Genomic DNA, 57,671 nt, shown 5'->3' on the forward strand with positions numbered 1-57,671 from the left:
ATGCTTTGCAACGCGGTGAGTTAGATCAGTACTCAGCGGTTGCCGGTGAAGATGAGGTGGCTGATTTGAGTCGAACACTTGATGCAACAATTGCTCATTTAAATACTACTTTGATTAGCATTTATCATAGCGTTGGAGAAGTTAATAATCACAGCAGTGAGTTACTTACCGCAAATACGCAAATTCAAGGCGCTACTTCTGAAGTTTCTGACCATACAACTCAAGCGGTTACAGCGATAGAAGAGTTATCAGTAACGAGTAAAAGTATAGCGGTTAATACGGCTGAGTCTGCAACGGCTTCTGATGGCATGATGAAACTTGCTAGCAGTGGCTTAGAGGCATCAGAACAAACTAAAGAAGCGGTAAGCCATTTACTTGGCACTTTAAATGACACATCAGAAGTGGTTGATAAACTACAAAGTGAATCCAGCAAAATTGAAACTATTTTGGATGTAATACGTAATATTTCAGAGCAAACTAACTTGCTTGCTTTAAATGCAGCCATCGAAGCCGCTAGAGCTGGTGAACAAGGGCGTGGATTTGCGGTAGTGGCCGATGAAGTACGAACTTTAGCACAGCGTTCTCACAGCTCAGTTAATGAAATAGAAACCATGCTCGGACAGTTACGTTCAGCCAGTCAAAATGCAGTGACTATGATGGCTGATAGTACACGTGTCGCGGCACAAGCCGAAGATAAAATGGATGAAAGTAATAGTTTACTTAAAGAAATCATGGAGATGATTAACCAAGTAAATGATCAAACACAACAAATTGCTACTGCTGCAGAAGAGCAATCTGCGGTGGCTGCGGATATTAGCCAAAACATGCATACTATTCATACCTTGACAGAGCAAACCGCAGAGATATCCCAGCAAACAGCAGAAACAAGTACTAAAACTGCACAGCAAAGTCAGTCTGTATTAGAGCAGGTGGAATACTTTAAATTAAGTTAAAGATAGATTAACCCACAGAGTTTTGGCTTTGTGGGTTATCTTTGTTTTGAACAAATGTGTTATTGGTTTAGGTAAACAGTAAATTCAGCTAGTGAAAGTCGGTTGTCTTTATCTGAATCATAGTTTTTAAAACGTGACCATAAAGCTGGATCTTTGGCTGACTCTGAACGAGTTAATAAACCATCTTCATTTCTGTCCAATGCTTTGAATTGTTCGGCTATGCGGTCACTTGTTGCAAAACTGCCACAACTGGTTGTGAGTAATGCCATTAAAAGAGTGTATTTAAGTTTATTCATACGGTTAATATAAGTTTTTAGTTAAAAATTGTTTAAACTCAAGTAAGGAAATTCGGTTATCGCGATCTTTATCCCAATTAGAGTAGCTGTTAAGTAGTTGCGGCTGAGGCTCTAGCTCTGCCTGTGTTAAAAAGCCATCCTTATTTTTATCTAAGTGATCAAACCTTTGCTTCACGTCAAGTGCCAAAGCGTTGAAGCTGAACCCTACTAGCAAGCTACAAAAAACCATTATGTTTTTCATAATTAATTCCTTTAATTGAGCTGTAAAGCAATAAGAGTAAAGCATTTGCCATAATTTAAGTCCCAACAATAAATCCATTTACACACTCCCTCCGGGATTATGGCAAATACTTTAATGCGGTTTAAATTTTGAACTGAGTAAACTCTTTTTCAGAAAGTACTTCATCTTGGTTTTCATCAAGATCACTAAATTGTTTAAATAAATCATCATTTTGTTTAGCTTCAAGTAATGAGATTACACCATCGGAGTCAGTATCTAGTTGGGCAAATCTCACGTTTAATTGAGACGCTAAAACCGAAGCACTAATAGCCAAAAGGAGCAACGAAAAAGCCGCAATTAATTGTTTCATAACACTATCCTTATTGAAGAAATTGTTTAAATTCGGCAAATGAAATCTGACCATTTTGGTCTTTATCTATTTGCTCAAAGCTTTCGTGTAACACAGCATCTTCAGAAGCTTCTCCCTCGCTTAATGTGCCATTGCCATCCTTATCTAGCTCTGCAAATGTGGCCTGTGCGTCTAATGCAAACACATTGCAGCTAAGTAAGGCACTTAAACATATTCCTAGTGATGTTATTACTTTCATTTGATTTCCTTATTAATAATGTCTCTGATTAAGATATAACAAGATCAGTGCCAAAATTAATAGCCCTTTAAAATCATAAGGTTAATTGATTTAAGTGTGAGTAGGTAAGAAAAATCTACTTAGTTGTGTGTCTTTTTTGCAACAGTCGTGAAGGTAAGTGGAACTTTTACTGAAAAAACAATATATTAGTTTGTCTCAATTTAGCGGCATTGCTTATAGAGCGGTTCAGTATCGTTTTATACAATATGTTTATAGACAAGGCTAATGCAACTGACAGGTGGTCATGGCTTGGGTATATTGATTCAGCTAGTGTATAAGTAGCCTAGTTAATAATAATGAGATTAGAATTTAGGAGTAATTATGCCAGCCTCGTTTGGACAAAAATATAAAGCAATTTTAGCGTGGCGACCAAACTTGATAGGGCAGTTTTTATTCAGTACCTTGCTTTCACTTCTCCCTTTATCGCTAGTTGTTATCGTATTTTTGAATGCGCTTAATAAACAACTCGCTGTAACCCAGAAAATAGTGAGTGATAACTACCAAATATCTAAATCCTTTAATAATCTTAAACAAGATCTTAATAGCCTAGAGCGTGCTACCCGACAAAATTGGGTGCTTAAAAGTGCATCATTAGATGAGTTAATAATTGATAAGTGGCAATCGTCGTTACAAAGTGTCGATGAGTTAACCTTTTTAAGCGTAGCAAACAACGATAAGCAGCAATGGCAAAAATTGTATGATGTACTCACCACCGCTCATCAAAAGCTAGTAACTGAAAACTTACAAGATGCTCAGCTATTTATACCTGTGAGCGAACTTATCGCACAGCAAACGTTATGGCTACGCGAACAAAACGAAAAAAAAATAATCGACAATCAACAGCAACTAAAGGCATTACAAAACTCATTTATTAACTGGTTAGTGGCACTTATACCGCTAACCTTGTTAGTGAGTGGTGGCTTTTTATGGCGTATAAGTGGGCGCTTAAAAGGCCTGACATCAGTTATTGATAAACTAGGACAAGGACATTGGCAGCAAGAAATCTCGGTGCAAGGCTCTGCAGAGCTTGTTGAATTAGGAAATAAATTACAGTGGGTACAAGCGCAACTGCATATGCTTGAACAGCAAAAAGACACTTTTTTACGCCATGTAACCCATGAACTTAAAACACCACTCGCTTCCATGGTGGAAGGCACTGATTTACTCAATGATGAGATTGTTGGGCCTATAAATGAAGAACAGCAAGCAGTACTTGAATTAATAAACCAAAGCATGGTGCGTTTACGTACTATGATAGATAGCTTACTAAGCTATAACGCAATTCGTACCAGTAAAGACAGTATTAATGAAATTGAGTTTTCTCATCTAATTAATAAAATAAATAACCATTTTGAGCACCGTTTACTAGCACGCGAACAAACGTTGAATTGGCAATCAAGTTTACCTACTCAACCTATAGCGGTGGCAGCTGAATTAATAGAAATGATATTGATACAATTAATTTCCAATGGCTTAAAGTTCTCCGATAGTGGTGGCTGTGTCAATATTGGATTATCTCAATCAGAAGGTAAATTAGTGATGGCGGTAAGCGACCAAGGTTGTGGTATTCAAGAGCAAGAAAAAGCGCAAATTTTTAGTGCTTTCTACCAAGGTAAAAATGCCAAAGATACCACGGTCCAAGGGAGTGGCTTAGGCCTAACCATTGTGAAAGAATCAGTAGAGCAATTAATGGGCACTTTAAAAGTAGAGCATAACGAGCCTAGTGGGTGTCGTTTCATTATTCAAATACCAATAAATAAAACGAGAGGAGTTAGCTAACATGGGCGTGCACTATAAAACCATCTTATTGGTTTGCATCACCAGTATTGGCCTGACAGGCTGTAAGTTAACAAATGAAGCTGCGTCGCAACAAGTAACGCAAACTAAATCAGACTCTACGGCCCTTACGCAACCGAGCGATGCATTACCAAACCCGAAGCCAAGACCAAAAACAGATCCTTTCTATCCGCCAGCTGATGTACTGATAGGTTGGCATGCAAAAGCGTGTGGAGGTTTTAAGGTTGCATCAGATAATAAGGACTTTGTAGGTGCAAAAGATATCCAGCAATTTTTTAATTTTAGCTGTAAAAATAATACCTTGGCCCCTGAAGAAGTGTTAACTAAGTTATTAAAACTTGATCAAGCATACTATTGGCCTGATGACATTAAACAATATTGGTGGTTGCAGAAACAGCAAATTAAACAGCAAATTAATGCGAAAAAACAACAACAGGCGTTGAGCGATAAAATGCAAGAAACCTTATCGTCATTAGCCACAATTGAGCAGCAACTGCTGTTACGCGAAGAAACCAAGGAGCAGTAATATTATGCCGACTCAATCACCTCAAAATGCCCGCGTTCTATTAGTTGATGATGATACTAGCTTACTTAAATTACTGTCTATTCGTATTGAATCTAAAGGTTACCAAGTCACAACCTGTGAAAGTGGTATGGCGGCGCTGCAATTACTTAAAAGCCATGTGTTTGATGCCGTTATTACCGACTTACGCATGGACGAAATGGATGGTATGGCCTTGCATCGTCAGTTGCAAAGCCGCTATCCAGCCTTACCCGTTATTATGATGACAGCCCATGGCTCAATTCCAGATGCAGTAGAGGCGACTAAACAAGGCATTTTTGCATTTATTACCAAGCCCGTTGATAAAGATGAGTTATTCGACAGTCTTGCAAAAGCTATTGAAATTCATGGCTTGAATGGTGAAGAACAAGCTTCAAGCAGCGCTATCGTAACCCGCAGTGGTGCGATGCTGCACCTACTTGAGCAAGTAAAGTTATTAGGCCCAACGCAAGTTAATGTACTTATTTCCGGTGCCAGCGGGACAGGTAAAGAGTTACTTGCTAATGCTATTCATCAACATAGCCATGTTAGTGAAGGGCCATTTGTAGCCATTAACTGCGGCGCAGTGCCAGGGGAGTTACTTGAATCAGAGCTGTTTGGTCATAAGAAGGGGGCGTTCACGGGGGCTGTAAAAGATCATCAAGGGCTTTTTCAACAAGCGCAAGGAGGCACGTTATTTTTAGATGAAATTGGTGATATGCCATTAAACTTACAAGTTAAGTTATTACGTGTATTACAAGAAAAAACTATCCGCCCAGTGGGCTTTCAAGAAGAAATACCGATTGATGTGCGAATTGTTTCTGCAACACATAAAAATTTACCTGATGCGATTGCAAACCAGCAGTTTAGGGAAGATTTATACTATCGTTTAAACGTTGTGAACCTTAAACTACCAGCGCTAAAAGAGCGCCGTGAAGATATTAGCTTACTAGCGCAACACTTTAGTGCCATGATAGCAAAACGTATGGGGCAAACACAAAAGCGGTTTGCTACTGACGCCATGCATGCATTAGTCCGCTACGATTGGCCGGGTAATATTCGCCAATTACAAAATGTGGTAGAGCAGGTTGTTGCATTGACCCCAAGTGAGGTAATATCGGTACAATTAGTTCAAAGTGCACTTAATAGTAATGAGAGTAATGTTGAGCCGTTATCTTTAAACGATGCCAAAAAAGAGTTTGAGCGTGATTACGTTATAAATACGTTAAAAATGGCGGGCGGTAATGTGGCAGAAGGAGCCAAGCTTGCAAAACGTAATCGCTCAGATTTTTATAAGTTAATAAAGAAACATAACATTGATGTTGATAATATTTTGTAGGAGCAAACATGCAATTATTTATGGTGTATTTGGGTGGCAGAATACAGGGCTGCCATATAGAAATGCACGACATACGTTTTGTGGTAGGTGAAACAATAGAGCGGTGCTACACAAAACTTAAAAGCCAATGGGTAGGCGACAAAAACAGTGTGCATATGGATAGTTTTATGGCGATTAAACACATAGATGGCTATCAAATCGAGGTTGTTGAACAGCCCGTAAACCAAGCTGAAAAGTTGTTTTTTGTGAATCTAGGCGCGTATCGTGCTGATAGCCTTGCTGAACAACATGATTTTGCTTTGTATGTAGCTAAAGACGCTGAGCAAGCTAAACAACGGGCAAAAGATCATTTATTAGCGGGTATGAGTCATTTGCATAAAGATGATTTACATGATGTGGATGACTGCTTTGCCATTGATTTACTTGATAGCCAATTACATATTAAGCTGACGCCAAGTGGACAATCTCAAAAAATTAAACCTGATTGGTTTGGTTATCATATTTTATAATCAGGGATTTAAGTAAGCGACTAATCTTTGTCGCTTTGCTCTTGGCGTTCTTTATCTTCACTCTTACTAGCAATCTTAAAAGCAATAATAACAAAGCCAAACATGGCGAAAGGTAAAGCTGCAAGCAAGTACTCAGTGAGGTTGCTGTCAGCGAAACTCGCTTGCAATAAAAAGTGCCCTGCAACGCAAAGTACAATCACAATAAGTAGAATTGGTATTAAAATAAGTTCTTTTTTGGCTGAGTGGCTTTTCATTATTTGGCATAGCTTTTTCAAGGTGCGCCATTGTAATGAGCAAACCGCTTTTAGGTCAAATAACTTGGTTGGAAAATGTCATTACCTTGTGCTGAATCAAGCTTTTTAGTATCGGTTTCATTATCAGTATCTTCTACTTGCTCATGACAATAGAGCTCGAATATAAAGTCGATTTCTTCACGTTTTAATATCGTTTGCATTCTAACCTCCTAATTCAGCGCTCATGTTTAGTGTTAGCTAGCTTAAGGTGTTGAGGCTGAATTATAAGTGAATACTTATTGAGCAAATTGTGTAGAAATGTAACCTTTAATTTTTTTTGGTTACATCTTTAGATAATGGCAATTTAACAATAAATTCAACGCCATCATTTTGTTGATTATTGAGCGCTGTTACGCTGCCTTTATGATACTCACACACTAAACGAACTATATATAAACCCAGCCCTAGATGGGGTTGCTGTTGAAGCTGCTGGCTACGCACCGATACCATGGAGTCAAAAATATGCTCAGCAAGCCCTTGTGGCAGTAATGGCCCTTTATTTTTGACTATTAAAATGGCCTCATCAACGTCTTTAACTAAGCTGACACAAATTGCACTATCTAAATTATTAAATTCTAAAGCATTATTAATGAGTTTATCGAGTAGTTGCGCAATAAACTCAGGCGCACCAAGCATAGGCATAGGGTTATCATATATATCGAGTTTAAAAGCATGATGCGGATAAGTGAGCTGGTAGCCTTGCATGCAACCGGTAATGACTTTTTGCAAATCAAATAACTCAGGTTCATTGCTTTGTATACTTTGTTCAAGGCGTGTGGCTTCACTCATGGTGGTAATAATTTTACCTAAACGCTCAACCCCTTCACTGGCCCGATCAAGGTATTTTTGACTGAGTTCAGATTGTGGCTGCATTTGTAGATTTTCCAAAGAGCTACGCACTACAGCTACTGGGGTTCTTAATTCATGGGATAGTCGTGACGACATGGTTTCTAAGTAATTAGTGTAGCCACCAAGACGACTGACAATATTGGCAAAACTGCGCGACAGGTCGCCAATTTCATCATTTGAATCTGAATAGTTAATTGTGCCAGTAACTCGCCCTTGTGCATCAATTGCTTGCTCTGCGGTATCACGTAAGCGTCTGATACGGCTTGATATGCGTGAAGCAAAAAAGAATAAAGTCACAGTGCCGATTAGCATCACCGCTAAAATGACATTAAATAATTTCTCTAAAGACTTATTGCGCAGAGTACGAACGCCATTTGTGGTCTCTTCAGCAATTACGGCACCAATTACTTTGTCTTTAATCCAAATAGGGTAGGCGGCAGATAAAATAACGGCTTTGTTATCAGGAGTGAGTCGCCATGATGATGCAGGCGAACCACTGAGTGCTTTAGCAATATGGGTTCCTTGCATAGCAGCAACATCGTGCAGGGTATCTAAAAATTCGTTTTCAGGACGGGTCAGCACTTTATAGTACAGTGGGTGTAAATAAGTTTTTTCAAACCGTTGCCACCATGTAGAGGCTGGTTTATCGGTAATACCGTCGGCCCAGACGCCATCCGCATGATGAATAGAGCCTGATTGCGCCAGTACGCGGTGATGATTATCAACCACCCAAATACGGCTTCCGCTATGGCCCATGCCTTTTAAAATACGGTTTATCTCAGGTGAAGGTACGAGCACTGAGCCTATGTCGCTTGGGTTGAGAATGTTTGAGGTTGACATTAATTGCGGTTCAACCTTATTAGTATCCCAATCCTCAATTGCAAACCCCAGCTTATTACCTAACATGCTTAACGGAAAACGAAGTTCGATATTGTAGCCTGTGGCTGTACTGGTAAAATAACCCTGAATTTTAGTAAATGGTTTATTGGTTTGGGCATCAAATGCATTGACCCAGCCATCTTGGCGAGCTGCGACAATATAGTGTTTAAATTCACCCTCAGGGGTTTTTAGCATGATCTGTAAGTGATCGTTTCGGGTCAAACTTAAGCTGTTTTTAGCACGGTAAACAAGTGACTCATCTGTTACTTTAAAAACCGCATATAAAAACTCGCCGTACTTACCCACCATATGATCAAAAGACAGATCATCGCTTTGATGGTCGGTTTTATCACCTTGTAAATATCGCTCATCATAATGCCATATTAAATTTTGATAAGGCTGCCAATCAGATAACTTGCCATCCAGTTGGATCGGGTTACTGAGGTTATAGGCATACAAATCACGGCCTTTAACTACTTGATCTAAAAAGTTACTTTGTGAATCAAACAGCGCGGGGCGTTCATGTAATGCAGTTGCGAGTGCGCGGGTAGTGCCTACGAGTGTTTTTTCTTGGCCTTGGCGTAAAAATTTTTCCATCTCCCATACATATTCATAACCGAGCCAGGGCAGTAAAAATAAAAAGCACGACAGCAATATAAACTTACTGCGTAGGCCAAAACGCAGCATTACACCTGCTCCCAGCGGTAGCCCATACCATATACGGTATCTATACAGTCAAACCCAGTATCTAGGGCAATAAACTTTTTGCGGATACGTTTTACGTGGGAAGTAATGGTTGAGTCATCTACATAAATTTTGGCGTCACTCATCAATTCGTTACGACTTTTCACATGCCCTGGTCGCTGTGCTAGAGAATGCAGCATCCAAAATTCTGTCACTGTTAAATCAACTAATTGCTGCTGCCAAAATACTTGCATACGTTTGGTGTCTAATGTCAGTGGACCCCGGTTTATTAAAGCGGTTTCATCAGCGGGTTGTTCTAGTGCTTCCATACGTCTGAATAATGCGCCAATGCGGGCTGCTAAATGTGCCATGCTGATATCTTTGGTTAAGTAGTCATCAGCCCCCATACGCAGGCCACATACGGTGTCTATTTCACTATCACGAGCGGTTAAAAAAATAATTGGTAAGGTTTTTGAGAGTGAGCGCAGGGTTTGGCAAAGCAAAAAACCACCATCAATTTCATGGCCTAGGCCAATATCAACAATGGCTAAATCTGGTAGAGCGTCTTGAAAAGCATGCTCTGCTGTTGCTCTATCGCAAAAGCCACTGACTTGATAGCCCTGTGCACTGAGCATCTCCATGTAGTTTTCGCGAATGGCTGTTTCATCTTCAATAATGGCTATTTTTTTCATTCTTTCCACCTTCAAAGCCCATTTAAAGCAACCGGGCCTGTAATTCTCTATACGCACTATACCTAATTTTTTTCCTTGGGTACTGACAAAAAGGCAATTGCCATTTTTTTGCCACAATTGCTCAGCAGTTTGCCTTTTTTGCTCCCCTTTGTTGCCACTTGCAGTTGTTTTAATAACACCATCCCAATTACAGCAGACGCCAACCAACGTTTGCTGAACAAATGAATAAACAATTAAGTACAAAGGAATAAATCATGAAAAAACTTATTATCGCATGCACTATCGCAACTTTATTCGCAGCGCCTAACTTTGCTCATGCAAGTAATGAAGAGAAAAAAGAAACTCACCAAGAAACACTTATAGGCCTTAGTACAGGGGCTATTTTAGGCGGTATCGTCGGCGGCCCAGTTGGTGCATTTGTTGGTGCTTTTGCTGGTGGTTTAATTGGCGACAAAGAAGTTGCCGAAGATAAAATTGCAGAGCAACAACGTGCGCTTATTGTTATGCAAGATAAAACCGATGATTACCAGCATGTACTTTCCCAGAATGCGCAGTTAAGCGAACAACTTGATCACCTTGAGCAAAATAATGAACGTTTGGCGCTGGCACAAATGAATAACTTAATGGCGATGACCATTCAATTTAAAACCGGATCAAGTGAAATAGCCCCACATTTTGCCAGTCAGCTTGATCAACTCGTTAGCTTGTTACAAAGCCAACCTGAATTGCAATTAGACTTAAATGGCTTTGCTGATCAACGAGGCGATGAACTTGCTAACTTAACCTTGTCAAAACAGCGAGTATCTGCTGTGCAAAGCTATTTAATTAAACAAGGCATTAGTCATACCCGCTTAACGGCGAACGCCTTTGGTGAACAACAAACAGTTGCAGATAGCGATAGTTATGAAGATAACGTATTTGATCGTCGCGTAACCCTAACGACTCGCCCAAGCAATCACTCTCAAACTGCGAGTAACTAATTTAGCGCTAATAACCTCACCCATCAAGGGAGTGATTTTATGTTGAGTAAACCAAGCAAAGTGCTTACCCGTGTTCATTTTAAGGCGTGGGTAAGCCTTTTTATTCTCATTATGTTCGGTGCTTGTAGTGTCACTGTGGCAGCAGCTTCACCTTCACCTGAACTTAAAATGTATGACAGTCAGGGAGCGCCAGTAACGCCGGGTATTATATTGCAAAGTGATGCAAAAATGACGGTAACTGGTTTGATAAACCACGTTATTGTGACTCAGCATTACCGCAACGAAAACCCGTTTGCAGTGAATGCGCGTTATGTATTTCCACTGCCTGATGAAAGTGCGGTACATGCAATGACTATGCGCATTGGCGAGCGTATCATTAAAGGCCAGATAGACAAAAAAGAGCAAGCAGAGCAGCGTTTTCAACAAGCTAAAAAAGCAGGTAAGCAAGCTGCTATCGTCAGGCAGCAACGGGCAAATATGTTCACTACAAATGTAGCCAATATAAACCCAGGGGAAACCGTTATTATCGAGCTTGAGTATCAAGAAGTGATTGATTATCGCAGTGGTACTTTTGCGCTTCGCTTTCCGACAACGATAACACCGCGTTATCATCCATTTAATGGCGAATTATCAGCTACAAACTTAGAGGATAATAATGCGATTAACACACCGTTAGTTCCTAATGGTTGGCTCAGTCCTATTTATCAAAAATCAATTGAGTCAGCTTCTGAACGTGGAAAATTTAGCTTAACTATTAATATCGATGTTGGATTGGAATTGGTTGATATTGAATCTAAATATCACCAAATTGCAGTAACCAATCCACAGTTTGGACATTATCAAATTGCACTTGATGAAGGCAACGCTGTTAACCGCGACTTTTTACTGGAGTTTAAACCACTGCAAAAAGAGCAAGCGCAAGCTGCGTATTTTACTGAGCAGTTGGAAAATGGTGAGCGTTACGGTTTATTAATGCTGATGCCGCCGGATGATCACTTTACCCAAACACAAAGACTGCCGCGTGAAATGGTCTTTGTTATTGATACTTCGGGCTCAATGCATGGTCAATCTATGGAGCAGGCAAAAAGTGCGTTGTACTATGCATTATCCTTACTTGATGCAAACGATAGCTTTAATATCATCGGGTTTGACGACCAAGTAGCACCTATGAGTGAGTATTCGGTTGCAGCCAATGATTTTAATCTGCGCCGAGCCAAGCGCTTTGTTTACAACCTACAAGCTGATGGCGGTACTAATATTGCTGGTGCGTTAGATGCGGTGCTTGATAACAGTGAGCAAGATGGTTTTGTGCGCCAAGTGGTATTTTTAACGGATGGCAGTGTCGGTAACGAAGCTGAACTATTTACACATATTCGTATGCAGCTGGGTGATACGCGTTTATTTACAGTAGGGATAGGCAGTGCACCAAATAGTTACTTTATGCGACGTGCTGCTGATGTGGGTCGAGGAACATTTACTTTTATTGGTAGTACACATGACGTACAACCGAAAATGCAGCAGCTATTTAATAAACTGGCTCACCCTGCAATCACTCAGTTAACTTTGCAAAGTAATGATAAACAGCTTGAGTATTGGCCATCACCGTTACCTGATTTATATTTTTCAGAGCCAGTTATGGTGGCGATTAAGCTAACAAGCAATGACAAAGTAAGTCTACTTGGTCAAACAGCTCAAGGACCACTTAATTTAAAGCTTAATGCACAGCAAGGTCAAAATGCAGTGGGCATAAGTCGATTATGGGCACGGCAAAAAATTAAATCGTTATTACTTTATAACGATAAGCAAATAGTAAAAGAGCAAGTTCAAAACCTAGCTTTAGAGCATCAATTACTAAGCCCGTTTACTGCATTTGTCGCGATTGAGCAAACAGCAATAAACACACCTGCAGAACACGAAGTACAAGTGGCAAATCAACCAGTGCAAGGACTCACCATGCGATTGCCGCAAACTGATGGGCAAAGTAGATTACACATGTTATTGGGTTGCATTTTACTCACTGGGTTTGTTTTTTTAAGAGTCAAAAAATGAAATTCTGGTTTAGTGTTTTCATCCTGGTGTTAGGTGTTGGTTTGTTCTCGCATGGCAGTTATATACAAGCAAAGGCATGGCTTGCTCAGTACTTGATTGAGCAAGCATGGCAACAAGCGTTACTTACACCCAATGAACAGGTAAAACCTTGGTTCTACGCTGATAGCTATGTCACAGCACAGCTTAATTGGCCAAGCCAAGGCAAAACGTTATCGATATTGGCTGGCGCAAGTGGCCGCAATTTAGCCTTTGCGCCAAGCCACTATTTACCAAGTGGAGAACTTAGCTCTGAACACGGTGCCTTAATTGCAGGGCATAACGATACCCACTTTGCCTTTTTACAAAAAGTTAAAGTGGGCGAACAATTTAGCTTACAAACTCAAAGCGGGAGTATTGTGAAGTACCAAGTGCGCGGGATAGAAGTCATTCATCAATCTCAGCATGCATTTTTACAGCGCAGTGGTTTATACTTATTAACCTGCTACCCTTTTGATTCATTAGCTTCAGGCACTGATTTAAGGTTACTCGTATCAGCGGATAAAGTCTCGTCATCAACATCGACCACCAACTCTTGATGGCGTTGGCTTACCATTACCCCAATAAAAACTACAGCAATGCTAAGCCACTGTCCCAATGTAAGTACTTCACCTAAAATGATGGCGGATAAAATTAATGTGAAAATAGGAATTAAATTAGAATAGGCCGCTGCCGTTAGCACTGATACTTTACTTATGGCGTAGTTATACATGCCATAGCCGCCTAAAGTCACACACGAACCAAGATATAAAATACTTAATAGAGCGGTTAAATCGTGTTGGTTTTCACTAGGTAAATCAATGAATAATAAAAAGGGTGCAAAAAACAAACTGCCGCTAAAACCTTGTAAAGCAATGAGCGTTAAAGGTGAATAGCGCGCGGCTAAATGCTTTACCGCCACAGTATAAAACGCTGCACAGACCATTGCCATAAGCTCTAAAAAGTTGCCTAACAGTGGATTAGGAGCTTGCTCTGAAGTGGGAGAAAGTAAGGTCAATAAAATACTGCCACCAATGCAAAATGTAAAACCAATAACAATGGCTTTACTGATGTATTCTTTAAGCATAAAAAACGCTAAAAAAGCCACTATAATCGGTAAGCATGACACAATAACACCGGCCTGCGACGCTGATGTATACTCCATTGCGTGACCTTCAAATAAAAAGTACAAACAAGGTTCAGCCAACGACATACCCAACAAGTACTTCCAATCACCAGAGCGGTATTCAAAGCGAATAACATAACGCCATAAGCACAGTGCCAGCATTAGCGTTGTTAACATACGTAAAAAAATCACTAAGGCGGGATCGTAAATGGCTATCGCATATTTTAGTGCAATAAATGAGCTGCCCCATAAAAAGGTGGCGATAATTAAACATAAACTGGCTGGCATGGTCGTCGCTTTTTAACTTGCTGTGTATTTGGCTTGAAATAAACAGCGATACTAGCATGTTAATAGTGATATTGAATATTTTTAACTTGTTCAAAAAGCCATAACTGGTATAAATAAATTCTTCATTTTTTTTGTAGAAAACACGATGCAAAGGGCGCAGATAGTAGTTGTAAAGCTGGGAACAAGTGTTCTCACCGGTGGCACAGATAAACTCGACAAAGCACACATGGTTGAGTTGGTTCGACAATGTAGCGAACTGAAAAAGCAAGGGCACCAAGTGGTTATGGTTTCAAGTGGGGCTGTAGCGGCAGGTCGTGAACAACTCACTAAACCTTGTGGTCGCTCTGTTATTGATAAGCAAATGCTAGCAGCTATCGGTCAGGGGCAGCTGATCCATATTTGGCAAAGCTTATTTGCATTATTTGGCATTAATGTCGGGCAAATGTTATTAACTCGTGCTGATTTAGAAGACCGCGATCGTTATCTGAATGCCCGAGACACATTAACGGCTTTACTCAACCATGATGTTGTGCCAATTATTAACGAAAACGATGCCGTTGCGACCAGTGAAATAAAAGTGGGAGATAACGATAACTTATCGTCACTTGTCGCTATTTTGGCCAATGCTGACAAGTTACTGCTATTAACCGATCAAGAAGGCCTATTCACCAGCGACCCTCGTAAGGATGCTAACGCACAGCTTATAGAGCAGGTGAGTCATATTGATGATGAACTACGCCAATTGGCTGGTGGCAGTGGGACAAGTTTAGGCACGGGCGGTATGGCAACTAAGCTGCAAGCAGCTGATATAGCACGCCGAGCAGGTGTTGAAGTGGTTATTGCCAAAGGTGCAGGTAAAAATGTTATTTTAAATTGTATGAGCGAGCAATTACCAGGCACTCGCTTTTTAAAATTAGCAGCACCACGAGATGGCCGAAAAAAATGGCTACTTGCTGGTCCAAAAAGTAATGGTCAAATAGTTATTGATGATGGTGCAACTACAGCAATTAAACGCCAAGGTGCGAGCTTACTAGCTAAGGGGATCCGTGCAGCGAAAGGTGAGTTTTATCGAGGTGATTTAATCGACTTGGTTGATCTTAATTTTCAGCTTGTTGCGCGTGGGGTCGTTCGTTTTAATAGTCTTGAAGTCGATAAAATTAAAGGCTGTCACTCATCAGAAATTATTAATTTACTGAATTTTGATTATGGTGCTGAGGTTATTCATCGTGATGACTTGGTACTTTTTTAGCATTTTAGCTTCGATAATTTAGTAAAAGTAAAATGCTGACCTAAACTTAGCTAAATGTATTGTTTAGGTTTAGTTTAGATGACTAACTCGTGCGGGCATGAGTGGATTGTGTCAATTACACAGCAAGAAGAAGAGCCTGATTTAGATAGGGCTCTTTTGTCTGCAATTCATGAACTTCCTGATATTGAAAAGTTTTCATTGTATGTTAATAAATACTCTGGCAGTGATGGCTCAGTGGTGTTAGTCAATCAAGATTCACTGTTGGAGCGATTAGATAGTCAAGAACTTACGACCATTTTAAATAAAGTGGCAAAAAATAAAGTATGTATCAGCAGTGGCTCCGGTCATTACACTAGTTATATTCCAGCGTATTACTTAGGTGAAGTCATTGGCGTTTTACTTGTTGAATCGGAACATGAACTACCCGAAAGAAGCTTTATGCTTGCCGTACATGTGCTTAACGTTTATGCCAACCAATTGGCATTAATTCATCGCTCCCGGTTAGACCCTCTCACGGAACTTTTAAATCGCCAAACGTTTGATAAAAAAGTCATAGAGATTATCTCTGGTGACACATTTATCACTTCTTCTGGGGCGTCTGCGGAGCTGTCTTATTGGTTTTTAGCTCTGTTGGATATTGATCACTTTAAGCATGTAAATGATAACTTTGGCCATGTTATTGGTGATGAAGTTATTTTACTCGTTGCTCGGTTGTTAAAAGATAGTTTTAGAATTGATGATATTATATTTAGGTATGGCGGCGAAGAGTTTGCGGTGTTGTTTCAAGCGAGTGATGAGCATGAGGCACTAAATATACTTGATCGGGTACGTTGTAATGTCGCTGAATACCCATTTCCACAAATAAATAACTTAACTATTAGCGCTGGATTTTTAGCGCTGAGTGAAGTAGATATGGTGTCGGTATTAGTTCATAAAGCTGATCTTGCGTTGTATTACTCGAAAAATAATGGCCGCAACCAAGTAACCGCTTATACTGAGTTGGAGATTGCACAAGAACCCGACGTTGTTAACGACGGTATTGAGCTTTTTTGATGCTATTTTATTAGCTGTTATGCTAAAATCCGTGCCCTCAAATTTGTTGTTAAGTAGGGTGATAAAATGAAATTAGTTCGTTGGCTTTTAGGTAGTTTAATCTTATTCTTTGATTTTATTTTTACCCCACGTAGTAAAAAACGCCCTGTGGCAGAGCAAGCCACGCTTGATCAAACAACTAGTCACTTTAAGCTTTATCAATTTAAAGCCTGCCCTTTTTGTGTCAAAGTTCGTCGTGCGATTAAGCGAGAAGGCTTAAAGGTAGAAACACGTGATGCGAAAAATAATCAGCAATACCGACAAGAGCTACTAGAACAAGGCGGTAAAATTAAAGTGCCTTGTTTACGTATCGAGCAAGATGAACAAGTTACTTGGTTATATGAATCAAACGATATCATTGCTTATTTAGATAAAGTCGCTGCATAAAGCGCGCAACCACTTCGAAAATTGCCCATGCTATGCTAGCATTTGGGCAACTTTTATAGTCCTTTTTTTAAAGAGAATATACTCATGACAATCCGTACTCGTGTTGCTCCGTCACCAACTGGTGACCCGCATCTTGGCACTGCTTATATCGCCTTATTTAACTATTGTTTTGCTAAACAGCAAGGTGGTGAATTTGTACTTCGTATAGAAGACACAGATCAAGTTCGTAGCACGCCAGAATCAGAACAAGCGATTATGGATAGCTTGCGTTGGTTAGGACTTGAGTGGGATCACGGTCCTGATGTCGGTGGCGAGTTTGGCCCTTATCGTCAATCTGAGCGCAGCGATTTATACAAAAAGTTTGCACATCAGTTAGTTGATGAGGGTAAAGCATTTTACTGTTTTGCGACCAGTGAAGAGCTTGACCAAATGCGTGAAGAACAAATGGCAGAAGGCTTGCGTCCAAAGTACGATGGTCGTGGTTTAAAGCTAACGGAAGAAGAAATTAAAGCGAACTTAGCTGCTGGTAAGCCGTATGTTATTCGCATGAATATTCCGTCAGAGGGTACATTTAAATTTAACGATTACTTACGTGGTGAAATAGAAATCCCGTGGGAAAACGTGGATATGCAAGTGCTGTTAAAAGCAGATGGCTTCCCAACGTACTTTTTAGCTAACGTGGTTGATGATCACCACATGCAAATTAGTCATATTTTCCGTGGTGAAGAGTGGATAAACTCAGCGCCTAAGTTATTAAAACTATACGAAGACTTTGGCTGGGAAGCACCAGTACTGGGTCACTTACCATTGTTGCGTAACCCAGATAAATCAAAGTTATCAAAGCGTAAAAACCCAACCTCAATTAATTACTATAAAGAAATGGGTTACTTACCTGAAGCGGTACTAAACTACTTAGGTCGCATGGGGTGGTCAATGCCAGATGAGCGTGAAAAGTTCACTCTTGATGAAATGATTGAACACTTTGACATGAAGCGCGTATCACTGGGTGGTCCGGTATTTGATGTAGATAAACTAAGCTGGTTAAACGGTATGTGGATCCGTGAAAACCTAACAGATGCAGAGCTTATTCAACGCTTTGTCGATTGGAAGTTTAACGGCGACATGCTTGCTAAGGTGTTACCTGAAGCGAAAACACGTATCAACACACTCTCAGATATGGTTGATCTTGCAGGTCACTTTGTGGGTGGTATCCCACAGTACGACCCTGCATTATTAACTGCTGGTAAAGCGGATGAAAATGTTATTCGCCAAGCGTTACAGTTCTTTATTTGGCAACTTGAAGGGCTACGTAGCTGGGAAAAACCTGAAATATTTGCTATTGCTAAAGAAGTTTCGAGCTTCCATGAGTTAAAGATTAAAGACTTTTTGGAGCCAATCTTTGTGGCTATCACTGGCAAAACATCTTCAACTTCAGTACTTGATGCAATGGAGATTTTAGGTTCTGACTTATCACGTGCTCGTTTACGTGTTGCATTAGCTCATCTAGGCATTTCTAAAAAGCAGGCAAAAAATATTGAGCGCGCTTATCGCGAATACCCAAGCGCTTAAATTATTAATGTGTTAAATATAGCCGAGCTCATATGCTCGGCTTTTTATCAGGTTATTAATTATCATATGCTTGGCCTACACACCTTTGCCCTTTATCGCATTCATTGCTGTTATTGTTGTAATCATGACATTGTTCGACTAAATATGCGCTAGCACCAAGACGTAATATATCTTGTTTTAGATTATTAATTGCTAACCCTTTCAGTTGAGATATTTCATATTTTTCGTAGTCTAATTAACAGGTTCTTATTTGGCTGGTATTTATTTTTTGCTGTGAAAAATTAGCCGCAGAGAGTTTGAATTGTATGAAACTTAGCAAGCGGTTAATTACTTACAATCGCTGCTTTTTTGGCTAGAACAAACAAGGTATAATGTCGGCAATTCTATTTTATATTTACAATGCCTCAAAATAGCCTTTACTTGGGTTGTTTTAGCTGTGCCTTGTTATGACTTAAAGCGGCTTACATGTCTAATTTATCTAGTGAAATTAATAAACGACGCACCTTTGCGATCATTTCTCACCCGGATGCGGGTAAAACCACCATTACTGAAAAAGTACTTTTATTCGGACAGGCAATTCAAAAAGCCGGCACGGTAAAAGGCCGCGGCTCTAACCAGCATGCTAAATCTGACTGGATGGACATGGAAAAAGAGCGTGGTATCTCAGTCACCACCTCTGTAATGCAATTTCCATATAATGAGCGCTTAGTTAACTTACTTGATACTCCAGGGCACGAAGACTTCTCAGAAGATACTTATCGTACACTTACTGCCGTGGATTCATGTCTGATGGTTATCGACGCTGCAAAAGGTGTAGAGGACCGTACTCGTAAGTTGATGGAAGTAACGCGTTTACGTACTACGCCAATCGTTACTTTTATGAATAAGTGTGACCGTGATATACGCGACCCGATGGAATTATTAGATGAAGTAGAAACAGAGCTTAATATTGCCTGTGCACCCATCACGTGGCCTATTGGTTGTGGTAAAGAATTTAAAGGTATTTACCATATTCACCGCGAAGAAACTATTTTATACAAAACAGGCCAAGGTCATACAATTCAAGAAGTTCGTAGCATTAAAGGCCTAGATAACCCAGAGTTAGATGAAGCCATTGGTGGCGAGCTTGCTGAGCAATTGCGTGAAGAGCTTGAGCTGGTAATTGGTGCATCACATGAATTTGACTTAGACCTGTTTTTAGCGGGCGAGTTATCGCCAGTGTATTTTGGTACAGCACTTGGTAACTTTGGTGTTGATCATGTATTAGATGGCCTAACCGAGTGGGCACCAACGCCATTACCGCGTGAAACAGAAGACCGCCAAGTGGTTGCTGACGAAGACAACTTTTCAGGCTTTGTATTTAAAATTCAAGCTAATATGGACCCTAAGCACCGTGACCGTATTGCCTTTATGCGTATTGTATCGGGTAAATACAGCCAGGGCATGAAAATGAACCACGTACGTATTGGTAAACAAGTTAGTATTTCTGATGCAGTGACCTTTATGGCGGGTGACCGTGAGCGTGCAGCCGACGCTTACGCCGGTGATATTATTGGTTTACACAACCATGGCACGATTCAAATTGGTGATACGTTCACGCAAGGTGAAAAGCTTAAATTTAGTGGTATTCCAAACTTTGCCCCTGAGCTATTCCGCCGTATTCGTTTACGCGATCCACTCAAACAAAAACAGTTATTAAAAGGCTTGGTACAGCTATCTGAAGAAGGTGCAGTGCAAGTATTTAGACCGCTTATTAATAACGACCTTATTGTAGGTGCTGTGGGTGTGTTGCAGTTTGATGTAGTTGTAGCGCGCTTAAAAGCTGAATATAACGTAGATGCGATTTATGAAAGCGTAAATGTAAATACCGCTCGCTGGGTAAGTTCGACTGACGTTAAAAAGTTTGAAGATTTTAAACGTAAGTGTGAAAGCAATTTAGCCTTAGATGGCGGTGATAACTTAACCTACATAGCTCCTAGCCGTGTAAATCTTAATTTATCAATTGAGCGTTACCCAGAAGTGACGTTTAACCACACACGTGAAAACTAGACAAAAATTTAATTAAAGCCTGCAAGTGCGGGCTGATAAAGGTAACAAATTACATGAATATTCGTACGTTTCTAATTGATAAAGCAATTGCAGCGATGACAGCCGCAGGCTTACCGGCTGATACTAACCCTGCAGTAACACAAAGCACACGTCCACAGTTTGGTGATTACCAAATTAATGGTGCGATGGGCGCTGCGAAAAAAATGAAAAGCAACCCTCGTGAGCTTGCACAAAAAATTATTGATAATTTAGATGTTAGTGATATCGCCGATAAAACAGAAATTGCAGGTCCTGGTTTTATTAATATCCATTTAAAACCTGAGTTTTTAGCACACAGTGTTGAAGCGGCCAATCAAGATGCAAAACTAGCTGTTGCAGAGCATGCAAAGCCGCAAACAGTTGTGGTTGATTACTCATCACCAAACTTGGCTAAAGAAATGCATGTGGGCCATTTACGTTCAACGATTATTGGTGACTCTGTAGTACGTGCGCTTGAATTTCGTGGTGATAAGGTCATTCGTCAAAATCACATGGGTGATTGGGGCACGCAATTTGGTATGTTGATTGCGCACCTTGAAGATCAAATAAACCAAGGTGTTGACTTAGATAGCGTAGCACTTGCTGATTTAGAGACTTTTTACCGTGACGCGAAAAAGCGTTTTGACGATGAAGAAGGATTTGCCGATAAAGCCCGTAATTATGTAGTTAAACTACAAGGTGGCGATGCACATTGTGAAAAACTGTGGAAGCTGTTTATTGCAACGTCAGTTAAGCACTCTGAAGAAGTATACAAACGCTTAAATGTAACGCTTACAGCCGATGACATCATGGCTGAAAGTGCCTATAACGCAGAGCTAAACGATATTATTGCGTTGTTGAAAAATAAAGAAATTGCTGTTGAGTCGCAAGGCGCACAAGTTGTATTTTTAGATGAGCTTGCTAATAAAGATGGCGAACCATCAGCGTTTATCGTGCAAAAATCTGGTGGCGGTTTCCTATACGCAACAACCGATTTAGCCGCATGTGACTATCGCTCAAACAAATTAGGCGCGCAGCGTATCTTAATTTTTGTTGATGCACGCCAGAGCCTACACTTTAATCAAGTAGAGCTAACGGCCCGTAAAGCAGGCTTACTGCGTGATGAAACCAGTTATGAGTTTTGCCCATTCGGCACCATGATGGGGGAAGACGGTAAGCCATTTAAAACACGCACCGGTGGCACTGTGAAACTAGCTGATTTACTTGAAGAATCAATTGCCCGTGCTAGTGCAAAATTAGCTGAGCGCACCTCAGATTTAAGTGAACAAGAACGTAGCGAAATAGCTCGTAAAGTAGGTATTGGTGCAGTTAAATACGCTGACTTATCTAAAAACCGCACCAGCGATTATATCTTCAACTGGGATACCATGCTCAGCTTTGAAGGCGCAACTGCACCGTACCTACAATATGCCTATACCCGTGTACGCAGCATATTCCGTAAGTCAGGTGTTGATGCAACCAGCTTAAATGCCAGTGTTGCAATCGCAGAGCCACAAGAAAAAGCGCTAGCCCTTAAACTGCTCCAGTTAGAAGAAGTACTTGATCAGATGATCAATGAAGCAACACCACACGTATTGTGTAGTTACTTATATGAGCTAGCAAGTTTATACATGACATTCTATGAAGCTTGTCCAGTGCTTAAAGAAGGCGTAGAGCCTAGCGTACGTGACAGCCGTTTAGTGTTATGTAATTTAGTGGCAGATACATTGCGCACAGGCTTAGATCTGTTAGGCATCGAAGTCATGGAGCAAATGTAACCATCGTCTACTGCGTGTAGTTCGCTTTTACTGCGTTGTCGTGCTTTTTTAGCCTAAGTCACATACAAAACGTATGTTCCTTGGCATAAAAAAGCACTCCGCCTTGTTGTAGGTTGGGTTGAGTGCAACGAAACCCAACAAAGTTAATATAATCATACGCCTTACACTTGCTTGACTGCCTTGATGGTTGTCTACTTTGATTAACCTAGAACCTAGAACCTAGAACCTAGAACCTAGAACCTAGAACCTAGAACCTAGAACCTAGAACCTAGAACCTAGAACCTAGAACCTAGAACCTAGAACCTAGAACCTAGAACCTAGAACCAAGAGGGAATTTTATGAAACTTGAAGATATCCGTCGTGAATATTTACAAGACGCGTTGAGTGAAGATAATTTATTAGATTGCCCATTTAAACAATTTGAAAGCTGGCTTGAGCATGCTGTTGCAACACAAATGCCCGATCCAACGGCAATGGTGGTGGCGACGGTTGATAAAGAAGGACAGCCTTCACAGCGCATTGTGTTACTCAAACATCTTGATGATAATGGCTTTGTGTTTTTCACTAATACAGGCTCGCGCAAAGCGCAAGAGCTTAAAGGGAACAACAAAATATCGCTGCACTTTCCATGGCACCATATGGAGCGTCAAGTAATTGTATATGGTGAAGCCAAGCCACTACCAACCTCTGCCGTTGCAAAATACTTTTTATCACGCCCAAAAGAAAGCCAATTAGCTGCATGGGCTTCAGCTCAAAGCCGCCCGGTTTCGTCACGTAAGGTGTTAATGGAAACTTTTGCTAATATGAAGAATAAATTTTCTAACGGTGAAATTCCACTTCCAGATTTTTGGGGCGGGTATTGTGTCGTTCCCACTAAAATTGAGTTTTGGCAAGGTGGTGCGCATCGTCTACATGACCGCTTTATGTACCAACGCCAAGCAGATAATAGCTGGCAAGTTACTCGACTGAACCCATAAGCGACTATGGCGTTTATTGATTCCCACTGCCACTTAGATTTTGCTGAATTTGATGCTTCGCGTGAGCAACTAATTAAGCAATGTCAGCAGCAAGGGATTAATCAATTTATTGTGCCGGGGATCACCTTGGCACAATCTCGGGCACTACCTTTGTTCAAGCAACAGAATCCCACAGTTCACATTGCAGTGGGTTTGCACCCTTACTTTATGAGTGAGTTTGTTGATGAGCATTTAGTTCAATTAACTGAACTTGCCCAGCAGCAGCGTTCGCTACTTGTTGCAATTGGCGAGTGCGGTATAGATCGCAGTATTGCGAACTTGCCATTACAAATCAAAATATTTGAGCATCATATAGAGCTTGCTAATCAACTTGAGCTACCTTTGATTGTGCATCATCGACAAAGTCATGACTTAATCGCACAGTCATTTAAGCGCTGTAAGCCTCAATTTGGTGGTGTAATTCATGCTTTCTCAGGCTCACTACAACAAGCAAACTATTATATAAAGCAGGGATTTAAGCTAGGTATTGGCGGAGTCATCACGTATCAGCGAGCACAAAAAACTCGCCACGTTGTTGCCCAGCTAGATGCACAGCACTTATTGCTTGAAACAGATTCTCCTTCGATGCCGCTTAGTGGCTATCAAGGCGAGCTTAACACTCCATTGCAATTGCCACTAGTGTTCGAAGAGCTGTGTGATTTAAAGCTGCTTAATCAGCGAGAAAAACTTGTGCTTAAGCAACAGCTTTATGATTCGTGCTCGGCACTTTTTTGCATATAACGGCTCACCTGCCAGCGTTTTAACCCGCGACCTAGTTGCCAAGTGAAAATACACGTGATCACTAGCATGAGTAAGACTTGACGGCCTAAGTCATGAAAATGATTATGGCTTTGTGAAATTGCCGAGCGAGTTAAATAAGTTATCGAGACGAAGCCAATAGGGCGATCATCAGCACTAATTACAGGTTCTACAAAAGGGGTTTTTAATTTACTGATACCCGGTGTTGAGTGAGGGAGTTTGCCCAGTAAGTGATGTGGCTGCCAGTTGTCACTACTTGCAATTAGTACCCCTTGTTGATCATATATCGTAGCAGCTAGAACAAACTCATCTTTACTTATATTGTTACACAGCGCATTTAATGCAGGCTTATTTTTTTCAAGTAAAGGTCGCTGGGCATTAAGCGCCATAAAGCGGGTTAAACTTTTTGCTGTGCTATCGGCATTATCGTAAAGTAGCTGGTGGCTTTGAAAACTACTGTTTACAGCAACCCAAGTTAATAATAAAAAACAGGCCGCAGCAAGGCTTAGGCGCACAAGTCTTTGCCTTAAGGACGCTGAAATTGGATTTTTAATATGGTTATTTTTCATAGTCATTGCTTACACTGCTGACAGCTTTTGTTTTTGATGTTACAACTAGGGTAACTATAACCTTAAATCCCTGCCAATGGCGAATTTACTGTAAAATTAGCAGGGAGACATTAGTCTCATTTTGGAGTCATCATGACATTGGAACGCCTTGCGGCATGTTCAGCAACGCACATATCGTCGCAGTTAGTATTAGGCACATGGGTTAAATTCAGCGAGGCTGAATTTGTACAAACACAGTTACCTACAAACCCTCAAGGTACTTTTAGCGTTGCTTTTGATACTGATTTTGATGGCGAAAAAATCGCGACAATTATTGAGTTTTTACGTGGGAACAATATTGCTGTTGATGCAATATGCCGTTATCAACCTTCTTCAGATTTAACACCTGCAATTTGCTTTTACAGTAATGAGACACATCAAGCACTAAATCCATTGAGCTTAAATGAGTTTGCCCATGCTAAAGGCTTCCAGTTAGTACAATTGCAAACACCACCTGATTTAGAAAAACCAGGCTTATTAGTTATGGATATGGACTCAACAGCCATTACTATAGAATGTATTGACGAAATTGCACGTTTAGCAAATGTGTATGACGAAGTTGCTGCGGTTACAGCCCAAGCGATGGCGGGTAAACTGGATTTTAGCGAGAGCTTACATCAGCGAGTAGCAAAATTAGAAGGCATAGAGCAGAGCTTAATTGACGAATTAAAAAATGCGTTACCGTTAATGCCGGGCATTGCAGCATTATGCCAAGTGCTGAAACAACATAACTGGTATTTAGCCATTGCTTCAGGTGGTTTTGTACCGTTTGCTGAGCAAGTTCAAAAGCTACTCAACTTAGATGAAGTGCACGCAAATATACTCGAATTTAAAGATAATAAACTCACAGGAAGAGTGCTTGGAACAATTGTAGATGCCAATCAAAAAGCACTGGTATTAGGTAATTTAACTGAGCAGTTAAACTTAACACAACAGCAAACAGTTGCGATAGGTGACGGCGCAAACGATTTAACCATGATGGCGAGGGCGGGTTTAGGTGTGGCTGTTCACGGTAAACCTAAAGTCGTTGAGCAAGCACAAGCGGCTATATGCCACGGTTCATTATTGCAATTACTGTATTTAATGACGATCCCTAAGTAACAAACTTTGGATTAGCATAAGCTAACCGTATTGATATTGTTAGCTTATGCGATTTAACCATGTTTGCTTACGTGAGGTCATTTCATTAATCAGTTCAGCTTTAAAATCTAAGTGACTAAGTGTTTCTTCTGTTACATCAACCATATCGCCAACCCCTGCAACTGACCATAAGGCTTCTTCTAAATCTTTTGCTTTATGCATCGCATATTGACTAACGTACTTTAGTTCATTCGATAAATAATCAGTATCAGGGCGACCTGTACGTGATATATATAAACGCATTACAAACACTAATTCGCTTCTGAGACCTTTTTTCAAAAATAAGTGATGAGGAGTAAAATCATCAATTGCAGTGCACTGACTTTTTACAGCTTCTTCAACTGTTGCCTTTTTTGGATCAAAGCGAATAAATAAAGTAAATGGTAGAGGCGGATCTTGTCGGCTACGATCTTTAATCAACGGAGTGATAGTTTCAGTTATTTGATCGGTAGATAAGAATGCGGTTAAACTGGTTTTATTGTTTAATAGGCCAAAACTTTGTAATATACGGTGTATAGCATTTGGATATAAGCCTTGGCCTATTGCGCCTGTTTCAAAGTGTGAAGCCTCTTTATGTAGATAAAAAGGGAGTTGGCATACGGTTTTTGTAACCATGTTACGCAATGCTGTGGAGAGCCCAGGTACTTTTGGTGCTTCTTCAGAAACCTTTAATTTATCTTTATTATTTTCAATTAGCTGAGTGAAAAACGTCACACCCATATGTGGAGTATCAGCAATACGTACCGCTTTTAAATTAATTGTAGTGAGTGATTTGCTCACTGCCATTACTTCATATTTTAATTGGGATAGCTGATGTTTTTTGGTGATTTTTTGCAGCTCAGGCAAGCTTAACTCTACTATATCGCCTTTATTCAGGTCGGTGGCTTTCTCGCACTCTATTTGCAAGCCCATAACAGAAAAATCACGACTGTGAGCTTTTATAATGTATTCTGCGCTCGCATTTATCATGACCTCTGTTTTATATAAATAACGTTTATGAGCACGTAAATTCACGTACTCTAAATCAACCATTTCAAGCTTTGGTGGCGTTTTATGTTTGCCGTGACCAAATTGCTTAAGCTGATTTACCACGCTTTTATCGTATTTAAAGCTTTGATAATGGCTTTGCTCTGCTTTAGTTCCTACTGACGTTAATACCACTAAATATTTAACGTTTTTAATCATACCTTGTACACGAGGCGAGGGTGGTTTATTGAGTTTTTCAATATCTTTCCCGGCAGTATTCGGTAAGCTTAATGGAATAAATGAATCGTCTGGGTGACTAGGCATTAACTGTACTTTGAAGCAGTGCCAGCTTTCTTTTTGACTGCCAAAGCCAAAAAATAAATTCCTTAATTCAGGTTCTCTTGCAAGTTCGCTTCGGGTTGCAGAATAATAATAAACTTTGCCAGCAACAACATGAGTAAAAGTATAAAGGTAGTCTTCTTTAACTTGTGCAGGGTCGTTTAATAGTGCAGTTATGCGTTGCTGATTCAAAATAGTATACAAACAAGATAGCTTTCGTTCATCACAAAAATAACGTTGGATAAAAATATTATTTTCGGTGGTAAGTACTAAGCTTGGATAAAGCTTTTCGCCTTGTAAGCTAAAAAATGTATAAAGTGAGGTTACGCGAGGAATGTAATACTGTTCATAGCCTTTTGATACAACAGCATCTAAAGTATTATCAAGGTTAACCTTGTAACGGCGCTTATTGCCATGAATAAAGCTTTCTAAAAACTCATCAAACTTAATGTTGTTTTCTACGAATGTGCGCTTTAAACGAACATGGTTAAATTCAGCAGATATCCGTTCAACGGCAACAACCTCATATTGAATGCCATTTTTAAGGCCCAGTTCAAAGTCTTGTTCAAGGCCTACGAGCCTCAAGCTGAGTAGCTGACCTCGGGAGACATTATAGCGCGGAGCCAGCTTTATTTTTGCACCACTAAGAGAAATATCAGAGGTTGTGGCGGCAACTTTATTACCTGCTTTTAGTTCTACTGTAATTTTAATAGAGTAGTTCATTCGCTCTTCGCGACGACTTTCATAAGAGGCAAACTTTATTACTTGGCAATCTAGCAATTGCTGTTCTACTGATTCTGGTTGGGTAGCAAGTTGGGCGGCTTTTTTTTGCATGATCTTATGGTTGTTATCGGTACTCATAACCGCTTCATAAACCGCAAGAGTATAACCTCCGTGTCGTTGAATTGCCTTTTCAAACACAGAAATAGCGGTTTCATCCATAAAGTGTTGTTTACCGTCATACTCATAAGGTTTTACTTGGCCAGTCACTTGGCCCCGCAAATCAATAAATCGAGCAATAGGCTGTGACAGGCGCGACATCTCCATCTTAAGTAAAAACTGCTCAGGCTTAGTTAAGCCGGCGGTTTTTGCCTTAAAGATCCCGTCAAATTTGGCGTTACCTAAATACGATTTTAATTCTTCAACTAAATCATCGTATTTAAGAAGTATGTCTTCACTCATCTATAAAACCATCACCGTCTATTTTAAAAGTAGGTATACTGACACCAGTTAAAGGTAACAGGCTATTTTATAATTAGCGCATATGTGCATAAATAATTATATAAAATGTTACTTGGTAGCTACTTTTTAGTTTTTATTATTATAATTTGCCAAATAAATGGCTAATCACTTTAAACCATATCTAAAGTAAAAATAAAGCAAAAAGTGTGCCTTGTAGGAAATAGGAGCGTGATACTTAGATTGTGGCGCTGCTTTAACTGATTGGCAAGTTATGTTGCTATGTAAAAGCGCTGAATGCAAAATAATAGTTTAAATAACAGCAAAACTAATTTAGAGAAAATAGGTAAGGTTTAAATGGCGAAAGCGGCAAAAGTAGAATTTGTATGTAGCGAATGTGGCATGAACTATCAGCGTTGGCAAGGACAATGCCGCTGCGGTGCATGGAATACATTGGTTGAGTTTAAGCCATCTGCTGGGCAAAACAAAAAAGCTTCTTCACGTGCTAGTGTCGGTGGTTATGCCGGCGGTATCGGTGGTGGCTCTAAAAAAATAAACGACGTTGCTACCACGGAAGCTGAAAAACAACTTACAGGTATTGGTGAGCTTGATCGTGTTTTAAGCGGTGGTGTAACAACTGGGTCGGTTAATATAATTTCTGGTGACCCTGGAGCTGGTAAAACAACATTACTATCTGATTTAGTCGCGAGAATGTCTCAGCGTATGCCGTCACTATACTGTACGGCAGAAGAGTCATTATCGCAGTTTAAAAACCGAGTAAACCGCTTAAAGCTAGATTACAACCCCGACGAACTGTACTTATTATCAGAAACCAGTGTTGAAACCATTATTGAAGAGCTTGAAAGCAATAAAATAAAGTTTGCTGTTATTGATTCAATTCAAGCCGTTGTAACTGATACAGCCAATGGTAGCCCTGGTTCCCCATCACAAGTTAAAAGTGCCGCGCAAGCGCTTACTCAATACTGTAAGCAAAATGACGTCACTATGTTCATTATTGCCCATGTAAACAAAAATAATGAAATAGCAGGGCCGCAAACCTTAGTACACATTGTTGATGCGCTACTGCACATAGATACCAATGACGGGCAAATACGCACCTTGCGTGCTAATAAAAATCGCTTTGGTGATATTGACACTGTGGGTATTTTTAGAATGTGTGAACGCGGCATGCTCAGTGTTGATAACCCCAGTGAAATATTTTTATCCGGCTCTAGCACTGACTCACCTGGTTCAGCCATTACATGTATTCGCAAAGGTAACCGTAACTTATTGCTCGAAATTCAATGTCTAACCACCGAAACAGAAGCTGAATTTCCACAACGTGTCTGCGTTGGCTTAAATATGAATCGTATTAAAATGTTGACTGGTATTTTACGAAAGCACACTAAAACTAAAATTTTCCACGATACATTTTTTAATATTGTCGGAGGCCTCAGGATCGATGAAACCGAAACCTGTATTGATTTAGCATTAGTAGCCGCTTTGCTTAGTAGTCTTAATGAATTTGTCGTGCCTCGCACGACCTGTATTATGGGGGAATTAAGCTTAAATGGCGATGTACGACCTATCGATAGTGGAGTGCCACGAGTGAAAGAAGCCGCACAGCATGGTTTTACTGAGATATTTATTCCGTTTCGTAATTACCATAAATCAATGGAAGGGCTAGGCGCTAAAATTACTTCGGTTAAAACCGTGCATGAACTACTTAGTCTGATTAATTAAATAATGATCAGTAAAAGCGCTTAACTGGCTATGTTTATCAATGTTACCCTTGAGCCAAGATAATTAAATGCAAAGATTTGAATAAGGAAATAAAATGAAAAAACTGGCCATTATTGCAGGTGTTGTAATTATTGCTATCGGCGGTGTTAGTTACGCTAATCACGTGCTTACACAAGAAGTCAAAGTGGAAGTTGATCGCCAACTTGCCATGTTGAGCCAACAAACAGGCTCAACAGTCACTTATGAAGATTTATCGGCTAGCGTGTTTTCAAAAAGTGTAGAGCTTTCAAATATTAGTATCACCGGCTTTGATGAAAAAGTAATTGCAAAGATTAACAGTATTTTGGTAGCCGGTTATGATGCAGAAAAAATAGCCCCGCGCACAGAGGTGGCTGTTAATGGTTTTAAATTCAGTGATGACTTTACTGCCCAATTACCTGCTGACGCTAATAATCAGTTAGCAAGTGCGAGTTATGACTTACACACCTTAATGAATTACGATGCTGATTCGGGCGACAGTGATATTACTTTAAACATTAATGCCAATGGCATTGTTGCCTTTAACTTAGATTTAGGCCTAGCCAAATCAACAGCGCTAATGGAGGCGTCATTAGCGGTAAGTAAATTACAGCAAGCAAGTGGCTCTCAACAATTAACATTAGAACAACAATTACAGCAGCAAACTTTGATGATGCAAGCACTTGCTGAAGTTGAACCTCGAACAATTAAAATAAACTTAAACAACCAAGGTGAATTTAAAGCGGTTGTTGAACAAATGCTTGAAAAGCAAGGTATGACCCTTGAACAAATGCAGCAAATGGTTGATGTACAAATACAGCAAGCCCCAGTGAGCGACGAGCTTGCCGCAGCTATTAAAAACTTCACTCAAGGTTTAGGTTCATTAACTGTCTCGGCGAGCCTACCAGAGGGGCAAACCATGGACGAAATTAACCAGCAGATATTTACTTTAATGGGTCAACCAAACGATCTAGCTGAGTTTATAAACCTCGAAGCGAAAGGGGAATAGCTCAAATAGTTGTAAGTTTGAAACAAAATTCAGGTTTTGGTTATTTTAAAGCGCGAGTATAGCTCGCGCTTTTTTGTTTCCTTGAGGGACTAGGCACTAGGTATTAGGAAAACACAGGCACGCGAATACCTTTGGGTCTAAAACCTGTATTATTCTAAAGCGCAGCGCCTCTTTGTGAATAATTCACTAAATTTTTTGCTCAAAGGGAAGTAAATGAGGATTAACTTGAGGGCTAATTAGCTATGTAAAACACGCTTTTTATATTTTACGTGAAAGTCAGTTATCGATTGAATCAAAATAGCAACTCGGCTATGGTTTATGCACCAATAAAAATAAATTAAAAAATGAGTTAATCTACAGACTCATTAGCAGGTTCAGGAATAACTATGAGTAAATAGAATAAATCTAGCAAAGCAAAGAGTCCTATGCTTTTTAGTATTGCAATGGGCGTTGCTATGGGAGCAAGTCTCGGCGTTGCATTAAACAGTGTCACTTTTGGTATTAGTATTGGTGTTGCTATGTCAGTTGCTTTCTGGGCTTCTGCCAAAAAATCAAACAAATAATTACCAGTAGTATTACGCTGCTAACACATATGAGTCTTAACTCTGTCAATAGGCACTAGTATTTTATGTGACCGTTTTTATTCAGTGATGGTCAACTTCAAATCAACTCTAATCCAATCAGCACATTCGTTGACTTCGCCTGTCAATGCAGCTGACCGCAAATTTAAATAGGGTGCGTTACGCAGTAATTTCTTATTGCGCTCTCATCGCAGCCTAGTTTTTCAAACTTTACAGGTGTCGCAGAGGCACAGCGATTAAAGGCTTTAATTGAGCAGAGAGCTGCACTGTTCTTTGCAAAGTAACATTTATCTCACTCAAAATAAAAGCCGTGCTTGACTTAACAAGCACGGCTTTTATTTTATGCTAGATGCTAGATGCTAGATGCTAGATGCTAGATGCTAGATGCTAGATGCTAGATGCTAGATGCTAGATGCTAGCAACCTAGTGCAATATACGCGCTCTGATTGTGCCTTCTACTGCGCTGAGTTCTTTCAGTGCAACTTCTGACTGATCAGTATCTACGTCGATTACTACATAACCAATGGCTTCGTCGGTTTGTAAGTACTGTGCGGCGATATTGATACCGTGCTGTGCAAACGCTTGGTTAATTTGCGTTAGTACACCTGGGCGGTTGTGGTGTACGTGTAATAAACGGCTGCGATTAGCAAGTTCTGGCAATGATACTTCAGGGAAGTTAACAGCGGTAATCGTTGAGCCATTATCTGAGTATTTAGCCAATTTCCCCGCGACTTCAATACCAATGTTTTCTTGTGCTTCTTGTGTTGAGCCACCAATGTGCGGTGTTAAAATTACGTTGTCGAATTCACGCAGTGGTGATACAAATTCGTCATCGTTTGATTTTGGCTCGACAGGGAATACATCAATGGCAGCGCCACTTAACTTTTTATCACGAAGTGCTTCTGCAAGCGCATCTATATCAACCACTGTGCCGCGAGATGCATTGATCAAGATTGCACCTTGTTTCATTACTGAGATTTCAGCACTACCGATTAAGTTTTTAGTTTGCGGTGTTTCTGGTACGTGTAAACTAATCACATCGGCGCGTTGCAACAACTGAGTTAAATTATGTACTTGTGTTGCATTACCCAGGGTTAGCTTGTCTTCAATATCGTAAAACTCAACGTTCATGCCGATGTTTTCTGCCATGATGCTAAGTTGTGTACCAATGTGGCCGTAACCAATAATACCGAGTGTTTTACCACGAGCTTCAAATGAACCATTGGCTGTTTTTAACCAGCCGCCGCGATGAGCGATAGCATTACGCTCTGGAATACCGCGGAACAAGAGTAAAATCTCGCCAAGTACAAGCTCTGCAACTGAACGAGTATTAGAAAACGGCGCGTTAAATACTGCAATACCGCGTTGGCGTGCTGCATCTAAATGAACTTGGTTGGTACCGATACAAAAGCAACCAATTGCCACTAGCTTTTCAGCAGCTTCAAGTACAGCTTCAGTAATATGAGTACGAGAACGAAGACCTACAAAGTGCACGTCTTTAATGCGCTCGAGCAGTTCGTCCTCAGGTAACGATGTTTTTACGTAATCAATGTTGCTGTATCCATTACGCTTTAGTGTTTCAACTGCACTTTGGTGTACACCTTCAAGCAAGAGAATTTTAATTTTGTCTTTTGCTAACGATACCTTACTCATAATCCTCATTCCTATTTTATTTGCGGCCCATTTTTGGTGCCTATGATTACTTTATCAGCGCCACGTTCGGCAAATAAGCCGTTGGTGACTACACCGACAATTTGATTAATTGTCTGCTCTAATTGTTTGGCGTTATTAATAGCTAAATTATGAACGTCTAAAATGACGTTGCCATTATCAGTAATAACCCCTTGACGGTACACAGGGTCGCCGCCAAGCTTTAATAATTCACGCGCTACATAGCTACGTGCCATTGGGATAACTTCAACGGGAAGTGGAAATTGGCCCAATGTATCAACCAGTTTTGTGTCATCTACAATACACACAAACTGCTTGGCAACGGCGGCAACAATTTTCTCACGAGTCAGTGCTGCGCCACCGCCTTTAATCATTTCGTTTTTGGCGTTAATTTCATCTGCGCCATCTACGTAAACATCTAAACTTGCTACATCATTTAACTCAAATACTTCAATACCCAGTGCTTTGAGTTTTTCGGTTGATGCATCAGAGCTTGAAACCGCACCTGTTATGGTGTCTTTTATTGAACCTAAAGCATCAATAAAGTGGTTAACGGTAGAGCCCGTGCCAACGCCTACAATGGTATTTTCTTCTACAAATTCTAGGGCTGCCCACGCTGCCGCTTTTTTTAGTTCATCTTGTGTCATGGTATTTGCTCAATAGGTGGAGTTACTTACCTTTAGTATACAAATTTATTGCTTACCAATGGTAGGTTTTCTGTGGGGTAATGATTAAATTTAATGGAACATCCCACGATTCAACAGGTAAACTTTCAACGTGTTGGCATTGATGTGCCAAACCAATGAGTTGAGGTTTTTGCCAGTTTTCGTTGTGGTAACGCGCCAAGGTTTTATCATAAAAACCACCACCCATACCTAATCGATTACCGTTACTATCAAATGCAACTAAAGGCATTAATAAGTAATCTAAGTCCTGTAAAGGGCATATCTGACTACAATTTAACTTAGGCTCCAAGATACCATAGCGATTTGGCCTCATGGGTGAATTTTCTTCATAACGTTGAAAGTATAATGTAGTGCCATTAAATGGGTGAATTACAGGTAGGTATAATGTGTGGTCTTTAGACCAAAGTTCTTTAATTAACAATGATGTGTCGAGTTCTGCGTCATTGCTAAAATAAATGCCAATATGTGAGTTTTTAGCGCTTTTTGTTGTTTTTAGGTGTTGAATAAAATTCACTTTTAGCTGTTTGGCAGCAATTTTTTGTTCGATTTTTGATAAAGAATTACGTTTTTTTCGAATTTCTTGGCGTATTTGCGCTCGTTTATTGTTCATGTTTATTATTTTGTTTAGTTGTTATGTGTCTAAAAAAGTGAATAAATCAGGAAAAGCGAATGATAACCCCAGCACGACAAGTAATATTAAGACCATTGCAATGAGAGAATAAAGTAACGTATTGCTGCGTTTTTTAATCGGCGTGTTGAGATCTTCATCAAGGAGTAGATCATCCGTTTGCCATTCATCACTTTCAGGCTCTACAGGTTGCTCTGTGGTTGTGGATATTCGTTGCTCTAAATCATCCAGTTTTTCTTCAATGCGTATTAAACTACTAGTAATGTAGTCGAGAGCATTAAAAATACGCTCATCACGTTGTTGAGATGCTTCATCACTTTGAGTGTTTGATTGTGGCTGTGTAAGAGGTTGTAATTTACTTTTGATGCCAACAGTTGCAAGTAATTTAGCTTGTTTTAAAGCTTTTTCTTTTGCGCAGGGGGCAAACAGCGGTTTGTTTTCAAAAAATGCAGCTATTTTGCTGTGAGGCGCTTTTAACTTTGCTGCAAGCTTTGCTTGTGCATCATCAGGTTGAATGCCTTGTGCGAGTCCTGCAAATATTACGCGATAGTTTTCTGACATCTTTGTTTTCCAAAAATGTTAAATCAATGGTTTGAGTATATACCCAAACTACCTCAAGATACGAGTTTCAGTTGGAATTAAAAGCGCTTTAGGCAAGGCATTGATTGCAAGTAATAGTGGTTCTATTGTTAAAATCAATAACGCAGTATAAATCGCTTTTAAACCAACCCCTTGGGCGTTTCACAGGAGCTTATTCTCGGTGTTGTTACTTTTTAAAAGGGATTGCCATAGTTGCAAAGCAACGCCTTGATATTAAGCCCCTGTGAAACGCTGAATTCTGCATATTGAGGTGGTTTGGGTATAAAAAGAACAGCCCGTGTAAGCGGGCTGAGTAAATATAGTCTAAATATCAGCAATTAATACTTAGCTGATTCACCTTCTTTAGGCAGTGCATTTAACATGAACTCGCGTAAGTCATTGTTCGAACTTTCCAAGTCAGCGTGACGAAGATACATCATATGACCACTACGGTAGCCTTTAAAGCTTAAACGGTCGCGCATTTTACTGCTTGGGTCTAGTTGCCACATGGTATATTTAGCATCAAAGTAATTAGTTGCGCCGTCATAATAACCTGCTTGTACGAGTACGTTTAGGTACGGGTTTTGTGCCATAGCTAAACGTAAATTTTCGCCGGTATTGTTTTTACTACGATCCCAAGGGTGCACGTTGCCAAATAAGTTGTATTTAACATCGGTTTTATAATTGAGTTCATTACGTAAGTAATGATTAATAGCTGGCGTAAATGAATGTAACCATGAGGTTAGCTCTGCCCAGTAATCAGGAGACTCACCCGCATCACGTTTATCCATTCCTAAATAACGAGAATCTAAGCGTCCTAAAGTTTGGCCGCGATCACGTAATAATTCTTTCCAGAAAAAGTTAGTTGGAATGTCTAAGTTATTTTGTGCAACAAACTTTTCAGATACACCAGCGTAAAGTGCCATTTGCTTTATGATAGCGCGTTTTTCTTCATCGCCAATAAAACCGCCTTTTGCAATGGCAGGAATTAATTTATTGATTGTAAAGTCTTCGACTTCAGGAAGTAATTCATCTAAATCTTTTGCTTGTAGGGCTGGGCTTAATGCTTTGTGATACCAAGCTGTCGCTGCAAAATAAGGTAAGCGGTTTGCTGCTTTTACAGGGCCGTCACGTTTAATACCGATATCGGTAGGCGATACTAGTACCACACCATTAATGTACATCCACTGGCGATTTTGTAATTCGTGGGCAAGGCCTGAAACCCGAGTAGTACCGTAGCTTTCACCAATTAAAAACTTTGGTGAACGCCAACGTTCAGTTCGATTTACAAAAGTATTAAGCCATTCTGCTAGGTATTTAATATCAGCATTCACACCAAAAAACATTTTTTGTTGTGCGTCTTTACTTGGTAACTCACCTTTTTCGTTTTCTAAAACGCGTGAATAACCTGTATTCACTGGGTTTACATAGACAATATCAGCGACATCAAGCACGGAGTATGGGTTGTCTTTTACGCCGTATGGCTGAATCGGGTAGCCTTCGTCATCAATTTTTAACACCCGTGGTCCAGTATAGGCTAAATGCATCCATACAGATGCTGAACCTGGCCCACCATTGAATGAAATGAGTAATGGGCGTTTCGTTCTGTCGTCAACTTTGTCACGTTCGTAATAAGTATATTGCAGCGTTGCGACAGCATCACCTTTATCATCCCACACCGGCTGAGTACCCGTGGTTGCGGTATAAGAAAAGCGTTCACCGTTAATCCGAGCTTTGTGCTCAGTAACTACGGTACTATCAACATCAATGAGACGTTGGTTTTCGCTGGCAAAGCTAACTTGTGAAGCAGTTAAAGTAAGTGAAGCTAATGAGAGGCTAATGATACTAATAAGTTTCATGCGGGATCCTTTTTTAATATTTTATCCATTAAAGATAATTTTACTTAAAATAACAAAGCTAATGAGACTAGGTGTAGGTATTACTCGGTAAGAGGTAGAAGTTATTCCTAGTTATAATAAATAAGCTATGTTTTTTGGTGGAATTACTATTATTTGATTTTGATTATGTGCGCAATAAAGTATATTTAGCTGATTAAGCTAATTATCAGCCTTTGGCTGTTATGTAGTAAAGTTTAGTTGTGTTATTTGAGTTTGAGAAGATTTATGCAAAGAGTTTTAGTCGTTGAAGATAGTAAAGTAGTACAACAAGTTTTGCGCCATTTATCTGCTCATTATTTAAATGTCGCAGTTGATTTTGCATGGTCATTAGCTGAGGCTAAAGAATTTGTAGCCAAGCATGAGTATACGCTTGCACTAGTTGATTTAACGCTACCAGATGCACCTAATGGTGAAGTTGTTAAATACACTTTAGAACAAAATGTTCCAACCGTAGTGCTTACCTCTAAAATTGATGAGTATAGACGCCAGCAAATGCTTGAGTTGGGCGTGGTTGACTATGTTATTAAAGATAACCGTGATTCATACCATTATGCTGTTAAATTGGTCGCACAACTACTTCGCAATCAGGGCTGTAAGGCACTAATTGCTGATGACTCATTGCTTAGCCGTTCATTAATGAAACAAATGCTCGAAAAACAACTATTTGATGTGCAAGATGCCACCGATGGTGAGCAAGCATTAAAAATGCTTAAAGCTGATCCCGAGATTAAGCTATTAATGACCGATTACGCTATGCCAACGATGGATGGCTTTGAGTTAGTAAAAGCGGTTCGCAATTTTAGGGGACGGGATGACTTGGCAATCATTGGCTTATCAGGTGCTGGTAAACATGGGTTGTCTGCACGGTTTATAAAATATGGTGCCAACGACTTTTTAACAAAACCTTTTATGAATGAAGAGTTTCACTGTCGTATCTTACAAACAATGGAGCAGTTATCACTTATTGCTGATATTAAAGAAAGTGCACACAGGGATGATTTAACCGGTTTATATAATCGTCGCTATTTTTATCAATTTGCTGAAAAGTTATTAAAAGAAACTTCACGGCCAAGCTGTTTAGCGCTTTTAGATATCGACTTTTTCAAAATGATTAATGACAAATTTGGTCATGAAGCAGGTGATCAAACCCTTAAGCAAGTTGCTTCTTTACTGCGCAGTTCATTTAAAGACTATACGGTGTCTCGTGTTGGTGGTGAGGAGTTTGCAATTGTTTTAACGGATATAAGCTTAGATCAAGCTTATTCATTAATGGATGCATTTAGAGCACGTATCTCAGCTTATGATTTTGTAATTAATGGCCAGTCTTTCACTATTACAGTAAGCGTAGGCTTAACGGGCTTTCAAAATGTGACGCTAACTAATGCAATGCGTATTGCCGATAAAGCACTTTATCAAGCAAAAGCACAAGAAAGAGACTGCGTGGTTAAGCAAAGCTAATTTTTGCACCAGCGCAGTTAGTTTGTAGAAAAAACGCACCTAAATGGTGCGTTTTTTGTTTCTTTATTTTAACTTTAGGTTTTAACTTATTGTTTTTAAATTATTTTAAATAGTGGCATAAAGGTTGGATTATCTAAGGAAACAGGATAACAATAAGCGTCCGAAGGGGGCCACTATGAAAATGATTAGTGCAATAATAAAGCCATTCAAACTAGATGATGTGCGTGAAGCACTGGCTGATTTAGGCATTGAGGGGATGACAGTTGTTGACGTCAAAGGTTTTGGTCGTCAGCGTGGACATACAGAGCTGTATCGTGGTGCAGAATACCAAGTCGATTTTATTCCTAAAATAAAACTCGAAATTGCTACTCGTACTGAGAACTGTGAGCGGGTTGTCGAAACCATCACCAAAATTGCATCAACAGGCAAAATAGGTGACGGCAAGATTTTCGTTTACGACTTAGATCAAATTGTCCGTATTCGTACGGGCGAATTAGACGATGAAGCAATTTAAGGGGGCACATTATGGAAAACACAATTGTAGAACTGAAGTTTTCGTTAGATACATTTTATTTTTTAATCTCAGGCATTTTAGTCATGTGGATGGCAGCAGGTTTTGCCATGCTGGAAGCGGGTTTAGTTCGCTCAAAAAATACCACTGAAATTTTAACTAAAAACGTCGCACTGTATGCAATTGCATGTACGATGTTTTTGTTGGTTGGCTACAACATCATGTATGTCGACAACACTGAAGGCGGCTTAGTGCCATCGTTAGGTGCTTTAATTGGTACTCAAGCGGCGGATGCTGACCACTCATTAGAGTCAGACTTTTTCTTCCAAGTAGTATTTGTTGCAACAGCTATGTCGATTGTTTCAGGAGCAGTTGCTGAACGTATGAAGTTATGGGCATTCCTTGCTTTTGCTGTCGTATTAACAGGTTTTATCTACCCAACTGAAGGTTATTGGACTTGGGGCGGTGGCTTTTTATCTGAAATGGGTTTTGTTGACTTTGCAGGCTCTGCTATCGTTCATGGTACAGGTGCTGCTGCTGCGCTTGCTGGTGTATTGATGCTAGGCGCTCGTAAAGGTAAATACGGTAAAAACGGTGAAATATACCCAATTCCAGGTTCTAACTTGCCATTAGCTACACTCGGTACATTTATTTTATGGATGGGTTGGTTTGGTTTTAACGGTGGTTCTCAGCTGTTAATTTCTGATGCTGAAAATGCAACAGCTGTAGGTCAAATTTTATTGAATACAAACGCTGCTGCGGCAACGGGCGCAATTGCAGCATTATTCGTATGTAAAGTATTGTGGGGTAAAGCAGATTTAACCATGGTACTAAACGGTGCGCTTGCTGGTTTGGTTGTTATCACTGCTGACCCACTATCTCCATCGCCTCTAATGGCATGCTTGTTAGGTATTTTAGGTGGTTCATTGGTTGTATTTAGCATTGTTGCACTCGATAAAATTAAAATTGATGACCCTGTAGGTGCTATTTCTGTGCATGGCGTATGTGGTGCATTAGGTATTATCTTAGTACCAGTATCAAATGCTGATGCAAGCTTTGTGACTCAGGTTATCGGCTTAGTATGTATCTTAGCTTTTGTATTTATCGCTTCATTGATTGTATGGGTAATTCTACAAAAAACGATGGGTATCCGTGTAACAGAAGAAGAAGAACTAAACGGTATGGATCAACACGATTGTGGCATCGATGCTTACCCTGAGTTTGTTTCTGTACGCAGTAACTAACAACTAAAAATTGTAAATTTCATTGTGTGTTCAAAGTAAAGCCCTAACCTAGGTTAGGGCTTTTTTGTGTTAGTATTTATAGAACGCTCATTTAATGAAGTCATAATCTCCCGTAGGTAGTTAAACAATTGTCTTATAGCCAAGCACCGCAGTTAATTTGTTGCTTCGGGTTTCTTGTCTGCGCTTTAGCTGTCCACTTATAGGGTTTTTACTTAGGCCAATTAGATTTACTCTGCATTGCTCTAAGTTAGTGTGCAACAGTTTTAAATGTGATTAAAACAGCTCAGCGCTCGCGGGATCATTATTTTATTAACAACAAAACTTAGGATCAGATTTTTACTAGCTTTAGATCGTAATAGATCAGGTTTTTACTAAGGATCTTAGCTGTAGAGCTTACTTCAGTATGAAAAATAGACAGTAAAATTGGTTTTTGATTAAATAATCAACATGTTGTAACTGGGACTTAGTACAACGATGATCTCAGATCTGGTTTGGTTAGTATGATCGTGATCTCTAAAGCAAGAGCTTAGTATGATTTTGATCCAAACCTATTAGCTAAACTTTTATGAGCAATTCGCTATAAACTGAGCTTTTAGAATGGCTTTGGCAAATAACTAACGAGTCTTTAATATTGCATTTTTATTAAAAAATCTCGGAAAAATGCACTTTCAAGACCCTGTATTAGGTAAAATTGTGTTTTTTTCACCCTCTTTTTACTTTACACGTTACACTTTCATAAAACTGTCATACTTAGTCATAATAATGAAAACTAGTTCGATAACGAAAGAGATAAATTGGAATGTCACGTAAAGTACTTGTCGTCGATGACGAAGCACCCATCAGAGAGATGTTGGTTTTTGTATTAGAACAAAATGGTTTTCAAGCAATTGAAGCTGAAGATTATGATTCTGCTATTGCCGCAATGGTTGAGCCGTATCCTGATATGGTGTTATTGGATTGGATGTTACCGGGTGGTAGCGGTATTCAAATAGCTAAAAAGTTCAAGCAGAGTGAGCACACGCGCCAGATCCCGATTATTATGCTGACAGCCCGTGGCGAAGAAGAAGATAAAGTGCGTGGCCTAGAAGTAGGTGCGGATGATTATGTAACGAAACCATTTTCACCAAAAGAATTAATGGCCCGAATTAAAGCAGTTATTCGTCGTGTGTCACCGACTTCATTAGAAGAAGCCATTGAAGTACACGGTTTACGTTTAGATCCTATTTCTCATCGTGTTACCTCAGAGGGAAGCGAATTAGATATGGGGCCTACTGAGTTTAGATTACTGCATTTCTTTATGACTCACCCTGAGCGAGTTTATAGTCGTGAACAGTTGCTTGATAATGTATGGGGAACGAATGTCTACGTTGAAGATAGAACAGTAGATGTGCATATTCGTCGATTACGTAAAGCTATTGCGCCTCTAGGCCATGACCGTTTAGTACAGACCGTGCGTGGTGCAGGGTATCGTTTTTCCAGTAAATTATAGTTTTATAAAACGACAGGCTAATTATTACATTGGCTTAAATTTACTTTCTCTAAGGTAAAGTGAGTGTATGTACCGAGTTGTTAATAAGCAGGCGTTAGCGAAGCGTTTGCTTATCTATTTTCTTCCTTTGTTATTGATTGGCGTGCTTGTTGGCGCGCCATTTTTGCTTTTGTTTTTAGGCTCCTTTTCACTGCTTGTTTGGCATTATCATCAACTTTATAGACTCAGTGATTGGCTGCTTAATCAACGTAGCTTTAACCCGCCTGAGGGCGAGGGCGCGTGGGAGCAAGTGTTTGAAGGGATCTATCATTTACAACACCGAAATCGTAAAAAGCGTAATGAATTAGCCGATTTGATCCGTCGCTTTCGCGATGGTGCCGAAGCCGTTCCTGATGCTGTGATAGTCTTGCAACGGGATCTAAGTATTATTTGGTGTAATCAATTAGCATTAAAAGTACTTGGTTTGCAGTGGCCAACAGATCATGGACAGCGCTTAGATAATTTAATTCGGGATCCGAAATTTGCTAAATATATGCATGCTGAAAAATTTGATGAAGCGCTTGAACTTGATAACGGACATGCAGTGGGGCAAGTGTTAGAGTTTAGAGTTATGCCTTATGCGACTTCGCAATTGATGGTCGTTGTTCGCGATGTAACACGGTTAAAGCAACTTGAACAAATGCGTAAAGACTTTGTCGCGAATGTATCCCATGAGCTTCGCACGCCTTTAACCGTCGTAACAGGTTATTTAGAAATGTTTGATGGCGATATGATGCCGCCACCTGCAATGTGGAACAAAGCACAAACAACCATGCTTGAGCAATGTAAACGTATGGATAGCTTAGTTAATCAATTATTGTCACTTTCTCGTATTGAAGGCTCAAGACGCCAAGAGGGGGATAAAGCGGTAAATGTACCGCAGTTACTCACTTATATTGGTACAGAAGCACAATCTTTAAATCAAGATAAAGAACATGAATTAATATTTGATATTGACTCCAGTTTAGATATCAAAGGCGCGGAAGAAGAATTGCGAAGTGCTTTTTCTAACTTGGTGTTTAATGCTATTCATTACACTAAACCTGGCGGTAAGATCATTGTTCGCTGGCAAGTTAGAGATAAGCAAGCACATTTTTCAGTTGTCGATAATGGTGATGGTATCGCACCTGAGCATATTAACCGTCTCACAGAGCGATTTTATCGAGTTGATAAAGCTCGCAGTAGGACAACAGGCGGATCTGGACTGGGGTTAGCAATAACTAAACATGTGCTGACTCGACATGACAGCCAATTAAAAATAAAAAGTAAGTTAGGTGAAGGATCGTGTTTTTCATTCGCCTTTAGTAAAGACAAAATAGTACAAACCTTAAACGAAAATAACGCAAAGTCATAAAAGTGTAATGTTTGAGTAATCTAATTGTCATTTAGTGTCTTTACAGTGGTGCACAGTTAGGAAATGGGACGAACAAATCGGAGTAACCCCTATGAAATTTAAAAGTTTAGTTGCCGCAATGGGTGTGGCTGTTACAACATTGGTATCTGCACAGGCTTTAGCTGTAGATTCAGCACTTCCAGAATATCAAAAGACCAGCGGGATTTCAGGTAACTTCTCATCAGTGGGCTCTGATACTCTGGCCAATATGATGACGTTTTGGGCTGAAGAGTACAAACGTATTTATCCAAATGTAAACATTCAAATTCAAGCCGCAGGCTCTTCAACTGCGCCACCAGCGCTAACTGAAGGCACTGCAAATTTCGGCCCTATGAGCCGTAAAATGAAATCAAAAGAAATCGAAGCGTTTGAAAAACGTTATGGTTATAAACCAACTGAAGTACGTGTTGCAATCGATGCATTAGCTGTATTTGTACATAAAGATAACCCTATTAAAGGCCTACGTATTGACGAAGTAGATGCAATTTTTTCTTCTACTCGTAAATGTGGCGCGTCAGCTGAAGTGTCTCGTTGGAGTGATGTTGGCTTAACAGGTGACTGGGCTGCAAAAGACATTCAGCTTTATGGACGTAACTCAGTATCAGGTACTTATGGTTACTTTAAGAAAATGGCTCTGTGTAAAGGCGATTTTCGTAACAACGTAAATGAGCAGCCTGGTTCAGCTTCTGTTGTTCAATCAATTTCATCATCTGTAAATGCAATTGGTTACTCAGGTATTGGTTATATCACTTCTGGTGTTCGCACTGTACCGCTGGCAAAGAAAGGTGATAACTTTGTTGATGCAACAATCGATAACGTAGCAAAAGGTAAATATCCGCTATCTCGCTTTTTATATGTTTATATCAATAAACACCCTAACAAACCGCTTTCGCCAATTGATGCAGAGTTCTTAAAAATGGTGTTGTCTCTTGATGGGCAAACTATTGTTGAGAAAGATGGTTATGTTCCACTTTCAGCTCAATTAGCCGCAAAAGAACTTAAAAAGCTAGGTCTTCTTTAATAGCTAAACGAATTGAAAAATAGTTTATATATAAAAAACCGCTCAATTTAGAGCGGTTTTTTTATAGGTGAAAATAATTAACTTTTAGCCAGTATTTTCTTCTTAATACGGCGTTGCACACGTTTAACTCTGCCTGTTTTAGCGTGTTTATTAAAGCTTTGAATTGGCATTGAACATGGGTATTCCTGCGGTAAAAATGGCTTAGTAAATTTAGCATCTTTATCTGCGGGTAAGCTGATAGTCTGCTCGTGTTCACGTAAAGCTTTTAGAGTATCATCTTCAATAGCTTCACTAGGGCAGATAAAAATTCCCATGCGGCGTAGTTTTACGCCTAAACCAATGCTACTCGAATAGCGTACGATAGGTGCCGCGAGTATTAAACCAATTAGTATTGGCGATAGCCACCAGAAAAAAGTAGGTGTGTAGTAATAAGCAATACTACCCCATGCAATAGCAACTAAGGTGGCGAATAACGTATAACCAATAGCTTCCTTCCAAGGAACCATACGGCCAGATCGTGGTTGCGCATCCCAAGATACTTTTTTACCCAGAAAAACACAGATCACAAAATAACTATGAAATACCATCATTAAAGGCGCAACGATGATCGCGAAGACCGTTTCGATCAGCGAGCCTAATATTAGTTTTATAGAACCACCAAACTCTTTATTACGATGGATTAACGTGACGACTAATCCCATTAATTTTGGTAGTAGCAATAATACAATGGTGATAAATAATAATGAGTCTATCAACTCTGTTTTAGCTATCTGCCAAGTTGGAAATAATTGATAAGGCTGATTAAAGTAAACATTACTATTCACTGCACGGGTAACAGCATCAATGGTACTGAGTGCCAGCATAGATAACCAAATTAATGATGAAATATACGCTGTTGCGCCTAGTAAAAAATGCAGTTTGTTCATTAACTTGATACCCGATGAAGGAAGTAGGCCTAAATGTTGAATATTGCCTTGCACCCAACGTCTATCGCGAATCGCATAGTCTAAAATGTTACTCGGTACTTCTTCATAGCTTCCTTGAACATCACTTAATAAAATGACATCCCAACCAGCACGGTTCAACAGTGATGCTTCAACAAAGTCGTGGCTAAGAATTTCACCTCCAAAAGGGGCTTTGCCTTCAAGCACAGGTAGGCCACAGCAGTTAATAAAAGCGTCAACTCGAATGATTGCATTGTGGCCCCAGTAGTTAGCTTGATTTGTTTGCCAAAATGCAGAACCAGTCGCAAGCATAGGGCTGTATAAAACTGATGCAAACTGTAAAAAACGACCAAAAAAAGTTTCTTGTCTGACAGGGATAGGGATTGTTTGTATCAGTCCTGAACTTGGGTTGTTGATCATGCTTGTAGTCAGTTCTAACATACACTGACCTGTCATTATGCTGTCAGCATCAAGCACTATCATATGCTCGTACTGGCTACCCCAGCGCTCACAAAAATCGGCAAGATTACCGACTTTACGGTGTTTGTTATCAGTGCGGCTACGATAAAATATTTGCTTAGCCGTATCACCTAAGCGAGCGGTTAAGTCGTGCCATGCTTTTAATTCGTTGCGAGCAATTTCTTTATCTTGAGTGTCACTTAACAGGTAAAAGTCAAAGTGTTCAAATTGACCTGTTTTTAACAGTGATCGTAAGCTCACTTCAAAACCGGCAATAACACGCTCAGTGTCTTCATTATAAATAGGCATAACCACCGCTGTTTTGGTTTTACTTATCGCGTCGGTATCTATTTGTATTGGCTTTTGACGTTTTAGTGTTAAAGGATCAATTCTGAAAAGCTGTAAAATAAAGCCCATACAACCACTGCAGAATGCGGTAACAATCCAAGCGAAGGTAATCGAAAATAAGCCAAGTAACGCATATTCAAGCAGGGTCATGCCGTTTGAATTTAAAATATCAAACATGATCCACATACCGTATGCAGATATAAACAGCGATAAAAAGCTAAATAATGCTATTCGTGTTTTTTTAAATGGCATCGCAGCACTGGCTGCTCTACCGTTATTGGATGTCATTTGGATACCAGACATAGCTCCATACCTCGCTAATTTCTTTGTCGCGTAGTTTTAATGATAAGCGCATATCAACTGGCTTATCTCCTTCTGGCGCGATTTTAAAAGCAACACGCCATCCTTGATTATTAGGTAATTGGTGAACCGTCTTATCGCTGACTGTACCGCTAGATAGTTCTAAGTTAGCCTGTAAAATTAGATCAGCTGATAATTGATTAATATTTTCACCGGTAAAATCAACAGTAAATTGACGATGACTTTTCGGAGGTGGGTTTTGTTCACCCGGTAACGCAGCACTGCCAATGCGAGTTCGTAATACGCTGGCTTTGCTCTGCTCCGCGACAGTAGAGTTAAAGGTTTCAAGTGAGTAATTAAAACTCATTGACTCACCTGCTTTAAGCTGTTTTTCTGGCACCCAATAACTAACAATATTATCGTTAGTTTCAGTATCAGTTGGAATTTCAACTAATTCAACGTGACCTTTACCCCAATCTCCGATCGGTTTAACCCAAAAACTTGGACGTGCATGGTAATGTGCTTCTGTGTCTAAATAGTTGTTAAACTCGCGGTCTCTTTGAGCTAAGCCAAATCCTTTAGGGTTGGTATAGCTGAACGCAGTAACACTGAGCTGTTGAGGATTATTAAGTGCGCGCCAGACCCATTGGTTGTCAGTTGATTGAATTAATAAGCCATCTGAGTCATGAACCTCAGGGCGGTAATCATCAAAGAATTTAGTGCTGTTTTCACCGTGATAAAACATGCTTGTTAGGGGCGCTACTCCTAGTTTTTTAATATCTTTGCGCGCAAAGATCTGCATCTGAGTCGTTATTTCAGTTTGGGTGGATGGGCTGATCTCAAAGCGATAAGCACCCGCCACAGATGGGCTATCTAGTAACGCGTAAATTACAATATTAGTATCTTCAGCTTTTGGTTTTACTAACCAAAACTCTTTAAAAACAGGAAATTCTTCACCTGAACTAAGTGCTGTATCAATGGCTAATCCGCGTGCTGAAATACCATAAACTTGGTCGGGACCCACTAAGCGGAAATAAGAAGCGCCCTGAAATACTGCAACTTCATCTTTATATTGTGTGTTATTTAAAGGAAAGTGAACACGAAAGCCGGCATGACCTAGTTGAGTATTACCTAGTGCGGCTGTAATTTCTTGCTCAAGAGGTGCTGCGGTAGCGTCATAACGGTAGAAATCAGTTTTAAATGGCACGCTTTTTACATGAGCATCACTATTAACCGTATTAATAGTAACGGGGTTTTTATATAAAAAACCTGGGTGGAACAGTTGTACCTCGTATAAGCTCTCACCTTTCCAAATTGCTTGCTCTTGACGAAAACGAATAGCGCGGTAATCTTGGTAGTTGATGCTTTGCAGGGCTTCTATGGCTATGTCTTGCGGTGGAATATACTCATTAGCGGCAAGTTGCTTTGCCCGCGCAGAAATTACATCAAATAGTTTTTCAGACGACACTGTGAATAGTGTCGGTTGAGTATTGCTTTGTATCTCAGTAACTTCAGTTTGTTTTTGTTCTGGTTCTTGAGTTGTTACTTGTTTAGTTACTATATCCGTCGCCACATCTGGTTCTTTTGGTTCTTGTGCTGCAATAGCGTTGCATGCACATACACTAAGTAATATGCCTACCAAGGTCTTTCTTTTCATAGGTAAATGCAAAGCGCGCTGCGTTAGCGTTTTCATTAGGTATTTCCTTTAGCCATTAACTAAATCAGTAGTGCAAAAAACAAACCTGAATTAAAACCTTTAAATTCAATGGATTTGATAATTGCATAATTAAAAAAGTGTATTTTATGTACAGTAGTGGGAAGAAATTACATCAGATAATATGATGTTTACTTACTGCCATAGGTCAATGTTACTAAAGTGAACCTTGCGCTAATATGAATAATGATTAATAAATGGTATTTAAATAGTGGGGAGTGGAGTTGATTATGAGCTTACTGTATCTACTTTTCAGTAAGCTCAAAGGGGATATTACTGTACGGCGCCTAGGGCCTCTGCATTCGCTTTACATTGATTATATGTTTCGATGCATTTAGTGCTGCAAACTTTATGAACCATACCTTCGCCAGTACTTTGTTGTTCGCAATTAAGTTCACATTGATAATTTTGTTGTGCACATTGCTGCATTTCTGGATTTTCAATGTGGTTTTGGCAGCCTGATAACACACTAAAAATTACAGCTGCACTTGCTAACTTAAATAATAAATTCATACCTGTTCCTGATTGTTGTTATTAATATCAACTTGTAAGTTATCTATTAGCCTTACTTCGCCTAAAAACGCCGCAGCTAAAATCACCAGTTTGTCATCATCAAGTGTAGCGTTTTTTAAGGTATCTCGCTGAGCTATTTCAAAATAGTCTGGTTTTAGTCCTGCTGCAATAAGCGATTCTTTAGCTTGCTGACAAATAGCGCTAAAATCACGTTGGCCAGCTAATAGTTGCTCAGCGCAATTATTCAACGTTTTAAACAGTGCTGTGGCTGTACTCTTTTGTGATTCAGATAAGTAACCATTACGAGAGCTCATCGCAAGACCCGACACTTCACGAGTGGTGGGGACGCCAATAACTTCCACGGGAATAGACAGATCGCGCACCATGGTTTTTATTACTTGCAGCTGTTGAAAGTCTTTTTCACCAAAGCAAGCAAAGTCAGGCTGTACTAAATTAAATAATTTAGTCACCACAGTTGCAACACCTTTGAAGTGACCAGGTCGTGAGCCACCGCAATACCCCATTGAGATATCGGGTACATCAACAAAACTTTGTGCACCTAACCCGTTAGGGTAGATGGCACTAACGCTCGGTGTAAAGACGATATCAGTACCTAGCTCGGCTAAGCCTTGTTTATCTGCATTGAGCGTACGTGGGTAATTATTTAAATCTTCGTTAACTCCAAACTGCATAGGATTAACAAAAATACTAACAACCACTTTATCAGCCATGGTCTTTGCTTTTTCAACTAATGAAAAATGACCTTGGTGTAAATTGCCCATTGTTGGTACTAGGGCAATACTTAACCCTGCTTGTCGCCATGCTTTAATTTGGCTACGTAGTGACTTAATTTCAGTAATTGACTGCATTAGTTAAACTCATGCTCGCTGCTTGGAAAGGCGCCGCTTTTAACATCTGCGCAGTACTTTTTAACGGCATCAGGCATGTTACCTGTTTCAAGTAAAAAGTTTTTTGAAAATTTAGGGATGTATCCTGCTGAAATACCGACTAAATCATGCATAACTAAAATTTGACCGTCGGTTTGATTACCTGCACCAATACCGATAGTTGGAATATCTACAGCATCGGTTATACGCTTTGCAAGTACTGAGGGGATACATTCGAGCACTATCATTTGAGCCCCTGCTTTAGCGAGTGCTTGGGCATCACTAATCATTTTTTGTGCTTGTTCTTCACCACGACCTTGAATTTTAAAACCACCAAATACATGAACTGACTGTGGTGTTAAACCTAGGTGCCCGCATACAGGAATGCCCTGTTGAGTCAAAGCTTTGATAGAGTCATGAAGCCATTCACCGCCTTCAAGTTTAACCATGTTTGCCCCTGCACGCATCAATTGTGCGGCATTTTGGCAGCTTTGCTCTGGGTTTGAGTAGGTCATAAATGGCATATCAGCAATAACAAATAAGTCGCGACTACCAGCACGTACACTGCGGGTATGGTAGGCAATATCTTGATTAGTCACAGCTAAAGTGTCATCGCCGCCTTGTAGCACCATTCCAAGTGAATCTCCGACCAAAATAACGTCTACACCGTTATCATAAAATAGCTTGGCAAAGCTGGCGTCATAAGCCGTTAAAGCGGTTATTTTTTGTTGTTCTGCTTTCATTTTAATGAGAGTAGAGACTGTTATTTTAGACATAATATCCTCGTAGGCAACGCCCTGAAATTAGTTACAGAGGTAATTGTTGTAGTTCGTTTAATGCTAAAGTCGCGGTAATAGTGTTTAATTTTTTACCGGATGGCAATAAAAGGTTTGGCGCAATTTCAAGTAAAGGGTACACCACAAACTCGCGTTCGGTTAAACCGTAATGAGGTACCGTCAAACGCTCAGTATTTATTATTTGTTCGCCAAATAATAAAATATCAATATCGAGTGTGCGTGGTCCCCAACGCTCTTTTTTGCGAACGCGACCGTGTTCAAGCTCTATTTTTTGCGTTAAATCAAGTAGCTGCTCTGGGCTTAGCGCTGTTTTTATAGCAGCCACAGCATTGACATAATCAGGTTGGTCTTGCGGCCCCATTGGCTTACTTGCGTAATGGTGGGACAGCGCAATAAACTCACTGTGGGGTAGTCCTCGTAAGGCAACTACCGCATTTTCAAGTTGTTCACGTGGGGCATTCAAATTTGCCCCTAGACCAAGATAGACAATTTCCATTTATTTACTCAGCCGTAGGCTTTGGGCTTCGGCGGCGGGTACGTCTGCGGCCTTTTGGCGCCCCTTGATTGCCTAATGATTTGACCATATCTTTTTGACCATTGATGTCTTTACTTAAATATGCAGTCCACCAGCTTGCCAATTCTTGGTGTTCTTGTTCACCTGCTTGCACACGTAGTAACAAGAAGTCATAAGCTGCTTTAAAGCGAGGCTGTTGCGTTAATCTATAAGCACGCTGACCTGCACGTTTGTCTAAGCGTTGCTGAATATGCCAAATGTCGCGAGCGCCTAAGGTAAAACGCTTTGGCACGGCAATATGTTGTGCATTTTCACTGAGGACTTTATTCATTGCTTGTACGTATGCATCATACTCAGAGAGTTGTTCACTCAGTTGTAGCTGCTTAGCAATCTTTAATAGTGGGAACCAAAGCAGCGCCGCAAAAATAAATGCTGGCGTGACTTTTTTATCTGCGTTTATGCGCTCATCTGTATTACGAAACATTTGCTGGATAAGTGAAAACTCTAAGCCATCAGGGTTTTTATCTAAAATACTATCCAGTGCAGGGAACAGCGACTTAAACAGGTTATAGCGGCGCAGCATAAGGAAGTTTTCTTCTGCTTTACCGTTTAAAAATAATTTCAGTGTTTCTTCAAATAAACGCGCTGGTGGAATGTTATCTAACAAGCTTGCCAGTTCAGTTATTGGCTTCTCTGTTGCTGGAGCAATAGTCATATCTAGCTTAGTAGCAAAGCGTACAGCACGTAGCATACGTACAGGGTCTTCTCTGTAGCGTGTTTTTGGGTCGCCAATTAGCTCTATTTGTCTGGCATTGATTGCGGCTATACCATTGGCAAAATCATGAATAGAGAAATCATTAATTGAGTAATACAACGCGTTAATTGTAAAGTCTCGGCGCTCGGCGTCCTCTTCAATACTGCCAAAAACGTTATCTCGCAGTAATTGGCCTTGTTCGCTTGATTGGCTAATTTGGTTTTTGTCTTCAGCGGCTTCATGATGACCACGCATTGTGGCTACTTCAATGATTTCGCGGCCAAATACAATGTGCGCTAAACGAAAGCGGCGGCCAATTAAACGGCAGTTACGAAACAGCTTTTTTACTTGTTCTGGCGTAGCGTTGGTTACAACATCAAAATCTTTTGGTTGTTGACCTAACAAAATATCACGAATACAACCACCGACAAGGTAGGCATCAAAGCCCCCGTCTTTTAGGCGATATAATACCTTGATTGCATTTGGGCTAAATTGTTTACGAGAAATACCATGCTCATTACGTCCTATCACCAAAGGCTGTGTCGAGTCTAGCTGCTGGTTTGTCTGCGTGCCGTTAGGGCCTATAATTTGCCGACAAAATTGAAAAAGCTTGGAAATAATAATCTGTCTCCTACAGAATTTGGTTGATTGATAGCGCATAGCTATCAAAAATCTAACCAAGTATAGCTGTATTTTGTTATTAACTGCACGAGGAATGTGCATACTTGGCGATAAACGTATTGCGTTTAAGGTTTGCTAAGGTTGGGTATAATATACCAGTGCAGCTCAAAAATTAAGTTGAAGACTTTAAAATAAACGCTATTTAGCGAATTTTTACTTAATTATGTGAGTAAAATGCGTTGCTTGGTTATCTGCTGACTGAGAAATTTGAATTTGTGCTACTTTTGGCACCACAGATAACTTATAGCGATTTACGGCCCAGGCCATCATTTGCTCAATATTCAGCGTTAATACTTCTTGCTCTGGCGCTAAACCTAAAAACTCAAAAGCACTAAATAGAGCAGGTTTTGGCTGCTGCTTAGAAATAGCCGGGGCATAATTTTGCTTTGATAATTTAAAACCAGGCTTAGCTACTGCTAAAGGAAGGTGAGCGTAGTTTGGTATACTAGCATCAAGTTGTTTAAATAAACTGAGTTGTCTGGCAGTGGGCTCTAATAAATCAGCCCCGCGTACGACATCAGTAATGCCTTGTTCGATATCATCGACCACAACAACCAGCTGATAAGCAAATAAACCATCACTGCGTTTAATTATATAATCTTCATGGGCGAGGGCAGGATCAACGGCAACATCGCCTTGAATGAGATCGTGATAATGTGTTGTCGCATGTTGCTGAATTAAGCGCAGGGCGCCGCTTGCGTTATCTAAAGCACGACTCTTACAGTGGCCTTGGTATATGCCACCCAGTGCTTTGATCTGCTTTCGCGAGCAGTTACAGGCATAAACAAGTTGTTGTGCTTGGAGTTGATGTATGGTGTGGTGATAAAGCTCATGGCGCTTAGTTTGGTAGGCGACTTGCTCGTCCCAGTACAAGCCATAGGCTTCTAACGTTTTGAGAATATCATCAGCTGCGCCTTTTATAACACGGTTTGTGTCTATATCTTCAATACGCACTAACCAACTACCTTGATTATGTTTTGCATCAAGGTAGCTACCCACAGCCGCTACCAATGAACCAAAATGAAGAGGTCCAGAAGGAGACGGCGCAAAGCGACCGCGATAGTTGCGCATTGGCGCAGTAACGGCTGTGGTAATGGACATGGTTTAACTAAAAGTTATTAACCGCGTCCAGATTGTTTTTCTTTGATCTCAGCTAGCGTTTTGCAGTCTACGCATAAATCAGCAGTAGGACGTGCTTCTAAACGGCGGATACCAATTTCAATTCCACATGATTCACAAAATCCAAAATCGTCTTCTTTGATAAGGATAATTGTTTTTTCAATTTTTTTGATCAGTTTACGTTCGCGGTCACGGGTTCTAAGTTCTAAAGAGAACTCTTCTTCTTGTGCAGCGCGGTCAACTGGATCAGGAAAGTTAGCAGCTTCATCTTGCATGTGCGATTTAGTGCGGTCTACTTCATTACGTAAATCATTGCGCCATGCTTCCAAAATAGTTTTAAAATGAGCACGTTGTGCTTCATTCATATACTCTTCGCCCGGTTTTTCCTGGTACGGTTCTAATCCGGCCTGAGCCAATAACCCTAATTTTTTTTGGTCTGGCATAACTTTCTCCTAAATCCTTAATATAATGCCCAGCTTTAGCCGGCGGCTATAAATAACAGAATCCTATGGCCTAGGCAAATTTATTTTTAATTAATTAGCTGTGGTTAAATTGTTTTTACTGCTTTAAAAGGTATCAGGCGGTAATTATGATTGCTTTTTAAGCACAGTGTGATTTTTTAACTGGCCTAGTTATATGGGCAAAAATATTTTTTACAACTTAATTTTTTATTTGTATTAATTTGATTGGTGGAATGGACGTTTCATTGATTAAGGAATAAAAGTTACTTTTTCGTCCAAAGTTATTTCTTTGGCCGAAATTTTTGATTTGTAAGCCAGCACTTCAACCCCTTTAGCAATCGCTTCTGTTAATAGCTGTGCGTATTTTTCATCAATATGTTTTGCGGCACTCACTTGTGTTATGCCCTCATGTAACACGGCAAACAGTAATACAGCGCGATGACCTTGTTCTACCATTTCTATTAATTCACGAATATGTTTTTGCCCGCGTAGAGTTTGCGCATCAGGAAAGTAACCTTGGCCCGTTTCTGGCGCGTCTTGGCTTAATAAAGTGACTGATTTCACTTCAACATAACAGTTTGGACGACTAGGGTCGCTGAGTAAAAAGTCGATACGGCTGTTTTCTTGACCGTATTTTACTTCGCTTTGAAGTTGCGCATAACCACTTAGTTCATTAATTATATTGCTTTGCAGTGCTTCATCGACCACTTTATTTGCAAGCGATGTATTAACACAGATAAGGTGTTGAAACTGATTTTGCGTGAGCTCTAAAGAGTGCGGGTATTTACGCTTTGTGTTATCACTGGTTGAGTAAAATGCGTTGAAATCAGGCTCGGCGCAGCCTGTCATTTTACCTGTGTTAGCGCAATGTGCAGTAAACTCAGTGCCATCCGCTAAGCGTAAGTCGGCTAAGAATCGTTTATAGCGCTTAATTAATGTGGCTTGTTGTAATGGCTTAGCAAATTTCATTATTTAGTCTCAATCAGTTGGGAAGTTGTGCCAGCTATAGTAGACTCAGTGCCACTAATTAGCGCAAAGAGTATTCTAACATGTCTGAAAAATTTGTTGTTCAATTAAGCGAACAAGCAGCTGCATCTCATTGGGGCGAAAACGCCACACTTTCATTTAATGAGCACGGTGCTACAGTCCACCTAGCTGAGCAAGAGACTTTAAAAAACGTGCAAAAAGCGGCGCGTACAATTGCCAATCAAGGTGTTAAAAATGTAGTTTTAGCTGGCGACTGCTGGTGTACTGAAACACAGTGGGCATTTTATCAAGGCTTTGTATCTCCAAAAACGTTAGCTGGCGTTGAGTTTGCAGAAAATGCAAAAACAGACAGCCAAGAGCTAAACTCATTATTACGCTCAGCCACATGGGCGCGTGAAATGATCAACGGCACAGCGGATGATATTTTCCCTGAAAGCCTTGCAGGTAAAGCGGCTGAGTTTATTCAATCACTTGCGCCTGAACATGTTAGCTACCAAATTATTAAAGGCGATGCGTTACTTGAGCAACAATGGATTGGTATTCATGCTGTTGGCCGTGGCAGTGAGCGCCCGCCAGTATTATTAGCATTAGATTACAATCCAACTGGGGATGACAATGCACCAGTAGATGCGGCTTTAGTGGGTAAAGGTATCACGTTTGACTCAGGTGGTTACTCAATTAAGTCAAGTGAAGGCATGCTGGGCATGAAATGCGATATGGGTGGTGCAGCGACTGTTACAGCTGGCTTAGCTTTAGCAATTAGCCGCGGTATCAACAAGCGTATCAAGTTATTTTTATGTTGTGCAGAGAACATGATTTCGGGCCATGCATACAAACTAGGTGACATTTTAACTTATAAAAATGGCACAACGGTTGAAATTGTAAATACCGATGCTGAAGGGCGTTTAGTACTTGCCGATGGCCTTATGGCTGCTGGCGAAACTGGTGCACCGCTTATTATCAATGCTGCAACGTTAACAGGTGCTGCATTGGTTGCAGTTGGCCAAGAGTACAATGCACTATTTGGTCTTGATAAAGAGTTTGTGCGTGAAGTTGAAGGCTTTGCAGAGCAAGAAATGGAAGCCGGTTGGCCATTACCACTTGAAAAGTGGCACCAACAAAACTGCCCATCGCCTTATGCTGATACTGCAAATAGCCGTGCGCAAAAAGGTGGCGGTTACGGTGGCGCATCAAATGCAGCGGGTTTCTTATCACGCTTTGTACCAAACGATGGTAAAGGCTGGGTACACATAGATTTAGCTGCTGCGTTTAATATGGGCAGCACAGGTCAGTGGGCTGCTGGCGCAACAACCGTTGGTATGCGTACTGTTGCACGTACTTTGCTTGAAAAAGCGTAAAGTAAGCTAGTTTATAGAGTACTTTATTGAGCAGGTTTTATGTTGTTTGATAAATAAAAAACTCTAAGTTTGATGCAATAGCAAAAGGCCGCAAATGCGGCCTTTTTTAGGTTTAAAGCAAAGTAGTTTTTAAACTGATTTACTTGCTACCCACTGATCAACAAAGCTTTCAAGTACATTAAGTGGCACTGCGCCATTTTTAAGTACTACGTCATGAAATTCACGGATATCAAACTTGTCGCCAAGTTTTACTTTCGCATCTTCACGTAGTTCTAAAATTTTCAACATACCTACTTTGTACGCAGTTGCTTGTGAAGGCATTACAACGTGACGCTCAACCATTTTAACACCGTCAGAGGTGGCGTTTGGTGTGTTATTTACGTAGTAGTCAATACCTTGTTGGCGAGTCCACCTCATTTCGTGGATACCGGTATCTACAACTAAACGACATGCACGCCATAATTCCATTGATAAGCGCCCAAAGTCAGAGTAAGGGTCTTCATACAGGCCCATTTCTTTTGGTAGTAATTCAGAGTATAAACCCCAGCCTTCGATATAGGCTGTGTAGCCACCGAATTTACGGAATTTAGGCACACCCTCAAGCTCTTGCGAAATAGCAATTTGCATATGGTGACCCGGAATACCTTCATGGTAAGCCAACGCTTCCATTTGATACGTTGGCATCGCTTCCATGTCGTAAAGGTTGGCATAATAAATACCAGGGCGTGAGCCATCAGGCGCAGGTTGTTGGTAAAATGCTTTACCAGCGGCTTTTTCGCGGAATGCTTCTACAGCTTTTACTTTAAGATCAGCTTTTGGCTTAACAATGAATAACTCATCTAAGCGAGACTTCATATTATCAATAAGGCCTGTGGCTTCATCAAGGTAGCGTTGCTTACCTTGTGCTGTATTTGGATAATAAAATTGTTTGTCAGTTTTCATAAACTGCATAAAGGCTTTTAAATCGCCTTTAAAGCCAACTTTATCTTTGATTTCGCGCATTTCATCATGAATGCGTGATACTTCAGCTAAACCTATGGTGTGAATTTCTTTCGCCGTTAGGTCTGTGGTGGTAGTACGGGCTAACGCATTGTTATAAAACGCTTCGCCGTCAGGGAACTTCCATGCACCGTCACGATCATCTGCGCGCTTTTCAAGCTGAGCAAGGTAATTGATTAGCTTAGAGTAAGATGGTTTTACAGCGGCTTTGAGTGCTTGTTCAGCATCACTGATCAAAGCGTCTTTGTCGGCTTGATCTATCTCTAACGCTGTTACTTTACGTTTGAAGTCAGCGAGTAATGTTGAGTCTTCGCCTTTTTCAAATGGCGCACCGATAATGATGTTTTGGCTAGAGTCAATGACGTGAGGAAACACGAACTTAGGCGCAATAATACCTTTGTCTGCACGAACTTCTAGATCTTTGATAAGTTGGTCGATAACTGTAGTTACGCCGTTCAAGCGTGAGATATACGCTTTAGCGTCTGCAACATCTGCGACTTGGTGTTGGTTAATTAAAAATGCAGGGATCATCGAATGAACGCCAAACATTTGGTTTACCGGG

At 40.2% G+C, this 57,671-nt stretch carries 54 protein-coding genes (2 of these 54 cut by a window edge); 27 read left to right on the forward strand and 27 right to left on the reverse strand.

Annotation, left to right across the window (positions count from 1 at the left end; all coding sequences use genetic code 11):
• Positions 1–953, forward strand: partial view of a methyl-accepting chemotaxis protein gene (locus tag AAEU30_RS07385; protein ID WP_421959963.1) — the 3' portion only. 679 nt of this gene lie to the left of the window's left edge; only the last 953 of its 1,632 coding nucleotides appear in the window; the start codon falls outside the window, past its left edge; the stop codon is at positions 951–953.
• 59 nt (positions 954–1,012) lie between these two features.
• Here the strand turns inward: AAEU30_RS07385 and AAEU30_RS07390 are convergent, their stop codons facing one another.
• The 4 genes from AAEU30_RS07390 to AAEU30_RS07405 form a co-directional block, all read right to left on the reverse strand.
• On the reverse strand, positions 1,013–1,249 hold the full coding sequence (locus AAEU30_RS07390) for an EF-hand domain-containing protein (RefSeq protein WP_421959964.1): 237 nt from the start codon (positions 1,247–1,249) through the stop codon (positions 1,013–1,015).
• 4 nt (positions 1,250–1,253) lie between these two features.
• Positions 1,254–1,490 (reverse strand): EF-hand domain-containing protein, encoded by a 237-nt coding sequence (locus AAEU30_RS07395; protein ID WP_421959965.1) that lies wholly within the window; start codon positions 1,488–1,490, stop codon positions 1,254–1,256.
• A 121-nt stretch (positions 1,491–1,611) separates the two neighbouring features.
• Complete coding sequence (locus AAEU30_RS07400; RefSeq protein ID WP_087532805.1) at positions 1,612–1,839, reverse strand: hypothetical protein; 228 nt, start codon at positions 1,837–1,839, stop codon at positions 1,612–1,614.
• A gap of 10 nt (positions 1,840–1,849) precedes the next feature.
• Positions 1,850–2,077 carry an EF-hand domain-containing protein gene (locus AAEU30_RS07405; protein WP_421959966.1) on the reverse strand — a complete coding sequence of 76 codons (228 nt, stop codon included), beginning with the start codon at positions 2,075–2,077 and terminating at the stop codon, positions 1,850–1,852.
• A gap of 360 nt (positions 2,078–2,437) precedes the next feature.
• Here AAEU30_RS07405 and AAEU30_RS07410 point away from each other — a divergent pair, with 360 nt between their 5' ends.
• From AAEU30_RS07410 to AAEU30_RS07425, 4 genes are read left to right on the forward strand one after another with little or no spacing between them, the layout of a single operon-like run.
• Positions 2,438–3,895, forward strand: coding sequence for a sensor histidine kinase (locus tag AAEU30_RS07410; RefSeq protein ID WP_421959967.1), 1,458 nt, complete (start codon positions 2,438–2,440; stop codon positions 3,893–3,895).
• A gap of 1 nt (position 3,896) precedes the next feature.
• The gene (locus AAEU30_RS07415) at positions 3,897–4,439 is read left to right on the forward strand and encodes a hypothetical protein (protein ID WP_421959968.1); all 543 of its coding nucleotides are present in this window, start codon (positions 3,897–3,899) and stop codon (positions 4,437–4,439) included.
• A 4-nt stretch (positions 4,440–4,443) separates the two neighbouring features.
• Positions 4,444–5,793, forward strand: a complete 1,350-nt coding sequence (locus tag AAEU30_RS07420; protein ID WP_421959969.1) for a sigma 54-interacting transcriptional regulator — start codon at positions 4,444–4,446, stop codon at positions 5,791–5,793.
• 8 nt (positions 5,794–5,801) lie between these two features.
• Positions 5,802–6,302: a DUF1543 domain-containing protein gene (locus AAEU30_RS07425; RefSeq protein WP_421959970.1), complete on the forward strand. Its 501-nt coding sequence runs from the start codon at positions 5,802–5,804 to the stop codon at positions 6,300–6,302.
• 20 nt (positions 6,303–6,322) lie between these two features.
• Here AAEU30_RS07425 and AAEU30_RS07430 read toward each other — a convergent pair whose 3' ends face one another.
• From AAEU30_RS07430 to pdsR, 4 genes are all read right to left on the reverse strand, one after another.
• Positions 6,323–6,556, reverse strand: coding sequence for a hypothetical protein (locus AAEU30_RS07430; RefSeq protein WP_421959971.1), 234 nt, complete (start codon positions 6,554–6,556; stop codon positions 6,323–6,325).
• 50 nt (positions 6,557–6,606) lie between these two features.
• Positions 6,607–6,756, reverse strand: a complete 150-nt coding sequence (locus AAEU30_RS07435; RefSeq protein ID WP_421959972.1) for a hypothetical protein — start codon at positions 6,754–6,756, stop codon at positions 6,607–6,609.
• 106 nt (positions 6,757–6,862) lie between these two features.
• Positions 6,863–9,010, reverse strand: coding sequence for a proteobacterial dedicated sortase system histidine kinase (gene pdsS, locus AAEU30_RS07440; protein WP_421959973.1), 2,148 nt, complete (start codon positions 9,008–9,010; stop codon positions 6,863–6,865).
• A complete protein-coding gene (gene pdsR / locus AAEU30_RS07445) occupies positions 9,010–9,699 on the reverse strand; it encodes a proteobacterial dedicated sortase system response regulator (protein WP_421959974.1) in 690 nt (229 codons plus the stop codon). The genes pdsS and pdsR overlap by 1 nt, the downstream gene beginning before the upstream one ends.
• 254 nt (positions 9,700–9,953) lie before the next feature.
• Between pdsR and pdsO the strand changes: the two genes are divergently transcribed.
• From pdsO to AAEU30_RS07460, 3 genes are read left to right on the forward strand one after another with little or no spacing between them, the layout of a single operon-like run.
• Positions 9,954–10,679, forward strand: coding sequence for a sortase-associated OmpA-like protein PdsO (gene pdsO / locus AAEU30_RS07450; protein ID WP_421959975.1), 726 nt, complete (start codon positions 9,954–9,956; stop codon positions 10,677–10,679).
• Positions 10,680–10,718: 39 nt separating this feature from the next.
• Positions 10,719–12,728, forward strand: a complete 2,010-nt coding sequence (locus AAEU30_RS07455; RefSeq protein ID WP_421959976.1) for a marine proteobacterial sortase target protein — start codon at positions 10,719–10,721, stop codon at positions 12,726–12,728.
• Positions 12,725–13,303, forward strand: a complete 579-nt coding sequence (locus tag AAEU30_RS07460; protein WP_421959977.1) for a class GN sortase — start codon at positions 12,725–12,727, stop codon at positions 13,301–13,303. The genes AAEU30_RS07455 and AAEU30_RS07460 overlap by 4 nt, the downstream gene beginning before the upstream one ends.
• On the opposite strand, the gene AAEU30_RS07465 is transcribed toward AAEU30_RS07460, so the two are convergent.
• Positions 13,210–14,157 (reverse strand): DMT family transporter, encoded by a 948-nt coding sequence (locus AAEU30_RS07465; RefSeq protein ID WP_421959978.1) that lies wholly within the window; start codon positions 14,155–14,157, stop codon positions 13,210–13,212. The two genes, AAEU30_RS07460 and AAEU30_RS07465, sit on opposite strands and share 94 nt — an antisense overlap.
• 145 nt (positions 14,158–14,302) lie before the next feature.
• Here AAEU30_RS07465 and proB point away from each other — a divergent pair, with 145 nt between their 5' ends.
• The 8 genes from proB (at position 14,303) to AAEU30_RS07505 (ending at position 24,056) form a co-directional block, all read left to right on the forward strand.
• Positions 14,303–15,406 carry a glutamate 5-kinase gene (gene proB, locus AAEU30_RS07470; protein WP_421959979.1) on the forward strand — a complete coding sequence of 368 codons (1,104 nt, stop codon included), beginning with the start codon at positions 14,303–14,305 and terminating at the stop codon, positions 15,404–15,406.
• 78 nt (positions 15,407–15,484) lie between these two features.
• Complete coding sequence (locus AAEU30_RS07475; RefSeq protein ID WP_421959980.1) at positions 15,485–16,459, forward strand: GGDEF domain-containing protein; 975 nt, start codon at positions 15,485–15,487, stop codon at positions 16,457–16,459.
• A gap of 66 nt (positions 16,460–16,525) precedes the next feature.
• The gene (locus tag AAEU30_RS07480; RefSeq protein WP_421959981.1) at positions 16,526–16,885 is read left to right on the forward strand and encodes a glutaredoxin family protein; all 360 of its coding nucleotides are present in this window, start codon (positions 16,526–16,528) and stop codon (positions 16,883–16,885) included.
• A gap of 84 nt (positions 16,886–16,969) precedes the next feature.
• Entirely contained in the window at positions 16,970–18,454 is a 1,485-nt protein-coding gene (gene gltX / locus AAEU30_RS07485) for a glutamate--tRNA ligase (protein ID WP_421959982.1), read from the forward strand.
• A gap of 465 nt (positions 18,455–18,919) precedes the next feature.
• Positions 18,920–20,503, forward strand: a complete 1,584-nt coding sequence (prfC, locus tag AAEU30_RS07490) for a peptide chain release factor 3 (protein WP_421959983.1) — start codon at positions 18,920–18,922, stop codon at positions 20,501–20,503.
• 53 nt (positions 20,504–20,556) lie between these two features.
• The gene (argS, locus tag AAEU30_RS07495) at positions 20,557–22,299 is read left to right on the forward strand and encodes an arginine--tRNA ligase (RefSeq protein ID WP_421959984.1); all 1,743 of its coding nucleotides are present in this window, start codon (positions 20,557–20,559) and stop codon (positions 22,297–22,299) included.
• A 338-nt stretch (positions 22,300–22,637) separates the two neighbouring features.
• The gene (gene pdxH, locus AAEU30_RS07500) at positions 22,638–23,276 is read left to right on the forward strand and encodes a pyridoxamine 5'-phosphate oxidase (RefSeq protein ID WP_421959985.1); all 639 of its coding nucleotides are present in this window, start codon (positions 22,638–22,640) and stop codon (positions 23,274–23,276) included.
• A 6-nt stretch (positions 23,277–23,282) separates the two neighbouring features.
• Positions 23,283–24,056, forward strand: a complete 774-nt coding sequence (locus AAEU30_RS07505) for a TatD family hydrolase (protein WP_421959986.1) — start codon at positions 23,283–23,285, stop codon at positions 24,054–24,056.
• Here AAEU30_RS07505 and AAEU30_RS07510 read toward each other — a convergent pair.
• On the reverse strand, positions 24,023–24,643 hold the full coding sequence (locus AAEU30_RS07510) for an AhpA/YtjB family protein (RefSeq protein WP_421959987.1): 621 nt from the start codon (positions 24,641–24,643) through the stop codon (positions 24,023–24,025). The genes AAEU30_RS07505 and AAEU30_RS07510 overlap by 34 nt on opposite strands.
• Before the next feature lie 132 nt (positions 24,644–24,775).
• Between AAEU30_RS07510 and serB the strand changes: the two genes are divergently transcribed.
• Positions 24,776–25,783, forward strand: a complete 1,008-nt coding sequence (gene serB, locus AAEU30_RS07515; protein ID WP_421959988.1) for a phosphoserine phosphatase SerB — start codon at positions 24,776–24,778, stop codon at positions 25,781–25,783.
• Positions 25,784–25,822: 39 nt separating this feature from the next.
• Here the strand turns inward: serB and AAEU30_RS07520 are convergent, their stop codons facing one another.
• On the reverse strand, positions 25,823–28,309 hold the full coding sequence (locus AAEU30_RS07520) for a PilZ domain-containing protein (protein WP_421959989.1): 2,487 nt from the start codon (positions 28,307–28,309) through the stop codon (positions 25,823–25,825).
• 354 nt (positions 28,310–28,663) lie between these two features.
• Here AAEU30_RS07520 and radA point away from each other — a divergent pair, with 354 nt between their 5' ends.
• The 3 genes from radA (at position 28,664) to AAEU30_RS07535 (ending at position 31,639) form a co-directional block, all read left to right on the forward strand.
• Positions 28,664–30,049 carry a DNA repair protein RadA gene (gene radA, locus AAEU30_RS07525; protein WP_421959990.1) on the forward strand — a complete coding sequence of 462 codons (1,386 nt, stop codon included), beginning with the start codon at positions 28,664–28,666 and terminating at the stop codon, positions 30,047–30,049.
• 94 nt (positions 30,050–30,143) lie between these two features.
• Positions 30,144–31,076: an aq_1923 C-terminal domain gene (locus AAEU30_RS07530; protein WP_421959991.1), complete on the forward strand. Its 933-nt coding sequence runs from the start codon at positions 30,144–30,146 to the stop codon at positions 31,074–31,076.
• A 425-nt stretch (positions 31,077–31,501) separates the two neighbouring features.
• Positions 31,502–31,639, forward strand: coding sequence for a glycine zipper domain-containing protein (locus tag AAEU30_RS07535; protein ID WP_421959992.1), 138 nt, complete (start codon positions 31,502–31,504; stop codon positions 31,637–31,639).
• Between the two features lie 441 nt (positions 31,640–32,080).
• Here the strand turns inward: AAEU30_RS07535 and serA are convergent, their stop codons facing one another.
• The 5 genes from serA to AAEU30_RS07560 form a co-directional block, all read right to left on the reverse strand.
• Positions 32,081–33,310, reverse strand: a complete 1,230-nt coding sequence (gene serA / locus AAEU30_RS07540) for a phosphoglycerate dehydrogenase (protein WP_290209244.1) — start codon at positions 33,308–33,310, stop codon at positions 32,081–32,083.
• Between the two features lie 11 nt (positions 33,311–33,321).
• Positions 33,322–33,975, reverse strand: a complete 654-nt coding sequence (gene rpiA, locus AAEU30_RS07545; protein ID WP_087532832.1) for a ribose-5-phosphate isomerase RpiA — start codon at positions 33,973–33,975, stop codon at positions 33,322–33,324.
• Positions 33,976–34,027: 52 nt separating this feature from the next.
• The gene (locus AAEU30_RS07550) at positions 34,028–34,624 is read right to left on the reverse strand and encodes a 5-formyltetrahydrofolate cyclo-ligase (RefSeq protein WP_421959993.1); all 597 of its coding nucleotides are present in this window, start codon (positions 34,622–34,624) and stop codon (positions 34,028–34,030) included.
• 21 nt (positions 34,625–34,645) lie between these two features.
• Entirely contained in the window at positions 34,646–35,203 is a 558-nt protein-coding gene (locus tag AAEU30_RS07555) for a hypothetical protein (protein ID WP_421959994.1), read from the reverse strand.
• A 356-nt stretch (positions 35,204–35,559) separates the two neighbouring features.
• Positions 35,560–37,080: a S10 family peptidase gene (locus AAEU30_RS07560; RefSeq protein WP_421959995.1), complete on the reverse strand. Its 1,521-nt coding sequence runs from the start codon at positions 37,078–37,080 to the stop codon at positions 35,560–35,562.
• A gap of 264 nt (positions 37,081–37,344) precedes the next feature.
• On the opposite strand from AAEU30_RS07560, the gene AAEU30_RS07565 reads away from it, so the two are divergent.
• The 6 genes from AAEU30_RS07565 to AAEU30_RS07590 all read left to right on the forward strand — a co-directional run bounded on the left by AAEU30_RS07565 (position 37,345) and on the right by AAEU30_RS07590 (position 44,274).
• Positions 37,345–38,577: a GGDEF domain-containing response regulator gene (locus AAEU30_RS07565; protein ID WP_421959996.1), complete on the forward strand. Its 1,233-nt coding sequence runs from the start codon at positions 37,345–37,347 to the stop codon at positions 38,575–38,577.
• Between the two features lie 175 nt (positions 38,578–38,752).
• Positions 38,753–39,091, forward strand: coding sequence for a P-II family nitrogen regulator (locus tag AAEU30_RS07570; protein WP_087532837.1), 339 nt, complete (start codon positions 38,753–38,755; stop codon positions 39,089–39,091).
• An 11-nt stretch (positions 39,092–39,102) separates the two neighbouring features.
• Positions 39,103–40,332 carry an ammonium transporter gene (locus tag AAEU30_RS07575; protein ID WP_290209257.1) on the forward strand — a complete coding sequence of 410 codons (1,230 nt, stop codon included), beginning with the start codon at positions 39,103–39,105 and terminating at the stop codon, positions 40,330–40,332.
• A gap of 799 nt (positions 40,333–41,131) precedes the next feature.
• Positions 41,132–41,821 (forward strand): phosphate regulon transcriptional regulator PhoB, encoded by a 690-nt coding sequence (phoB, locus tag AAEU30_RS07580; protein ID WP_087532839.1) that lies wholly within the window; start codon positions 41,132–41,134, stop codon positions 41,819–41,821.
• Positions 41,822–41,888: 67 nt separating this feature from the next.
• Entirely contained in the window at positions 41,889–43,214 is a 1,326-nt protein-coding gene (gene phoR / locus AAEU30_RS07585) for a phosphate regulon sensor histidine kinase PhoR (RefSeq protein ID WP_421959997.1), read from the forward strand.
• A gap of 91 nt (positions 43,215–43,305) precedes the next feature.
• Positions 43,306–44,274: a PstS family phosphate ABC transporter substrate-binding protein gene (locus tag AAEU30_RS07590; protein ID WP_290209259.1), complete on the forward strand. Its 969-nt coding sequence runs from the start codon at positions 43,306–43,308 to the stop codon at positions 44,272–44,274.
• A gap of 77 nt (positions 44,275–44,351) precedes the next feature.
• Here AAEU30_RS07590 and mdoH read toward each other — a convergent pair whose 3' ends face one another.
• From mdoH to sfsA, 10 genes are all read right to left on the reverse strand, one after another.
• Positions 44,352–46,328 (reverse strand): glucans biosynthesis glucosyltransferase MdoH, encoded by a 1,977-nt coding sequence (gene mdoH, locus AAEU30_RS07595; RefSeq protein WP_421959998.1) that lies wholly within the window; start codon positions 46,326–46,328, stop codon positions 44,352–44,354.
• Positions 46,300–48,018, reverse strand: a complete 1,719-nt coding sequence (locus AAEU30_RS07600) for an OpgD/OpgG family glucan biosynthesis protein (RefSeq protein WP_421959999.1) — start codon at positions 48,016–48,018, stop codon at positions 46,300–46,302. The genes mdoH and AAEU30_RS07600 overlap by 29 nt, the downstream gene beginning before the upstream one ends.
• A 294-nt stretch (positions 48,019–48,312) precedes the next feature.
• Positions 48,313–48,552: a hypothetical protein gene (locus tag AAEU30_RS07605; protein WP_421960000.1), complete on the reverse strand. Its 240-nt coding sequence runs from the start codon at positions 48,550–48,552 to the stop codon at positions 48,313–48,315.
• Entirely contained in the window at positions 48,549–49,421 is an 873-nt protein-coding gene (panC, locus tag AAEU30_RS07610; protein WP_421960001.1) for a pantoate--beta-alanine ligase, read from the reverse strand. Before panC ends, AAEU30_RS07605 begins: the two co-directional genes overlap by 4 nt.
• Positions 49,421–50,215, reverse strand: a complete 795-nt coding sequence (gene panB / locus AAEU30_RS07615) for a 3-methyl-2-oxobutanoate hydroxymethyltransferase (RefSeq protein WP_421960002.1) — start codon at positions 50,213–50,215, stop codon at positions 49,421–49,423. The genes panC and panB overlap by 1 nt, the downstream gene beginning before the upstream one ends.
• A 31-nt stretch (positions 50,216–50,246) precedes the next feature.
• Positions 50,247–50,732, reverse strand: a complete 486-nt coding sequence (gene folK, locus AAEU30_RS07620; RefSeq protein ID WP_421960003.1) for a 2-amino-4-hydroxy-6-hydroxymethyldihydropteridine diphosphokinase — start codon at positions 50,730–50,732, stop codon at positions 50,247–50,249.
• Positions 50,733–50,736: 4 nt separating this feature from the next.
• Positions 50,737–52,164 carry a polynucleotide adenylyltransferase PcnB gene (gene pcnB / locus AAEU30_RS07625; protein WP_421960004.1) on the reverse strand — a complete coding sequence of 476 codons (1,428 nt, stop codon included), beginning with the start codon at positions 52,162–52,164 and terminating at the stop codon, positions 50,737–50,739.
• A gap of 174 nt (positions 52,165–52,338) precedes the next feature.
• A complete protein-coding gene (gene gluQRS, locus AAEU30_RS07630) occupies positions 52,339–53,286 on the reverse strand; it encodes a tRNA glutamyl-Q(34) synthetase GluQRS (RefSeq protein WP_421960005.1) in 948 nt (315 codons plus the stop codon).
• Between the two features lie 17 nt (positions 53,287–53,303).
• Positions 53,304–53,747, reverse strand: a complete 444-nt coding sequence (gene dksA, locus AAEU30_RS07635) for an RNA polymerase-binding protein DksA (protein ID WP_087532849.1) — start codon at positions 53,745–53,747, stop codon at positions 53,304–53,306.
• 267 nt (positions 53,748–54,014) lie between these two features.
• On the reverse strand, positions 54,015–54,734 hold the full coding sequence (gene sfsA / locus AAEU30_RS07640) for a DNA/RNA nuclease SfsA (protein ID WP_421960006.1): 720 nt from the start codon (positions 54,732–54,734) through the stop codon (positions 54,015–54,017).
• 80 nt (positions 54,735–54,814) lie between these two features.
• Between sfsA and pepB the strand changes: the two genes are divergently transcribed.
• On the forward strand, positions 54,815–56,110 hold the full coding sequence (gene pepB / locus AAEU30_RS07645) for an aminopeptidase PepB (protein ID WP_290209267.1): 1,296 nt from the start codon (positions 54,815–54,817) through the stop codon (positions 56,108–56,110).
• 129 nt (positions 56,111–56,239) lie between these two features.
• Here the strand turns inward: pepB and AAEU30_RS07650 are convergent, their stop codons facing one another.
• Positions 56,240–57,671 carry the 3' portion of a DUF885 domain-containing protein gene (locus AAEU30_RS07650; RefSeq protein WP_421960007.1) on the reverse strand. It continues 398 nt past the right edge of the window, so only the last 1,432 of its 1,830 coding nucleotides appear in the window; its start codon lies off the right edge, out of view — the gene reads right to left on this strand; it ends in the stop codon at positions 56,240–56,242.

It is taken from the genome of Pseudoalteromonas mucoides (genome assembly GCF_049257175.1).
In the GTDB taxonomy this organism is placed as follows: Bacteria; Pseudomonadota; Gammaproteobacteria; order Enterobacterales; family Alteromonadaceae; genus Pseudoalteromonas.

Coding starts and splice junctions, on each gene's coding strand:
- AAEU30_RS07480 (WP_421959981.1), top strand. CDS start 16,526: ATGAAATTAGTTCGTTGGCTTTTAGGTAGTTTAATCTTATTCTTTGAT.
- AAEU30_RS07505 (WP_421959986.1), top strand. CDS start 23,283: ATGGCGTTTATTGATTCCCACTGCCACTTAGATTTTGCTGAATTTGAT.
- AAEU30_RS07475 (WP_421959980.1), top strand. CDS start 15,485: ATGACTAACTCGTGCGGGCATGAGTGGATTGTGTCAATTACACAGCAA.
- AAEU30_RS07435 (WP_421959972.1), bottom strand. CDS start 6,756: ATGCAAACGATATTAAAACGTGAAGAAATCGACTTTATATTCGAGCTC.
- AAEU30_RS07510 (WP_421959987.1), bottom strand. CDS start 24,643: ATGAAAAATAACCATATTAAAAATCCAATTTCAGCGTCCTTAAGGCAA.
- AAEU30_RS07400 (WP_087532805.1), bottom strand. CDS start 1,839: ATGAAACAATTAATTGCGGCTTTTTCGTTGCTCCTTTTGGCTATTAGT.
- radA (WP_421959990.1), top strand. CDS start 28,664: ATGGCGAAAGCGGCAAAAGTAGAATTTGTATGTAGCGAATGTGGCATG.
- AAEU30_RS07530 (WP_421959991.1), top strand. CDS start 30,144: ATGAAAAAACTGGCCATTATTGCAGGTGTTGTAATTATTGCTATCGGC.
- serB (WP_421959988.1), top strand. CDS start 24,776: ATGACATTGGAACGCCTTGCGGCATGTTCAGCAACGCACATATCGTCG.
- AAEU30_RS07600 (WP_421959999.1), bottom strand. CDS start 48,018: ATGAAAACGCTAACGCAGCGCGCTTTGCATTTACCTATGAAAAGAAAG.
- AAEU30_RS07405 (WP_421959966.1), bottom strand. CDS start 2,077: ATGAAAGTAATAACATCACTAGGAATATGTTTAAGTGCCTTACTTAGC.
- rpiA (WP_087532832.1), bottom strand. CDS start 33,975: ATGACACAAGATGAACTAAAAAAAGCGGCAGCGTGGGCAGCCCTAGAA.
- AAEU30_RS07430 (WP_421959971.1), bottom strand. CDS start 6,556: ATGAAAAGCCACTCAGCCAAAAAAGAACTTATTTTAATACCAATTCTA.
- AAEU30_RS07605 (WP_421960000.1), bottom strand. CDS start 48,552: ATGAATTTATTATTTAAGTTAGCAAGTGCAGCTGTAATTTTTAGTGTG.
- AAEU30_RS07425 (WP_421959970.1), top strand. CDS start 5,802: ATGCAATTATTTATGGTGTATTTGGGTGGCAGAATACAGGGCTGCCAT.
- AAEU30_RS07575 (WP_290209257.1), top strand. CDS start 39,103: ATGGAAAACACAATTGTAGAACTGAAGTTTTCGTTAGATACATTTTAT.
- gltX (WP_421959982.1), top strand. CDS start 16,970: ATGACAATCCGTACTCGTGTTGCTCCGTCACCAACTGGTGACCCGCAT.
- panB (WP_421960002.1), bottom strand. CDS start 50,215: ATGTCTAAAATAACAGTCTCTACTCTCATTAAAATGAAAGCAGAACAA.
- AAEU30_RS07415 (WP_421959968.1), top strand. CDS start 3,897: ATGGGCGTGCACTATAAAACCATCTTATTGGTTTGCATCACCAGTATT.
- AAEU30_RS07550 (WP_421959993.1), bottom strand. CDS start 34,624: ATGAACAATAAACGAGCGCAAATACGCCAAGAAATTCGAAAAAAACGT.
- proB (WP_421959979.1), top strand. CDS start 14,303: ATGCAAAGGGCGCAGATAGTAGTTGTAAAGCTGGGAACAAGTGTTCTC.
- gluQRS (WP_421960005.1), bottom strand. CDS start 53,286: ATGTCCATTACCACAGCCGTTACTGCGCCAATGCGCAACTATCGCGGT.
- AAEU30_RS07390 (WP_421959964.1), bottom strand. CDS start 1,249: ATGAATAAACTTAAATACACTCTTTTAATGGCATTACTCACAACCAGT.
- AAEU30_RS07535 (WP_421959992.1), top strand. CDS start 31,502: ATGCTTTTTAGTATTGCAATGGGCGTTGCTATGGGAGCAAGTCTCGGC.
- phoR (WP_421959997.1), top strand. CDS start 41,889: ATGTACCGAGTTGTTAATAAGCAGGCGTTAGCGAAGCGTTTGCTTATC.
- prfC (WP_421959983.1), top strand. CDS start 18,920: ATGTCTAATTTATCTAGTGAAATTAATAAACGACGCACCTTTGCGATC.
- dksA (WP_087532849.1), bottom strand. CDS start 53,747: ATGCCAGACCAAAAAAAATTAGGGTTATTGGCTCAGGCCGGATTAGAA.
- pcnB (WP_421960004.1), bottom strand. CDS start 52,164: ATGCGCTATCAATCAACCAAATTCTGTAGGAGACAGATTATTATTTCC.
- AAEU30_RS07460 (WP_421959977.1), top strand. CDS start 12,725: ATGAAATTCTGGTTTAGTGTTTTCATCCTGGTGTTAGGTGTTGGTTTG.
- AAEU30_RS07410 (WP_421959967.1), top strand. CDS start 2,438: ATGCCAGCCTCGTTTGGACAAAAATATAAAGCAATTTTAGCGTGGCGA.
- argS (WP_421959984.1), top strand. CDS start 20,557: ATGAATATTCGTACGTTTCTAATTGATAAAGCAATTGCAGCGATGACA.
- mdoH (WP_421959998.1), bottom strand. CDS start 46,328: ATGTCTGGTATCCAAATGACATCCAATAACGGTAGAGCAGCCAGTGCT.
- sfsA (WP_421960006.1), bottom strand. CDS start 54,734: ATGAAATTTGCTAAGCCATTACAACAAGCCACATTAATTAAGCGCTAT.
- panC (WP_421960001.1), bottom strand. CDS start 49,421: ATGCAGTCAATTACTGAAATTAAGTCACTACGTAGCCAAATTAAAGCA.
- pdsS (WP_421959973.1), bottom strand. CDS start 9,010: ATGCTGCGTTTTGGCCTACGCAGTAAGTTTATATTGCTGTCGTGCTTT.
- pdsR (WP_421959974.1), bottom strand. CDS start 9,699: ATGAAAAAAATAGCCATTATTGAAGATGAAACAGCCATTCGCGAAAAC.
- AAEU30_RS07565 (WP_421959996.1), top strand. CDS start 37,345: ATGCAAAGAGTTTTAGTCGTTGAAGATAGTAAAGTAGTACAACAAGTT.
- AAEU30_RS07590 (WP_290209259.1), top strand. CDS start 43,306: ATGAAATTTAAAAGTTTAGTTGCCGCAATGGGTGTGGCTGTTACAACA.
- pdxH (WP_421959985.1), top strand. CDS start 22,638: ATGAAACTTGAAGATATCCGTCGTGAATATTTACAAGACGCGTTGAGT.
- pepB (WP_290209267.1), top strand. CDS start 54,815: ATGTCTGAAAAATTTGTTGTTCAATTAAGCGAACAAGCAGCTGCATCT.
- AAEU30_RS07520 (WP_421959989.1), bottom strand. CDS start 28,309: ATGAGTGAAGACATACTTCTTAAATACGATGATTTAGTTGAAGAATTA.
- pdsO (WP_421959975.1), top strand. CDS start 9,954: ATGAAAAAACTTATTATCGCATGCACTATCGCAACTTTATTCGCAGCG.
- AAEU30_RS07395 (WP_421959965.1), bottom strand. CDS start 1,490: ATGAAAAACATAATGGTTTTTTGTAGCTTGCTAGTAGGGTTCAGCTTC.
- phoB (WP_087532839.1), top strand. CDS start 41,132: ATGTCACGTAAAGTACTTGTCGTCGATGACGAAGCACCCATCAGAGAG.
- AAEU30_RS07455 (WP_421959976.1), top strand. CDS start 10,719: ATGTTGAGTAAACCAAGCAAAGTGCTTACCCGTGTTCATTTTAAGGCG.
- AAEU30_RS07420 (WP_421959969.1), top strand. CDS start 4,444: ATGCCGACTCAATCACCTCAAAATGCCCGCGTTCTATTAGTTGATGAT.
- AAEU30_RS07555 (WP_421959994.1), bottom strand. CDS start 35,203: ATGTCAGAAAACTATCGCGTAATATTTGCAGGACTCGCACAAGGCATT.
- folK (WP_421960003.1), bottom strand. CDS start 50,732: ATGGAAATTGTCTATCTTGGTCTAGGGGCAAATTTGAATGCCCCACGT.
- AAEU30_RS07465 (WP_421959978.1), bottom strand. CDS start 14,157: ATGCCAGCCAGTTTATGTTTAATTATCGCCACCTTTTTATGGGGCAGC.
- AAEU30_RS07570 (WP_087532837.1), top strand. CDS start 38,753: ATGAAAATGATTAGTGCAATAATAAAGCCATTCAAACTAGATGATGTG.
- AAEU30_RS07560 (WP_421959995.1), bottom strand. CDS start 37,080: ATGAAACTTATTAGTATCATTAGCCTCTCATTAGCTTCACTTACTTTA.
- serA (WP_290209244.1), bottom strand. CDS start 33,310: ATGAGTAAGGTATCGTTAGCAAAAGACAAAATTAAAATTCTCTTGCTT.